Source organism: Streptomyces sp. WM6372, from assembly GCF_001279655.1.
Lineage (GTDB): Bacteria > Actinomycetota > Actinomycetes > Streptomycetales > Streptomycetaceae > Streptomyces.
Map to the genome: position 1 here is coordinate 1 of NZ_LGDB01000210.1, position 56,881 is coordinate 56,881.

Genomic DNA, 56,881 nt, shown 5'->3' on the forward strand with positions numbered 1-56,881 from the left:
AGTCGGGGGTGCCAGGGGTGTCGGGGGAGCCGGCGTGCCCGGTGGCCGTGCGGAACAGGAGCAGTCCGGCGCTGCGCTTCTGCGTCATGCGTCCATGTATGCCCCGCGCACGGACTCCTCAGTGATCGTGCGGGCCCTGCCGGTGCACCGGGCCGTGCGCGTCGGCGCAATGCGGGTCGGCCGGGTCCTCGCCCGGGCGTCCGACCGTGAGCAGGGCCTCCTGCACGTGGTCCACCTGGAGCGTGGTGTGCGTGATCCCGTACTCCTTCTCCAGCAGCCGCTCCAGGTCGCGCCGTACGGCATGGCAGTCGCCGGCCGGTTCGACCAGGACGTGCGCGGACAGCGCCGCCTGCCCGGAGGTGATGGTCCAGATGTGCAGGTCGTGCACCTCGGTGACCGGCGGGTGCCCGACGAGCCGGTCGCCGACCGCGTCCGGGTCCATGTGGGCCGGGGCGGCCTCCAGGAAGATCCGGCCGGATTCGCGGACCAGCCCGTAGCCCGCCCGGACCATCAGCACCACGACCACCAGCGTGGCGATCGCGTCGGCCTGGACGAATCCCGTGGTGAGCACGATCAGACCGGCGACGGCGGTGCCGATGAAGGCGAACAGGTCGTTCAGGATGTGCTGGTAGGCGCCCTCGACGGCGAGCGAGGAGCGGTTCGCCTTGGAGATGCACCACGCGGCGGCCACGTTCACCACGATGCCCGCGAGCGCCGTCACGAGGACCAGCCCGCCCGCCACCGGCGGCGGATCGAGCAGCCGCCGGACCGCTTCGTACGCCAGCCAGAGCGCGAGCAGGAGCAGGGTCAGCCCGTTGGCCTGGGCGGAGAGTATCTCCGCGCGCTTGAGGCCGTACGTGAATCCGCCGCGCGCCGGGCGGGCCGCGAGCCGCATGGCGATCAGCGCGAGGACGATCGAGACGGCGTCGGTGAGCATGTGGGCGGCGTCGGAGATCAGCGCCAGCGACTGGGCCACGATGCCGATGACGACCTCGATCGCCATGAACGTGCCGATGAGGCCGAGCGCGATGGCCAGCCAGCGGCGGTCGGCGTCCGCGGAGACGCCGTGGCTGTGCCCGCCGTGCCCGCCCTGCCCGCCGTGATCGTGGCCGGCGGCGTGATCGTGCCCGTGGTCGTGCGGCGCGTGGCCGTCGTACGCGTGGTCGTGCCCACTCATGGCGTCCCCCGTGTGTTCGGTTCCGACGCGTGAAGTGAAGCGCACCGTGACGCAATGGGCAAAGGCTGCAACGGGGACCGTTGTCATTACCCATAAGGGGACGCTGACCTGCGGTGATGCGGATCCCTGCCGAGCCCGGCGGATCGTGGGAAAATCTGCACATGGCCCAGCGCCCCGGTGTGCCGACCGCGCCCGAGCTCGTCCTGGAAACCGACGCCGGCACCACCGCGATGGTCCCGGGCCGGACGTACCACGTCGGCCGCGACCCGCTCTGCGAGATCTGCCTCGACGACGCGCGCGTCTCGTGGCACCACGCGATCCTGCGTCCCGACGGCGACCACTGGACGGTGGAGGACGAGGGCAGCACCAACGGCACCTGGGCCGACGGCCACCGCATCCACGCCTGGAACGTCGGCGCCGGCAGTGAGCTGCGCTTCGGCAGCGCGGCCGACGGCCCGCGCGCCCTGCTGCTCGGCCCGACCCCGGCCGTCCCGGTCACCCCTGCCTCCCCGGCCACCCCGGCGGTCCCGGCCGCACCGGCCGCCGGTTCCCGACCGTCCTCGGTGTCCCACCCGTCCCTCACCGGTACCTTCCGCCGGCCCACCACCGTGCGCCCGCTGCCCGCCCGTACCGCCGTGCGCATCGGCCGCGCCCCCGCCAACGACCTCGTCATCGACGACCTCGTCGTCTCCCGCCGCCACGCCGAACTGCGCGCCCTCGCCGACGGCACGTACGAGATCGCCGACCTCGGCAGCCACAACGGCACCTTCCTCAACGGCACCCGCACCGAGCGCGCCCCCGTCACCGAGGGCGACATCATCGGCATCGGCCACACCGCCCTGTGCCTGGTCGGCGACCAGCTCCAGGAGTACGTCGACACCGGCGAGATCTCCCTCGACGTCGAGGACCTCGCCGTCACCGTCGACCACGGCCGCAAGACCCTCCTCGACCACGTCTCCTTCCCCGTCGGCGCCAAATGCCTGCTCGCCGTCGTCGGCCCCAGCGGAGCCGGCAAGTCCACCCTCCTCGGAGCCCTCACCGGACTGCGCCCCGCCGACCACGGCACGGTCCTCTACGACGGCCGCGACCTGTACCGCGACTACGCCGAACTGCGCAGCCGCATCGGCCTCGTCCCCCAGGACGACATCCTGCACGCCCAGCTCACCGTCCGCCGCGCCCTCACGTACGCCGCCGAACTGCGCTTCCCGCAGGACACCGCCCCGGACGAACGCCAGGCCCGCGTCGACGAGGTGATCGGCGAACTCGGCCTCGAACAGCGCGCCGACCAGCCCATCCACAGCCTCTCCGGCGGCCAGCGCAAACGCGTCTCCGTCGCCCTCGAACTGCTGACCAAGCCCTCCCTGCTCTTCCTGGACGAGCCGACCTCAGGACTCGACCCCGGCATGGACCGCTCGGTCATGCACATGCTGCGCGGCCTCGCCGACGACGGCCGCACCGTCATCGTCGTCACCCACAGCGTGCTCAGCCTCGACGTCTGCGACCGGCTGCTGGTCCTCGCCCCGGGCGGGCGCATCGCCTACTTCGGGCCGCCCGACGAAACCCTCGGCTTCTTCGGCTTCGCCCAGTGGCCCGAGGCCTTCGAAGCCTTCGAGAACGAGCGGGACCGGGACTGGGCGGGGGAGTACCGCGGCTCCCCGCAGTACCGCACGTACGTACGCAACGCCGCGCGGCGGCCCCGGCCGGAGGAGGACCGGTCCCCGGCGGCCGCCTTCGCCGCCCCGCCGCCCAAGGCCCAGAGCTGGGGCTCCCAGCTCTCCACCCTGATGCGCCGCTACGCCGCCGCGCTCAGCGCCGACCGCACCTTCCTCGCCATCATGATCGCGCTGCCGTTCGTCATGGGCGCCATGGCCCGGGCCCTCGCCGGCAGCGCCCTCACCCCGGAGACCGCGATCAACGCCCTGCTCATCCTGTGCGTGGGCGGCGTGCTGACCGGCGCCGCCAACGCCGTGCGCGAGCTGGTCAAGGAACGCGTCATCTACCAGCGGGAACGGGCCGTGGGCCTGTCCAGATCCGCCTACCTGATGTCCAAGGTGCTGGTGCTCGGCGCGATCACCGTCGCCCAGGCCGTCGTGCTCACCCTGGTCGGCCTGTACGGAGTGGACACCAACGCCCCCGGCGGCAAGGGGGTCTTCATGCCGCCCCTCGTCGAAATCACCCTCGCCGTCGCCCTGCTGTCCTTCACCGCGATGATGCTCGGCCTGCTGGTCTCCGCCCTGGTCCGCAAGGAGGAGGTCACCATGCCGCTGCTGGTCCTCCTCGCCATCGTCCAAGTGGTCTTCTGCGGAGCCCTGCTCCAGCTCGACGGCGTACCGGTGATCGGACAGCTGGCCTGGCTGGTGCCCTCCCGGTGGGCGCTCGGCGCCATGGCCGGCACCATCGACCTCGGCGCCATCGTGCCGGGAAAGCTCACCGACGACCCGCTCTTCGCGCACAGCGCGGGCGTGTGGCTGCTCGACCTCGGGATGCTCGTCGCCCTGTCCGTCCTGTTCGGGGTGCTGGTCCTGCGGCTGCTGCGCCGCCACGAGCCCGCGATCATGCGGAAGTAGCCGCCGATGACAAGCACGAGCGGCCCCGCCGACTTCCACCCCACCCACGTGGTCCCCCGGGAGGGGCTGCCCGCCTGGGAGGAGCCCGACCTCTCCCGGCCGACCGCGGCCCTGGACCCCTTCCTGCCCGTACGACTGCTGTCCCGGCGCGGGGAGTGGGGGGAGATCCTGTGCGCCAACGGCTGGTCCGCCTGGGTGGACGGGCGGCTCCTGGTCTCCGTACCCGAGCCGCCGCCGACCGGGGGCCCGCCGCCGACGCGCGCCGGGGACCCGCTGCCGCTGCTCGCGCACGGGGCCGAGGCCCTGGAGCGCTACCGGCGGGCCGCAACGGGCCTCGCCTCGGGGAGCACCGACGGCGAGGCCTTCCGGCGGGCGACCCGGGGACTGCGGGCCGGCATCGTGATCGACGGGGAATCCGTCTGGCTGTACGAGGAGGCCACCGGGCGCTGGATGTACGGGGACGGCACCGGCCTCGCGCCGTACGCGGTCGGCGAGGGCCCCGGGGTCCCGGCCGGGCCGGAGCCGCCCGAGCCGCAGGAACGGCCGCAGCCGTCGGAGTCGCGCGGGCAGCCGGAGCCGTCGGAACCGTCGGAACCGCCGGAACCGTCGCTCGGACACGAGCCCACGCAGATCGTCACCCCGCCCGGGAGCGGAGGGCCGTGATGGCCGCCGAGCCCTTGGGCGGGCGCCCCTCCGAACTGCGCGGCAAGCAGATCGCCGGGTACCTGGTGGAGAGCGAGATCGGCCGCGGCGGCATGGCGGTCGTCTACCTCGCCCGGGACCTGCGGCTGGACCGGCCGGTCGCCCTGAAGCTGCTGGCGCCCGAACTCGCCCGCAACGACGTCTTCCGGCAGCGCTTCGCCCACGAGTCGAAGGTCGCCGCGGCGATCGACCACCCGCACATCGTGCCGGTCTTCGAGGCGGGCGAGACCGACGGGCTGCTGTACATCGCGATGCGGTACGTCCCCGGACAGGACCTGCGCGCCCTGCTGGACCGCACCGGGCCGCTGCCGGTGGAGACCGCGGCCCGGATCGCGGGCCAGGTGGCCTCGGCGCTGGACGCGGCGCACGCCCACGACCTGGTGCACCGGGACGTGAAACCGGGGAACATCCTGGTCGCGGAGGGGACGGACAGCGAGCACCCCGAGCACGTGTACCTGACGGACTTCGGGCTGACGAAGAAGTCGCTGTCGCTGACCGGGTTCACGAGCGTCGGGCAGTTCGTCGGCACCCTGGACTACGTGGCGCCCGAGCAGATCTCCGGCAAGCCGGTCGACGCCCGCTGCGACGTCTACAGCCTGGGCTGCGTCGTCTACGAGACCCTGACCGGGAGCCCGCCGTTCCGGCGGGACGACGACATGGCGCTGCTGTGGGCGCACCAGTTCGATCCGCCGCCCGCGGTGAGCTCACGGCGGCCCGGCCTGCCGGCGGCGGTGGACGAGGTGCTCGCCAAGGCGCTGGCCAAATCACCGGACGACCGGTGGGGCAGCTGCCTGGAGTTCACGGGGGCGCTGCGCCGGGCCGGAGCGCGGGCGGCTCGGCCGCCCGGCGCCCCACCCCCGCCACCGCGCTGGGCGCTGCCGGTGTTCCGGGGCGAGGAAGCCGGCTGAACCGGCTGAGGTCCGCTCACTTCTCAGCGGCGGCGGGCGGCTCCTCGACGAGACCGCGGCGGTGGACCGGGCGGGCCAGCAGCGCGCCCAGGAAACCCGCGAGTGCACCCCAGACCAGGGCGAGACCCACGGTGCGCCAGAGCACCGGAAGCAGCTCCACGATGCCGCCCAGCCCGCCGACGTCCCCGATGCCCAGCAGCGACAGCCCGAACCGGGCCTGGACACCGGCCAGCAGGCACACCGCCAGGGTGGCGAGGGCGAGGGCCACGCCCAGGTGGAGCGCGTGCTGCCAGGCGCGGACGCCGGCCGGGGAGCGTACGGCGGCCAGGAAGCCGGTGCCGAGCAGCAGCACCGCGGCGACGACCACCAGCCACCAGGCGCGGGAGTCCCGCTCCGCGAGCGAGGCCACGTCGACCCGGGACAGGTCGTGCCCGCGCAACACCTCGTCCAGCAGCTGCGGCATCGGCAGCCCGAACGGCCCCTCGACCTTGCCCTCCCAGGCTCCGCCGAACCCCAGGGTGAGCGCGAACCAGGCGAGGTTCGGCAGTCCGAGCAGGATCACGGCGAAGGTCCGGTCCGCGTGCCCCTGCGTCGCGGCCACCACCAGGCCGACGCCGAGGCCGAGGACCACGGACGCGAGGAGCAGCGCCACGGTGGCGAACGCGGCGGGCCGCACCGCCGTGTGGAAGCGGACGAGCCGGGCCGGGAGCGGCGCGCGGCGCGAGACCAGCAGGGCGATCAGCAACAGGCCCAGGATCCACAGCAGTCCGCAGCCCAGCGTCGCGGGCAGGGCCGCCCGGAAGCCGACCGTCGGGGAGGCGTCGAGGAGTTCGCCGAGGTCGGCCACCGGGGAGTCGCCGGTGGCGATCCCGAAGGTCTGGCGGGCGAGGAGGGCGGCGCCGGTGAGGGCGAGCAGCCAGAGCAGGACCAGCGGGCCGGCCCGGGCCAGGAGCTCGCCCGGCCGGGTCACCGCCCGGTTGTGCAGGGGGCGCAGGAAGAGCGAGCCGACCGTGAGGGCCCCGACGAGGCTCACCGACAGCGGGAGTACGGACAGGCTCGCGTCGGCCTCGGCCAGGAAGCCCGCCCCGCCCGTCACCTCGATCGATCCGCCGGCCGCCATCACGACGACCGCCGCGACCACCCGGGGGAACGCGCCGCCCGGCAGGCCGGTCGCTCCCGCGCAGGCCAGACCGGCCGCGGCGACGGCGGCCATCACCGCGAAGCCCGCCACGACGGCGACGAGGGCGTCCCGCCACGCCCGCGCCGAGACCCCGGAGGCCGAGAGCGGCGGTGCCGGACCCGGTGACGACGGACTGCTCACGCTCACGCTGCAACCGTAGGCACGCTCGGCTTGCGGCCACCACCGGGACGACGCACACAATGGTCCGCAGGGACCGGAACTCCGCCGCCTGGGAAGAAGAGCCCGTGACCACGCAACCTTCCGGCCCCGGCCAGGAGCCGCAGCGGCCCACGCAGTCCTCCCGGCCGCCGGGCCCGCGCCCCACCGGTCCGCCGTCCGGCCCCCTCTCGGGCGGGCGGCAGGGCCCGCCACCCACTCCGCCGGCCCCGCCGACACCGCCACCCGGGGGTACGCCGCCCGGGGGTACGCCTCCAGGGGGTACGCCGCCCGGGCCACCCGCGAAGGGGCCCTGGTGGCGGTCCGTACCCCGGCTGGCCACCGCACTCGTCGCGGTGGCCGGCGCCGTGGTCCTGGCCGTGGTGCTGACCCGGCCCGGCGGCTCCCCCTCCGCCCGCGGCGAGGTGTTCCTCCAGCCCGCCTCCGCCACCGGCCCCGCCCCCTTCACGGAGTCCACCGCCGTGCAGGAGGCCGTACCGCCGCCGCAGAGCCCGGCGCCGTCGGCGCAGAGCGCCGCGCCCGGCACCGGAACCCCCACCACGCCCAGCATCAGCGGTTCGGCGCCGGGCCTGTACGGGGGCACCCGGTCCGTGGCGAGCTGCGACGTCGAGAAGCAGATCCGGCTGCTGTCCGCCCAGCCCGCGAAGAACGGGGCCTTCGCCTCGGCGCTCGGCATCCGGCCCGAGTCCGTACCCGGCTACCTGCGCGCGCTCACCCCGGTGCAGCTGCGCACCGACACCCGGGTCACCAACCACGGCTACCACGACGGGAAGGCCACCGGCTTCCAGGCGGTGCTCCAGGCGGGAACGGCGGTGCTGATCGACGACCGGGGGGTGCCGCGGGTGCGGTGCGCCTGCGGCAACCCGCTCGGGGCCCCGGTCGCGCTGGCCGCCGACCCGAAGCGGCACGGGCAGCCGTGGAGCTCGTACCAGCCGTCGAAGGTGGTGGCCATCGCGCCGTCGGTGACGGTGGTCGAGAAGTTCGTGATCTACGACCGCCAGGACCGGCACTGGTTCGAGCGGGACCGGGGCGACCACCGGGGCCGGCACGACAAGCCCGTGCCGCCGCCGGTGCTCCCGCCCGCGCCGGTCACCCCGTCGCACCCCGCTCCCGCGACCACCGCGGGGTCCCCGACCCCGCCCACCCCCTCGGCCTCCCCGGCCGAGTCGGCGTCCGGGTCCTCGCCCCCGCCGCCGTCCCCGCCCGCATCGCCGCCCTCGTCCCGGCCCCCGTCCGAGCCGGCGTCCGAGCCGCCCTCGAAGCCCGCGTCCGGGCCCGCGTCCGCGCCCCCGCCGGGGAACCCGCCCGAGACCGGCACACCCTCCGCCCACGCCGGCTGACCACCGGGCGGCTTGTGCGGGCACGCGTCCGGGAACGGTGAGACCCTGGCAGCATGGCCGAAAGGGGAGCGAGCCCCGAGGTCGACTGGCCCGCGCAGCCGGACATGAGCCTCGCGCTGAACCGCATGGGCACCTTCGACTGGGACCTCGACAGCGGGCAGATGCATCTGGACCCCACCGCCCTCGAGGTCCTCGACCTGAGCCCGGAGGAGTTCAACGGCACCCCCGAGGGGCTGCGGGTGCGGGTGCCGCCCGGCGAGGAGGTCCGGCTCGACGCACGGGTCGCCCAAGCCCTCAAGGACGGCCGCAGCCACTACGGGGCGTACGTACGGACCCGCCTGCGCGACGGAACCCCGGTCTGGACCCACATCCAGGGCCACATCCTGCGCGAGGCCAACGGCCGCCCGTACCGGATCATCGGGATCCTGCGCGACGCCGCCCACGACCCCGGCGAGCCCGGCGCCGGCGGGGAGCAGGCCGAGGGGCGGCGCCGGATGACCGGCGTCGTCGAGCGGACCAGCGCGATCCTGGCCCACGCCCGCACCGTCAACGACGTGACCGACGTCCTCAAGGACCCGGAAGCCCTCGGCCACCTCGGTGCGGTCAGCGTCATGCTCGGCGTCGTCGACGGCGGCCGGATCCACCTCGTCGCCGAGGGGCAGCTCGGCTCGTACGTCCCCGAGATCGAGTACACCCGGATCGACGCGCGGCTCCCGATGAGCGAGGCCGTACGCAACCTCCAGCCGGTGTTCATCGCCTCGCGCGAGGAGTTCCAGGGGCACTACCCGCAGCTCTGGCCGTACATCGAGCCGCTGTCCGTGCGCAGCGGCGTCTACCTGCCGCTGATCGCCCAGGGCCGGGCCGTCGGCGCGCTCGGGCTGCTGTACACGCGCGACGGGGACTTCACCGCCGAGGAGCGGAACCTGCTCGTCGCACTCGGCAGCGGCATCGCGCAGAGCCTCCAGCGGGCCATCCTCTTCGAGCAGGAGCACGACCTGGCGGAAGGCCTGCAGCGGGCGATGCTGCCGCGCCGGATCCCGGAGGTGGCGGGCGCGCGGATCGCCGTACGGTACCGGGCCGCCCGGATGGGGCGGGACATCGGCGGGGACTGGTACGACGTGGTCCCGCTCGGCGAGGGCCGCGTCGGGGTGATGATCGGCGATGTGGAGGGGCACGACACGGACGCGGCGGCGGTCATGGGCCAGCTGCGGATCGTCCTGCGGGCGTATGTCGCCGAGGGGCACACCCCCGGTACGGCCATGGCGCGGGCCTCGACCTTCCTGCGGGAGCTGGACACGGACCGGTACGCCACCTGTACGTACGCCGAGGTGGACCTGAACACCGGCAGGCTCCAGCTGGTCCGCGCCGGCCACCTCGAACCGGTGGTGCGGCGCGGCGACGGCAGCTGCCACCGCATCGCGGTGGCCGGCGGACTCCCGCTCGGGCTCCCGCCGCGCGACAACCCGGGAGCCGGCTCCGGCTACCCCGTCACCAGCCTCGAACTGCACCCCGGGGACACCCTGGTGCTGTGTACGGACGGCCTGCTCGAACGGCCGGACGGCGCCCCCGAGGCAGGGATGCACGAGCTCATGGAGGCGGTCCGCGCCGGGCCCGTGGACGTCGAGGAGCTCGCCGACGTCCTGTGCGACCTCGTCGGGGACGCGGGCGTCGGCGACGACATGGCCCTGCTCCTGCTGCGCCGCCGCGGAACCCCCGCCCCGCGCGGCGGCGGCCCGCTGCGCCTGCCGCTCACCCCGGGCGACCCCGACGGCCCGGCGATGGCGCGCCACCTGATCCGCGCGGCGGTGGCCGCGTGGGGCGCCGCGGACCGGGCGGACGAGATCGAACTGGCGGCGGACGAGCTGATGACCAACGCCCTCGTGCACACCGACGGCGGCGGCCACGTCAACGTACGGCTGACCCCGGAGGGCCGGATCCGGATCGAGGTCGAGGACGCCAGCAGCGCCCTGCCGCGCCGGCGCGAGGCGGGCGACTGGGCGGTGTCGGGGCGCGGCCTGCTGCTGGTGGACCGGCTGGCCGAGGAATGGGGCGTGGAGCCCCGGGGCGGCGGGAAGAGCGTGTGGTGCGAGTTCGCCGTACCGGGGCACGCGGCGGCGCCGTGACGCGGCGGCGCCGTGACGCGCGGGGGCGCCGTGACGCGCGGGGTCGCCGCCCGGCGGCGGGTCAGACCGCGGCGTAGGGACCCTGCTCCGCCTTCGCGGTCTGCATGGCCGTCAGCTTGCGGACGAAGACGATGGCGAGGACGGCGGCGGCGACCGTCACCAGGTCGTTGACCGTCCCGACGGCGGACGCGTCGCGCAGGGCCTCGGGGGTGTCGGCGCGCTTGTACATCAAGCTGAACACCCGGTCGAGCACGAGCGAGGAGGCCCACAGGGCCCACCAGGCGTTGAGGGGTGCGGCCGAGACCTCGCGGAAGGAGCCGTCGGGCCCGAGCTGGGTGCTGGCGGTCCAGGTCTGCTTGGCGATCCGGAACGGCAGGAAGAGGTTGCCGATCGGGACGAACCAACCGCCGATGGCCCAGCCGCGCTTCTGGACGAAGGCGTCGGGGCGCATGATCTCGCCGTTCACACGCACGCGGTGGAACCAGATGATGAAGACGACGGCCGTGGCCAGCATGATCAGGGCCTGGAGGGAGCCGGCGACGGCGGTCATGACGTCCGACCGGTCGAGCGTGCCCGCGGCGACGTCCGCCGGGTCGGCGCTCACGCGGTTCATGAGCGTGAAGACGTACCCGCTGATGGCCGCCGAGCCCAGGTTGACCGCGGCCGCGACGCCCAGCAGCGCGCACACCGCGACCGCCAGGCCGCGCGGGGAGCGCAGCACGTCGGCGGGGGGCCACGGAGCGGCGTACGGCATGCCGGGGTACGCGCCGCCGGGGTACCCGGGCTGGGGCGGGCCGGCGTAGGGCTGTCCGGGGTACGGCTGTCCGGCGTACGGCTGTCCCGGGTAGGGCTGAGCCGGGTACGACGGTGCCGGGTGGGCCTGAGCCGGGTACGGCTGCGGCGCCGCCGACGGCGCGGCGGGCGGCTGCTCCGGCGACGGGGCCGCTGCCGGAGCCGGTACTGAGGCTGCGGCCTCGGCCGGGACTTCGGCCGGGGCCGGGGCTTCGGACGGGGGCTGAGCCGGAGGTGGAGTCGGCGGGACCTGCGGCTCGTTCAAGGACATGCGGTGCGTACCCCCCACGGGAACATGCGACGGAGATGCTGATGCCCGCTGACCTGCGGCGGGCACGCTCGAACCTTGCCAGCCCGGCATCCGGCGGCCAAATCCTTTCTGCGGGGCCGAACGACCGGCGAATGGCTGAAACCGCGGGGCACGGGCGGCCGTGCCCGCCCGGGGCGGGCCGAGTGGCCGATCCTGCCTGGGTGCTGAGCCTGCGTCCGCTGCTGCCCGTCCTGGTCGCCGCCGCCCTCGTCGCCCCCGCCCCCGCCCCCGCGCTCGCCTCCGGTGGGGACTCCGACGGGATCGAGACCGCCCGGAGCGGCCGGCAGATCGCCCCGGGCATCCGGCTGGAGTCGTACGACCGGCTGGAGGCCGACCGCTGGCTGCGGATCGACGAGCTCCTCGTCGACCTCGGCGGGAGCGGCGGGGTGCGCGCCGAGTACCTGGGCGGCCACGGCCCGGCCACCGTCGCCGAGTCCGCCGCCCGCCACCCCGCGGGGCCCGGGCGGCGCGTGGTCGCCGCCGTGAACGGCGACTTCTTCGACATCCGGGGTACGGGCGCGCCGCTCGGCCCCGGCCTGGGCGCCGGCCGGCTGCTCCACTCCGCGGTCCCGGGGCCCGCCGCGGCCCCGGCCGTCGGGTTCGGCGCCGACGGCGGGGGCCGCGTCCTGCGCCTCGGCCTCGACGGGAGCGTCACCCTGCCCGGCGGGGCGGTGCGCCCGCTGACCGGCTACAACGCGGCCCGGCCGGCCGCCGAGGGGCTGTCCGCGTACACCGCCGACTGGCCGGGGACGGAACTGCCCGCGCTGGGTACCGCCGTGGCGGTCCGGGACGGCCGGGTCACGGCGGCCGCCCCGCCCGTACGGGGCCCGGCGCGCCGGGAGCGTCCGGAACCCGGGACCACACTGCTGGCGGCGGCCGCCGGGGGTGCCGCGGCCGCCGAACTCGCCGCCCTGCGGCCCGGGGACGCCGTGGCCGTAGCCGCCCGGGCCGTCCCGGGCGCCGGACCGGTCCCGGTGGCGGCCGTCGGCGGGCGCGAGGCCCTCGTCGTGGCCGGTGTCCCGCAGAACCACGACGGCGAACCGAACAACACCGCCGCCCCGCGCACGGCCGTCGGGTTCTCGCGCGACGGGCGGCGGCTGCGGATCCTCACCGTGGACGGCCGCCAGCGGGACAGCGGCGGCCTCACCCTGACCGCGCTGGGCGCGATGATGCAGCGGCTCGGCGCGTACGAGGCCCTGAACCTCGACGGCGGCGGCTCCTCCACGCTGCTCGCGGGGCTGAGCGGGGCGAAGGCCCTGGCGTTGGAGAACTCCCCGTCGGACGGGCCGCCGCGGCCCGTGCCGAACGGGTTGGTCCTCACGGCCCCGGCGGGATCCGGCCGGACCGCCGGGTACCGGATCGAGCCCGTCGGCGGTACGGCCGAGGAGTTCACCCGGGTCTTCCCCGGGCTCATCCGGACCCTCTCGGCCACGGGGTACGACGCGCTGCTGGGTCCGGCTCCGGGCGCGCCGGTGTGGTTCGCCGAGGGAGCCGGCAGGGTCGATTCCGCCGGGGTGTTCCGCGCCGTGCGCCCCGGCCGTGCGACGGCGCACGCCCGGCGCACGACCGCGCACGGCGCGCTGCCGCTTGAGGTGCTCGGCCCGCTGACCCGGATCCGGCCCGCGCAGGCCCGGATCGGGCTCGCGGAGCAGGGGGAGAAGGCGGGGTTCCGGCTGACCGGATACGACGCGCAGGGCGCGGCCGCCGTCGTGGAACCCCGGGACGTGGCCTTGGAGTTCGACCGGTCCCGGTGGAGCGTCGCCGATGACGGCCGGGGCGGCTTCACCGTCACCGCCCTCGTCCCCCAGGCCACGGGCCACCTCCGCGTCACGGTCCGGGCGGCCGGCGGATCGCCGGGCGCGGCCGCCGACATCCCGCTCGGTGTCGGGCTGGTGACCCTGCCGCTCGCTGATCTGGCCGACGCCGGGGAGTGGACCGGAGCGGGCGCTTCGGTGGCCCCGGGGCATCCCGGGGCCGGACTCGCCCTGGAACTGCCCCGCGCCGGGGCGCAGGGGAACGCCGCTCCGCCGCGGCCCGTACCCGTGCCGGAGCTGGCCCGTTCGCTCACGCTCTGGGTCGGCGCGGACGGCTCCGGGGCCCGGCCCGCCGTGGAACTGGCCGACGCGGACGGGGCCGCCGTCACGGTGCGCGGGCCCGCCGCGGACTGGACCGGCTGGCGGGAGGTCACCCTTCCGCTCCCGGCCACCGCACAGCCGCCGCTGACCGTGACCCGGCTCTCGGCGGTCGGGGGGACCGGCCCCGGACGGCTCGCGCTCGACACGCTCGGCGCCCGGACCCCGCCGACGGGACCCGCCGCCGTGCCCGTGGTCCGGGACCCGGTCGTGGCCGGCGAGGCCGTGGTCCGGGCGCGGCCCTGGCGCTTCGCCATCGGGGCCGGGGCCGGGGACGGATCCGGGGACGGGTCCGGATCCGGGGACGCCGGCGCCGATTTCGTGCTGACCGGCGTCGACCGGCCGGAGTTCGTGCACCGCGGCGTGCGGTTCCTGTCGCTCGACACCGCCGAGCCCACCTTGGCGGGAGGCGGTCTGTACCGGATGCGGGCCCTGCGCGAGGCTCTGGCGGCCGCCGCCCGGGAGCCGGACACGGGCGCGCTGGCCGTCGTACGGGCGTACGCGCCGGGCACCGTGGACCGCAAGGAAGCGGCCCTGACGGGGCGTCTGCTCGCCGGGTTCCGGCGCACCACCGGCAAACGGGCCGCCCTCCTCACCCTCGGCGCCCCGGAGTTCGCGGCCGGCCGCTCCGAGGGCGTCCTGTCGGTGGCCGCCCCGCGCACCGGCCGGACCCTGGTCGGCGTCGACGCCTTCGCGCCGGGGGACTGGCTCGCGGTCCGGTACGCGCCCTGAACCCGTACGGGTACGGGTCAGAGCTCCACGAGCGTGACCTCGGTCGCCTTCACGCTGGTCCACACCTTCGAGCCGTCGACCAGGCCCAGTTCGGCGGCCGCCTCCGGGGTGATCTCCGCGACCAGGTCGGGGGCCTCGGCCGAACCGACCAGCACGCGCAGCCGGCTGCCGACCGCGGTGATCTCGCGCACCGAGCCCTGCCAGACGTTGCGCGGGCTGCCCGCCGGGCGGTCGCGGTGCACGGACACCGCCTCCGGGCCGATGATCGCCAGCGCACTGGACCCCTCGGGCAGCGCCTCCGCCACCACCAGCCGGCCCCCGGCGGCGAGTACGAGGCCGTCGGCCGACGCCGTCCCGGACCAGGCGTTGCGGCCGAGCATCCGGGCCACCCAGGGGGAGCGGGGGTGGCGGGTGACCTCGGCGGGCGGGGCGTCCTGGAGGGTGCGCCCGTCGGCGAGGACGAGGACCCGGTCGGCGAGCGAGACCGCCTCGACGGGGTCGTGCGTGACGATGAGGCAGACTCCGCCGAAACCGGCCAGGTGGGTGCGCAGGGTGTGCCGGACCCGGGCCCGCGTGGTCTGGTCGAGGGCGGCGAGCGGTTCGTCGAGGAGCAGCAGGCGGGGCCGGGCGGCCAGCGCGCGGGCCAGGGCGACGCGCTGGGCCTGGCCGCCGGAGAGCTGCGCGGGCTTGCGGGCGGCGAGGTGGCCGACGCCGAGCCGGTCCAGCCACAGCTGGGCCTCGCGGCGGGCCTCGGCGCGCGGTACCCGGCGGGCGCGCAGCCCGTACGCGGTGTTGGCCAGCGCGTTCAGGTGCGGGAACAGCGCGCCGTCCTGCGGGACCCAGGCCACCTGGCGCTTGTGCGGGGGCAGCGCGGTGACGTCGGTGTCGCCGAGCCGGAGTTCGGCGTGGGCGCGCGGGGTGAGGCCGAGCAGCGCGCGCAGCAGGGTGGTCTTGCCGGCGCCGTTCTCGCCGACGACGGCGATGGTGGTGCCGGGATCGGCGTCCAGGGTGAGCTCGTTGAAGCCCGTGACGGTGGCGTGCAGCGGCCAGTGGCCGCCGTCGCCCTCGGGGGCGGCGGCCAGGCCGGCCGGCAGCTCCGCCGGCACCGGCGCGCCCGGCGTCCCCTCGGGTCCGGGCGCCGCGGCCGCCGCCTCGTCCGGCGCCGCAGGGGCCGCGGCGGGCCTGGCGGCGACCGGGGAGGCGGTCCAGCGGCCGCGCAGGGCGATCAGTACGGCCATGGCGATCACGAGCAGCAGCAGCGACACGGAGGTGGCGGCTTCCGGCTCGTCCTGGAGCAGCAGGTACACCTGGAGCGGCAGGGTCTGGGTGGTGCCGGGCAGGTTGCCCGCGAAGGTGATGGTCGCGCCGAACTCGCCGAGCGCGCGGGCCCAGGTGAGGGCGGCACCCGCGATCAGGCCGGGCGCCACCATCGGCAGGGTCACGGTGAAGAACACCCGGACCGGCGAGGCGCCGAGGGAGGCGGCGGTCTCCTCGTAGCTCTGCTTGAGGCCGCCGAGCGCGCCCTCCAGGCTGATGACGAGGAAGGGCATGGCGACGAAGGTGGCTGCCACGACGGCCCCCGACGTGTGGAACGGCAGAGTGATCCCGAACGTGTCCTCCAGCCAGGGCCCGAGCAGCCCGCGCCGGCCGAAGCCCAGCAGCAGCGCCACGCCGCCGACGGTCGGCGGCAGCACCATGGGGAGCAGCACCAACGAGCGGACGAACGCCTTCCCCTTGAACGGGACACGGGACAGCAGCCAGGCCAGCGGCACACCGAGGAGCAGTGAGAGGACGAGCGCCCACAGGGAGACGAGGAGCGAGAGGCGCAGCGCCTGGACCACACCCGGACTGGTGAGGTGGGTGCCGAGCTCGCCCCACTCGGTGCGGGTGAGGATGCCGATGAGGGGCAGCAGCAGGAACGCGACGGCGAGCAGCGCGGGGAGCGCCAGGGTCACGGGGGGCCGGGTGCGGGTGCGGTGTCTGCTCATGTGGATTCCTGGCTGAAGCGTACGGGGGCCGGTGGCCGGGGGCTGGTCCGAGGAGTACGGCGAGTGCGGGAGTCGGCGGGGGATACGCCGAAAGGGACCGCCTGTCCCCCCGGACCAGGCAGTCCCTCTCGATCCTCGTGGCTGCGGCGCCGGTTACGCCTTCTGGAAGCCCGCGTCCTGGAGGATCTTCTGCGCCTCGGGGGTGCTCAGCCAGGCCACGAACGCGGCGGCGGCCTCGGCGTTCTTGGACGACTTGAGGGTGGCGGCCGGGTACGAGGCCACGGCGTTCTCGGCGTCCGGGATGTCCACGACGGAGACCTTGTCACCGGACTTGATGGTGTCGGTCTTGTAGACGAGGCCGGCGTCGGCCTCGCCGAGCTCGACCTTGCTCAGCACGGCGCGCACGTTGGGCTCCTGGGAGACCGGCTTCACCTCGATCTTCTGGGCGTCGAGGATCTGCTTGCTGTAGCGGCCGACCGGGACCTCGGGCGCGGCGAGCACGACCTTGATCTTGGTGTCGGCCAGGTCCTTCAGCTCGTCGACCTTGAACGGGTTGCCCTTGCCGGCCGCGATGACCAGGCGGTTCTTGGCGATGATGGCCGGGTCGTTGGTCTCGGCCTTCAGCCCGTCCATGGTCTTGGTGTCGGCGGTGACCAGCGCGTCGGCCGGGGCGCCCTGCTTCACCTGGGCGGCGAGCTCCTGGGAGCCGGCGAAGGAGAAGGTGACCTTCGTGCCGGGGTGCGCCTTCTCGTACGCGGCACCCGCGGTCTTGAAGACGTCGGTGAGGGAGGACGCGGCGAGGACGGTGAGGTTCGCGGCCTTCGGCTCGGCGGAGGCGGAGGCGGCGGCCGAGGGGGAAGCCGCGGCGCTGGAGTCCTTCTTGTCGCTGCTGCCGCAGGCGGCCAGCGCGGGCACGAGGAGGGCGGCGGTCAGCGCGGCGGTGAAGGCACTGCGGCGGTTCAGGATCGGGGACATGAGCTGGTGCTCCTCGGTCGGGTCGGCGGCCGGCCTGGTGCCGGTTCCGCGTGGTGGTGACCCGCGCCGGTGACGGGCGGAGCGGGTGAGAACGTGCGCTGGTGCTGGAGGTTCAGGTGCGGTCGATGTGCACGCTGGTGGACTTCACGCGGGCGGTGGCCTGCATGCCGACCTCCAGTCCGAGTTCCTCGACGGCCTCACGGGTGAGCAGGGAGACCAGGCGGTGGGGACCTGCCTGGATCTCGACCTGGGCGGCCACGTCTCCGAGCTTGACGGCGGTGACGATGCCGGGGAACGCGTTGCGGGCCGAGGTGTACGGCTCCTCGTCTTCGGCGTGGGCGCCCTGGCCCACCGCCACGGAGAAGGCGGCCAGGTCGCGGCCGTCGATCAGTCGCCGGCCGGCGTCGTCGCGGTGGGTCGCGACACGGCCGGCGTCGGCCCAGCGGCGGGCGGTGTCCGGGCTGACGCCCAGCAGGCGCGCCGCCTGTCCGATGGTGTAGGACTGCATGAGCGACAAGGTAGGGGCACGTGTCCCGCATTTGCAATTCTCTTGGGCTGATACACATGGCAGATGCCATGCCTCTTGGCAATTCCGCCAATATGCATTCCGCGTGGGGCGGGCCGGCTGGCTAAAGTTTCGGCATGGCTGATGAAGCAACGGGAACGGGCGCGGGAACGGGCTCGGGAACAGGCGCGGGAACGGGAACCACGGCGACCACGGGATCCGCTCGGGTGGATGCCTGGATCTGGTCGGTCCGTCTGACGAAGACCCGCTCGGTCGCGGCGACCGCCTGCCGGGCAGGCCATGTGAAGGTCAACGGGGAGCGCGCGAAGCCCGCGCAGGTGGTGCGGGCGGGGGACGAGGTACGGCTGTTCCACGCGGGGCGCGAGCGCATCGTCGTGGTGAAGCGGCCGGTGACGAAGCGGGTGGGTGCGCCGGTGGCCGCGGAATGCTTCGTCGACAACAGCCCCCCGGCGCCGACGCGCATCGAGGCCGAGGTGGTCGGCGTCCGCGACCGCGGCACGGGCCGCCCCACGAAGCGGGACCGCCGCGACATCGAATCCCTCCGAGGCGGCCGCGCCCGCTGACCGGTCCCCCCTAGGGGGTGTCCGCACCGTCAGCGGGCCGCCGCTGCCGAGCGGGCCGGCGCCCGAACGGCGGGGCCGGCGCGCGGGTCAGACCTTGCGGTACGTGTAGGCCTCCTCGGCCGCCGCGGCCACCGCGTCCAACGGCGCGCCCGCGGAGGCCGCCACCACCGCGGCCACCGCTCCCTCCAGGAACGGCGCGTCCAGCAGCCGGGACCCCGGCGGGAGCTCGTCCTCCACCAGCAGCGCCTTCACCGTCAGCACCGAGCTGCCCAGGTCCGCCAGCAGCGCGACGCCCGCGCCCCGGTCCACCTCGTGCGCGGCCGCCGCGATGCGGTCCGCGTCCGTACCCAGGCCGCCGTCCGCGGTGCCGCCCGCCGCGGCCACCGGGACGACGGGGCCGCCCGCCGCCAGGCCCCGCGCCATGTCCGCCACGGATTCCGCGACCGCCGCGCTGTGCGACACCAGCACGATCCCGACCTCCGGCCCGCTCATGAGCCCTCCGCCGTATCCGCGAGAGCCCCCAGCAGCAGGGCCGCCGAGGTCGCCCCGGGGTCCTGGTGGCCGATGCTCCGCTCACCGAGGTAGCTCGCCCGCCCCTTGCGGGCCAGCATCGGCACCGTCGCCCGCGCCCCGTTCTCCGCCGCGTCCGCGCCCGCCCGGTACGAGGTGGCGAGCGCCGCCACCCCCGGCACCAGCGCGTCCAGCATCGTCTTGTCGCCCGGCGCCGCCCCGCCGAGCTGCGCCACCGCGCCCACCCCCGCGTACAGGGCCTTGCGCAGCTCTTCGTCGGAGACCTCGGCGGCCTCCCCGAGCTCCTTGCCCGTCCGCCGCAGCAGCGTCCCGTACAGCGGGCCCGACGCCCCGCCGACCGTCGAGATCAGGGTCCGCCCCGCCAGGACCAGCACCGCCCCCGGACTCGCGACGGGATCCGCCTCCAGGGCCGTCCGTACCGCCGTGAAGCCGCGCAGCAGATTGCTCCCGTGGTCGGCGTCCCCGATGGGGGAGTCGAGCTCGGTCAGCCGGTCCGCCTCGCGCTCCACCGCGGCCGCGGACGCCGTCATCCAGCGCCGGAAGAATTCCGTGTCACGCAATTGCGTCTCCTCACCGTGTCCGCCATCTTGTCCGCACCGTGTCCGTCCACCTTCTCAGCAACCCCACCGAAGGGCCGGAGTCCGGACGGGCGCGTCCCACAACCGCAGCAGCTCCTCGTCCGCCCGGCACAGCGTCACCGAACACCCCGCCATGTCCAGGGACGTGACGTAGTTTCCGACCAGTGTCCGTGCCACCGGCACTCCGCGCTCCGCCAGCACCCGCGCCACCTCCCCGTGGAACCCGTACAGCTCCAGCAGCGGCGTCGCCCCCATGCCGTTGACCAGGGCCAGTACCGGCCCGTCCGCCGGACCCACCTCCCCGAGCTCCTCCAGTACGGCTCCCACCGCGGCCTCCGCGATCTCCCGGGCCGGCATCATGGCCCGCCGCTCGCGGCCCGGTTCGCCGTGGATGCCCACCCCCAGCTCCAGCTCCCCGTCGGGCAGGTCGAAGGTCGGACTGCCCTTCGCCGGTGTCGTGCACGCGCTGAGCGCCACCCCGAAGCTCCGCGAGGACGCGTTGACCCGCCGGGCGAGCTCCGCGACCCGCTCCAGCGGGGCGCCCTCCTCGGCGGCCGCACCGGCGATCTTCTCGACGAACAGCGTGGCCCCGGTGCCGCGCCGCCCCGCCGTGTACAGGCTGTCCGTGACGGCCACGTCATCGTTGACCAGCACGCGCTCCACCCGCAGGCCGTCCTCCTCGGCGAGTTCGGCGGCCATCTCGAAGTTCAGCACGTCCCCGGTGTAGTTCTTGACGACGAACAGCACCCCTTGCCCGGAGTCCACGGCGGCCGCCGCCCGCAGCACCTGGTCGGGCACCGGCGAGGTGAACACCTCCCCGGGGCACGCGGCCGACAGCATCCCGTGCCCCACGAACCCGGCGTGCAGCGGCTCGTGCCCCGACCCGCCCCCCGACACCAGCCCGACCCGGCCACCGGCCCGCGCGTCCCGCCGTACGACGACCCGCCGCTCCACGTCGACCTCCAGCTCGGGGTGCGCGGCGGCCATCCCCCGCAGCGCATCGGCGACGACGGTCTCGGGACTGTTGATCAGCATCCGCATGGCTATCTCCTGACGGGGCCGGCACAGGGCGAGCGGGGGGAGGGGCAGCGCCTTCGCTCCCCCCTACCCCGCCTGACGGCGGGGTCATGCCGACCGGCGGTCCAGTTCCTCGTCGAGCGCCAACGCGGCGTCGATGAGCGCCAAGTGGGTGAACGCCTGCGGGAAGTTGCCCAGCTGCTCGCCGGAGGCCCCGATCTCCTCGGCGAACAGGCCGACGTGGTTGGCGTACGTGAGCATCTTGTCGAACGCGTACCGTGCCTGGACGATCCGGCCGGCCCGGGCCAGCGCCTCGACGTACAGGAAGCTGCACAGGTTGAACGTGCCCTCCGAGCCGCGCAGCCCGTCGGGCGAGGCCGCGGGGTCGTAGCGGTAGACCAGGCTGTCGCTGACGAGGTCCCGGTCCATCGCGTCGAGCGTGGACAGCCAGGACGGGTCGGTGGGCGAGATGAAACCCACCTTGGGCATGAGCAGCAGCGACGCGTCGAGGACGTCCGACGCGTAGTTCTGTACGAAGGCCTGCCGCTCGGTGCTCCAGCCGCGCTCCCCGATCTGCAGGAAGATCGCGTCGCGGGCCGCCGTCCACCGCGGGAGGTCCGCGGGCCGCGAGTGCGTCTGGGCGAGGCGGATCGCCCGGTCGAAGGCGACCCACGACATCAGCCGGCTGTAGGTGAAGTCCTGGCGGCCCCCGCGGGTCTCCCAGATCCCCTCGTCCGGAACGTCCCAGCGGTCGCAGAACCAGTCCATGAGCGTGGTGAACGCCCGCCAGCCGCGCAGCGCACCCATGTCGTGGCCCTCGCCGAACGCGTAGGCGGCCTCCCCGTAGATGTCGAGCTGCATCTGGTCGGCGGCGGCGTTGCCGGCCCGGACGGGCGCCGATCCCCGGTACCCCTCCCAGTGCCCGAGGACCTCCTCGGGCAGCCGGGGGTCCCCGTCGATGCGGTACATGATCTGGAGGGGGTGGCCGGAGGCGGAGCCCCCGGCTTCGAAGCGGTCGCGGATCCAGTGGCGGAAGGCGATGGCCTCCTCGGTGAAGCCGAGTTTGGTGAGCGCGCGCACCGTCAGGGAGCCGTCGCGGATCCAGGTGTAGCGGTAGTCCCAGTTGCGCTCCCCGCCGATCTGCTCGGGCAGTCCCATGGTCGCGGCGGCGATCGGCGCGCCCGTGGGGGCGTACGTGAGCAGCTTCAGGGTGATGGCGGACCGGTTCACCATCTGCTGCCAGCGGCCCCGGTAGGTGGAGGTGAGCAGCCAGTCGTGCCAGAAGCCCCGGCACCGGTCGAAATCCGCGCGGGCGCGGTCGGCGCTCAGGGGATCGGGGCGCTGCCCGCCGGTGGCGTCGGCGGTCAGGACGACGGCGGCCACGTCGCCCGCCGCGAGGGTGAAGCGCGCGACGGCGTCCTGCCCGTCCGCGGTGAGGGTGATCGGGGCGCTCGTCTGGACGAACAGGTCGGTTCCCGGGCCCTGCATCAGGGCCGTCCCGTCGTCCAGGAGCTTCAGGGCGTGTGGGGCCCGGCCGTAGTCGAACCGGGGCCGGACCTCCAGGGTGAAGGGCAGACTGCCCCGCACCATGCGTACGGTCCGGTGCAGTCGATGCCGGTCCGTGGCCTCGGGGGACGGGTCGGGAACCATGTAGTCCCCCACCTCCCCTACGCCGTCCGGGGTCATGAAGCGGGTCACCAGCGTGGCCGTGTCGGCCAGGTACAGCTGTTTGACCGTCACGTCGGGGACCTGGTCGAGGTCGACCGAGAGGTGGCAGTGGCCGCCTCTGGCCTGGTCCAGCAGGGATCCGAAGATGCTGGGCGAGTCGAACCGCGGCGTGCACCACCAGTCGACGGTCCCGGCGCTGGAGACCAGCGCGACGGTCTGGAGATCGCCGATGAGACCGTGGTCCGCGATCGGGGGGTAGGCACTCATGGCGACTCCGGTGGTGAGTGGCTGCCTTCCCACGGTACGTACGGCGCCCGGTTCGCGCCCGGTCAGAGGGGCGCGGACGGGTGCGGGCCGTGCGTCACTCCGCGAGTTCGCGCGTGTCCAGCGGGAGCCGCCAGACGTTCCGCCGGTGGACGGCGTCGAGTTCGGCCTGGAGCGGGGACGGCGGCACGGTCAGTACGGGGCAGGGCGCGTGCGCCAGGCAGTGGCGGGCCACGGAGGGCCGCAGCAGGCGGCGTACGGCGCCCCGACCGCCCGTCCCCACGACCAGCAGGTCCTCGGGGCCGCTCACCGCGTCGACGAGGGCCGCGCCGGCCGTGGCCCGTACGGCGTGGCCCGCGAGGGTCACGCCCGGTCCGGCCGGGCCGAACGCGGTGTCGAGGGCGAGCCGCAGCCGTTCCACGGCCGCGGCCTTGGCGGCGGCCAGCACCGGGACCCCGCCGGGGCCCCGGCTGCCGATGTCCCCGCCCGGCGCCTGCCAGGCCAGGACCACCCACAGCTCCGCGCCGCGCGCCCGGGCCTCGGCGGCGGCCCGGTGCAGGGCCGTGAGGCTGCCGGAACTCCCGCTCACACCGACCACGACCCTGTGCCGCACCGCGTCCACCGTCCACCCCTCATCCGGTCTGCTGCCGGCTCCCATGCAAGCGCCGGGCGGGCGGATACGGGGGGTTCGCTGACGGCTTCCTGACGGGGAAACCACGAACCATGACGGGTTGCTGATACCGCTCGCCGTCAGCCGGCGTGGATGTGGGGGCGGCGGTTGCGGTCGGGTTCCGCCTCGCGGATGACCTCGCGGGTGACGGGGGCGACCTCGCCCTGTCCGAAGAGGAAGAAGCGGAGGAAGTTGGCCATCGGGTTGCCCTCGGTCCACTCGAAGTAGATGTGCGGCCGCTGCCCGGTCTCGTCCCGTACGTGGAGCAGCAGCGCGGCGAGCGCGTTGGGGATGCTGGAGCTCTCCAGGGTCAGGACGCGGTAGCGGCCGTGCAGGACTTCACCGCGCACCCGCATGCCCGATTCGAACTCCGACGCGTCCAGGACGGTGACCTCGACGAACATCACGTCGTCCTCGGACGGGATGTCGTTGTCCGCGCGGATCTGCGCCTTCTTCAGCCGGTATTCGTCGAGGTCCCGGTTGTCGGGCTCGTTGGCGATGAAACGGATCGTGCGGTTGGCGGTGTCGCGGATGAACCGCTGGGCCATGTCGTCGAACTCGACGTGCGTGACGCGCAGCTCGAAGACGCGGGCGAGGCGGGAGAGCAGCGAGAGGGCCATGATGCCGGCGATGAAGCAGGCGCCGATCTTCACGCCGTCGGGGCGTTCGGCGACGTTGACCGCGGTCGTGTAGACGAAGACGGCGGAGATCACGCCGAAGGCGATCGTCCAGCCGCGTTCCCCGGCCCGGCGGGCCGCGATGGTCACGGCGACGGCGGCCGAGGTGATCAGGACGAGGACACCGGTGGCGTAGGCGCCGCCCTGGGCGTCGACGTCGGCGTCGAAGAGCCAGGTCACCAGGAAGGCGATCAGGGTGAACACGATGACCATCGGGCGCAGGGCGCGGGCCCACTGCGGGGCCATGCCGTAGCGGGGCAGGTAGCGGGGCATCAGGTTGAGCAGGCCGGCCATGGCCGAGGAGCCCGCGAACCACAGGATGAGGATGGTCGAGACGTCGTAGACGGTGCCGAAGGCGGAGCCCAGGTATTCGTGGGCCAGGTAGGCCAGGGCGCGGCCGTTGGCCTCGCCGCCGGGCTGGAACGCTGCGGGCGGGATCAGCAGGGTGGTGACGAAGCTGCTGGTGATGAGGAACACGCTCATGATCACGGCGGCGGTGGTGAGCAGCTTCTTCGTGCCGCGGATCCGGCCCGCGGGCTTCTCCTCCGTGTCGTCCGCGGAGCCCTGGACGTGCGGCATGACCGCGACACCCGTCTCGAAGCCGGACAGACCCAGCGCCAGCTTCGGGAAGACCACGAGTGCGATGGCGATCATCATGAACACGTTGCCGTGCTCGGCCGTCAGCGCCTCCTTCCAGTCGCCGATGACGTGCGGCTCGCTGGCGACCTGCCACAGGCCGACCCCGATGACGACGACGTTCAGCGCGAGGTAGGAGAAGACCAGGACCACGGCCACGCCGATGGCCTCGCTGAACCCCTTGAGGAACACTCCGCCCAGCAGGGCGATCAGGATCAGGGTGATCAGCACCTGGTGACCGTTGAGCGTGCTGGTCAGGTGCGGGTTCTCGACCATGTGCGCCGTGGCGTCCGCCGCCGACAGGGTGATCGTGATCAGGAAGTCGGTCGCCGCGAAGCCCAGCAGGGTCAGGACGAACAGCTTGCCCTTCCAGAACGACAGCAGCCGTTCCAGCATCGCGATGGAGCCTTCGCCGTGCGGGCTCTCCTCCGCGACGCGGCGGTAGACGGGCAGCGCCCCCAGCAGGGTCAGCACCACCAGCACGATCGTGGCCAGCGGCGACAGCAGGCCGGCCGCGAGCGCCGCGATGCCCGGCTGGTAGCCGAGGGTGGAGAAGTAGTCGAGGCCGGTCAGGCACATCACGCGCCACCACGGCCGCCCGTGGTCGGCGGCCTCGGGCGCTGCGCTCCCGCCCGGCTCCTCCTCCGGCCGATGGCCCGACCGGTGTTTCGTCTGGTCGGTCAGGCCTTCCAGGAGCCATGCCCTCAGGCGGCTCGGCTGGGTGGGGGTGGCCATCGCGGGTGCTCCTTCGTACGGCTTGGATCCGGCCATCGGTGCGACGGCTGGGCAAGCGTACGGAACTCGATCATTCGTGCACGCGCGCGATCTCATGCTGACGGGCCCTCGACGGTGCCGCTCGGGGGATTGCTCCGGTTGGCCGGAGCCGCGCACTCCGCCCGGAACCCGTCTCCCACCTGCGCGGACGTGCCGTACTGCGTCCGTGCGCCGACGGTCGTCCGAGCCCGCTGCTCCCAGCGGTCTTGACGGCTTCTTAACGCCTCTCTAGCGATACCTTGACGGCCCTTTTCCGGGGGAGCGGGCACTCGTGGAGCTTTAATCGATCGAATGTTCGAGTGGCGCGATATGATGGGCGTGTGCGTACGATCCCCGGCCTCCAGGGCTCCCTCTTCGACCAGGGCGACGAGATCCGCCTCGGCCCGCTCTCGGGGCTGCGCCGGACCCGGCTCGGCGCCGGGGCCTGGGTCGACCACCTCCCCGGCTGGCTCTCGGGCGCCGACACGCTGTTCGAGCGGCTGGCCGAGGACGTGCCGTGGCGCGCCGAGCGCCGCCGGATGTACGAGCGCGAGGTCGACGTACCCCGCCTGCTCGCCTTCTACGACGAGGGCGAAACGCTGCCGCACCCGGTGCTCACCGAGGCCCGTTCCGCGCTGACCCGGCACTACGCCGCCGAACTGGGGGAGCCCTTCGCCACCGCCGGGCTCTGCCTCTACCGCGACGGCCGCGACAGCGTCGCCTGGCACGGGGACCGCACCGGCCGGTCCGCCACCGAGGACACGATGGTCGCGATCCTCTCGGTCGGCGACCCCCGCGATCTGGTCCTGCGCCCCCGCGACGGCGGGGCCACCCTGCTCCGCCTGCCCCTGGGGCACGGCGACCTCGTCGTGATGGGCGGCTCCTGCCAGCGCACGATGGAGCACGCCATCCCCAAGTCCACCCGCGCCGTCGGCCCGCGCGTCAGCATCCAGTACCGCCCCCGCGGCGTCCGCTGAGCGGGGGGGAACGGCGCCGGCCCCGCCCCCCCGAGCCGGGGATGCGCCCCGGCCGGGCGGACGCGCCCCGGTCAGTAGCCGTAGACGCTCAGCTCCGTGATGGACGCGAAGACGTGCTCCCAGACCGCGGCGCCGGGCTCCTCGGGATCGTCGGACTCCAGGACGTCCGGCTCCAGCTTCTCCACCTCGCAGAGGAAGGAGCCGTAGCCGTTCTCCTCGGGATACGGGTCCCAGCACGCCCCCATGAACCGCCGCACGGCCTCCAGCAGGCGTACGAACGTCTCCGTGTCCCGGGCGAACGGGAACGGCCCCTCGCCCTCGCGGACCAGGGACACCGCGCCCGTCCCCGGGTGGAGGAGCACATGGCCCTCGTCGGCGTGGCCCAGCTCGAACGTCCCGAGGTGCAGGAGCCCTCCGAAGCGGGCTCCGGACTCCGGCTCCCCGGGCCCGTCCTCGGTCCAGGCGAGCTCGAACGAGGTCACGCCCGCCGCCCAGTGGCGCGGCAGGCCCACCGTGCTGATCAGCTCCCGGGTCGGGAGATGGGTCAGTTCCGCGGGCAGCCGCGCATCCGGTACGCGGACCGTGCGGTCGGCGCCGAAGACCGCCTCCACGCGGGCCGCGTCCAGCGGGCTCTCGCCCGGCTCCGGGCCCGCGAACCACGGAGGGCCCGCGCCCTCGTCCCACGAGGAGGTGTCGGCGCCGCCCGCGGGCCAACCGGTCGCCACCACCGCCGCGTTGCGCTCCACCACCACGATCCCGCGGGCTTCGGCGAGCAGGAAGCGGCCCCCGCCGAGGGGTACGGGGTCCTCCCAGGTGCCGGGGCAGTGCAGGGCCCAGGCCGCCTCGTCCGGGTCGAAGAGGAACGGCTCGGCCTCCTCTGGCTCCGCCGTGCGCCGGGTGAACTCCCCGGCGGCGGGCGCCGGGCACGGCGCGCCGCCGGCCAGGTCGAACCAGCGCTCCTCGGTCCACAGCGACCGGACCTTCAGCAGGCTCCGGCCGTCCGGCCCGTCGAAGACCAGCGCCGAGGCGTCCCCGCTGAGGTTCGGCTCGGCCCGGAAGGCCCCGACCGGCCGCCACCAGGCCCATACGGTCCGCCACGGCATGCCGGGTTCGGCCGCGGCGATCCGCTCCGCGTACGCGTCGTGCCCCAGCACCTTCGCGGCGAAGTGGAGCCACGAGCCGAACTCCGCCCGCGACACCTGCGCATGACCGAACACGGCCTCGGCCTGGCTGAAGACCTCACGGCCGACCCCGCCCCCGGCTCCGGTGCCGGGCCACTCCCGTATCCGGGCGGCTCCGGCCTCCAGCAGGGCGGCGGGGGAGGAGAACAGGGCGTCAAGATCTTCGCGAGGCATGCCGACCATGGTGCCGCAGGCCACTGACACTCCCCGGTCCGGGGGAAGTTGAGACGGAGGCGGACCGACGCTACGCCGGGTCCGGCTCCTTCGCCGCGGCGGGCTTCGGGACCGCCGTCGCGCCCGGCCGCACCGCCGCGGCCGCCGCGTGCAGGGAGCGCAGGGCCAGCAGCAGTACGCCAATGTCGTCGAGGTACACCGGGTCCGGGATCAGGTCCACCGGCGAGACGGTGTAGATCACCGCGACCCAGAACAGAGCCTTGTCGCGCAGCGGGATCCCCGCGTCGAGCAGGAGCCGCCGGGCCGCGAAGACCCGTACGAGGAGCACGCCGGCCGCGATCGCCAGCCCGAGGGCGACGACCGCGGCGATCGTCAGCCAGACCGTTGCGTCCATGTCACCCCTATACCCCGTCCGGCCGCGCCATCCGCGCCCTGCCGTCCACTATCCGCCGTCCGTCAACCGCCGTGCTCGCGCAGCCGGCGGCTGACCTCGCCCAGCCCGTCCGCCAGCGCTTCGAGCTGCGCGGGCGTGAGCACGTCGATCAGTGCCTCCCGGACCGCCGCCACGTGCCCCGGCGCGGCCTCCTCCAGGCGGGCCCGGCCCGCGTCCGTGAGGACGGCGAAGACCCCGCGCACGTCGGACGGGCAGCTGCGGCGGCGGACCAGGCCCGCCTTCTCCAGCTGGGTGACCTGGTAGGTCAGCCCGCTTTTCGAATTGATCAGGCCATTGGCCAGTTCCGTCATGCGCAGCTCGCCGTCCGGAGCCGCGGAGAGCCGTACGAGTATCTCGTACTGCGGGTGCGAGAGGCGGGAGTCGTCCTTGAGCTGCTGGTCGAGGCGGCGGTTCACCAGGGCGGACGCGGCCAGGAAGCCGCTCCAGGCGCGCATCTCGCGCTCGTCCAGCCATCTCGTTTCAGCCATGGGCCCAGCCTACACGGGTTGTTCCAATTTGAATCACTGGTTAGGGTCGGGACTGGCGGTTCGAATTTGAACAACCCTGCTCCACCGCAACCCCGTCCCCGCCCGGACCGCCCGACCGGAAGGATCCCCCCATGACCAGCCCCTCCGTCACCGCGACGAAGCCGCAGGCCGCAGCCGTACCGGCCGTCCCGCTCGCCCCCTCCACCTCCGCCCACGACGCCGGGCTGCTCCTCCTGCGCCTCGTCCTCGGACTCACCATGGCCGGCCACGGCGCCCAGAAGCTCTTCGGCTGGTTCGGCGGGGGCGGCATCAGCGGCACCGGCCAGTTCTTCACCGCCAGCGGCTACCCCGCGGGCGACGCCATGGCCGTGGTCGCCGGCCTGACCGAGACCCTCGGCGGCCTCGGCCTCGCCCTCGGGCTGCTCACCCCGCTCGCCGGAGCCGCCGTCGTCGGCACCATGATCAACGCGATCGCCGTCCACGGCGCCGGCGCGTTCTTCGCCCCCAAGGGCATCGAGTACGAGCTGCTGCTGACCGTCGCCGCGGCCGCCGTGGCCCTCACCGGCCCCGGCACGTACGCCGCCGACCGCTTCCTGCCCGTCCTGCGCAGCCACCGGCTGGCCCACGGCCTCCTCGCCGTCGCCCTCGCCGTGGTCATCGCGGGCGCGCTGCTCCTCGTACGCAACTGACCGTCGCGCTCCAGAGGGTGCCCGGGTCCCGGATTGATTGGGCCCGGGCCTTCGGGGGAACAGCGCACAAATGACACAACCCATCGAAGACTACGCACTCATCGGCGACCTCATGACCAGCGGGCTCGTCGGCCGCGACGGGTCCATCGACTGGCTGTGCCTGCCGCGCTTCGACTCGCCCGCCTGCTTCGCGTCGCTCCTCGGAGACAAGGAGAACGGCCACTGGCGCATCTCGCCCGCCGGGGCCGCCGACGACGAGCAGTGCACCCGCCGCGCCTACGTCGACGGCTCGCTGGTCCTGGAGTCGTACTGGGACACCCCGGACGGCGGCTCGTTCAAGGTCACCGACTTCATGCCGCAGCGCGACAACGCCCCCGACGTGATGCGCATCGTCGAAGGGCTGACCGGCGAGGCCACCGTACGCAGCGTCCTGCGCCTGCGGTTCGACTACGGGCACGTCGTCCCCTGGGTCCGCCGCGCCGACGGCGACCGGGTCGCCGTCGCCGGGCCCGACTCCGTGTGGTTCCGCAGCGAACCGGACGTACCCACCTGGGGCGAAGCCAACAGCACCTGCTCCGAGTTCACCGTCGCCGCGGGCGAGCAGGTCGCCTTCGTCCTCACCTGGCACGCCTCGCACGAACCGCGCCCCGCGACCGTCGACCCGTACGAAACGCTCCGGCAGAACCTCGCCTACTGGCGCGACTGGTCCGCCCAGTGCACCTACGAGGGCCCCTACCGGGAGGCGGTGACCCGCTCCCTGATCACCCTCAAGGCCCTCACGTACGCCCCGACCGGCGGCATCGCGGCCGCCGCGACGACCTCCCTGCCCGAGGAGCTCGGCGGCGTCCGCAACTGGGACTACCGCTACTGCTGGCTGCGCGACTCCACCCTCACCCTCGGCTCCCTCCTGAAGACCGGCTTCCTGGACGAGGCCCGCGCCTGGCGCGCCTGGCTGCTGCGCGCGATCGCCGGAGACCCCGCCGACCTCCAGATCATGTACGGCATCGCCGGCGAACGCCGGATCCCCGAATCCGAGCTGCCGTGGCTGCGCGGCTACGCCTCCTCCGCCCCGGTCCGGGTCGGCAACGCGGCCGTGGACCAGCTCCAGCTCGACGTGTACGGGGAAGTCCTCGACTCCCTCTACCTGGCCAGGGCGAACGGGCTGCCCGCGGAGCGGCACGCGTGGCGGATCCAGCTCGCGCTCCTCGACTTCCTGGAGCGCAACTGGCGGCGGCCGGACGAGGGCCTGTGGGAGGTGCGCGGGCCGCGCCGGCACTTCGTGCACTCCAAGGTGATGGCCTGGGTCGCCGCGGACCGGGCCGTGCGCACGATGGAGAGCGACCCCTCGCTCCTCGGCGACGTGCAGCGGTGGCGGACCATGCGGGACGAGGTCCACCGGGACGTGATCGAGAACGGCTTCGACCCGGTGCGGGGCACCTTCACCCAGTACTACGGCTCCCGCGAACTGGACGCCGCCACCCTGCTCATCCCGCGGGTCGGGTTCCTGCCGCCCGACGACCCGCGCGTGATCGGCACGGTCGACGCCGTACGGGTGGAGCTCGGCAGCAGCGGCCTGGTCCGCCGCTACAGCACCGAGGGCCCCTCGGTGGACGGGCTGCCCGGCGACGAAGGGGCCTTCCTGGCCTGTTCGTTCTGGCTGGCGGACGCGCTGCACATGACCGGGCGGGAGAAGGAGGCCCGGGAGCTGTTCGAGCGACTGCTGGCGGTACGCAACGACGTGGGGCTGCTCGCGGAGGAGTACGAACCGGTGACCGGCCGCCAACTCGGCAACTTCCCGCAGGCGTTCAGCCACGTCGGCCTGGTGAACACGGCCATCACCCTGGGCCGCACCCACGCCCCGCCCACGGCCTGACCGCCCGCGATCCCGCCCGGGGACCGACCGGCCCGGGCGGGGACGGGGATCTACCGGGAGGGTGACGCGGCCGGGGTGAGCAGGCGGCGCAGCAGCGGGACGAGAGGGCGCTCGACGAGGCGGTGCAGCAGCCAGGCGACCAGCATCGCGCCCGCGATGACGCCGAGCAGGGTCGGCCACGCGCCCCACTGCTCGTTCCACCGCCAGATGACCCGGACGCCCAGCGACTGGTGCACGAGGTAGAGCGGGTACGAGATCGCGCCCGCGATCGGCAGCCAGCGCCACTGGACGCGGTCCAGCCTCCCGAGCGCGATCAGGCCCATCAGCACGTACATCGCGGTGATCGCGGCCAGACAGACCTTCCAGTTGATGCCGTGCCCCTCGCCCTGCATGATCGCCGGGAGGCGGTGCTGCACCAGCAGCCAGGACAGCGCCAGGAGGCCCAGGGTCTCGCCCTCGAACCGGCCGGCCCGGCGGACCAGGTAGAAGGCGATCCCGGCGATGAAGAAGGGCGCCCACCGGGGCACCAGGAGCTGGTCCAGCAGCGGGATGCCCGCCGTCGGCGCAAGGACCGAGCCCAGCGCCCAGAGCCAGCAGAAGTTGGCGACCCGGCGGTGGCCGGCACCCAGCAGGACGACCAGCGAGAAGATCAGGTAGAAGCGCAGCTCGATCCAGAGCGTCCAGTAGACGTTGTCGACGCTGTTCACGCCCAGGGGCTCGTGCAGCATCGTGAGGTTGGTGAGCATCTGGCCGACGGTGACCTTCGCCTCGCCCGGGGTCCGCGGACCGAGCCGGGCCACCGCCGAGGAGATCACGACCGCCGCCCAGTAGAGCGGGAACAGCCGCAGGATCCGGCCGTGCCAGAACTGCTGGAGGGACTTGCCCCAGCCGGACATGCAGATCACGAAGCCACTGATCATGAAGAAGAGGACGACACCCAGCCAGCCGAACTCGGCCACCTTGTGCAGGGTGGGAAACAGCTCGACCGCCGTCCGCTGCCAGGGGATCGTCCCCGAGCCCGCCAAATAGTGGAACAGCACCACCGACAGCGCCGCGAACAGCCGCAGGCCGTCGAGCACGGCTATCCGAGGCGCCCGCGCGGCCCCGGCGGCGCCCCGCCCCGACCACAGCCTCGGGCGGCGTCGACCGGGATCGGGGAATGTCTGCGGCGCCTCGGCGGGCTCCGGGACATGGTCCCCGGTGAGGACGAGCCTGTCGGACATGACACCTCTGGAAGTCACGGGGGTGTCTGCGACACCGATACGTTCGGGGGGTGTGGAACCCCGCGATCGTATCGGTGCCGCGTGCACCCACCGGCGTCCGGGGCCCGGCCGCACCGCTTCCCCGACCGTGGTCAGAGGGCGGCCGCGCGGCGGTGCAGGAGGTCGGCGGTCGCGGTGTCGGCCGGAAGGAATGCCTCCAAGTGCAGCTCGGCCAGGGTCACGTCCACGGCCGTGGCGAACGACGTCAGCGTCGTCAGGAGCCGCAGCTCGCCCCCGGCCGTGCGCAGGCGCAGGGGCACCGCGAAGCCCAGGTGGTCCGGGCCCGGGGGCGGGAGTGCGGGCAGGTAGCCGGTCAGCTCGTCGATGAGTGCGTCGAGCTCCGGGTCCGGATGGGCCGTGGCCCGGGCCCGCAGGCTCTCCGTGATGTGCCGTCCCCACGCCGCCAGGTTCACCACGCGCGGCGCCATGCCCGCGGGATGCAGCGCGAGCCGCAGCACGTTCACCGGCGGCGCGAGCAGATGCGCGGCCGCGCCCTCGGTCAGCACCTCGAACGCGGCGTTCGCCAGGACGAGTTCGCCGCGCGGACCGGCGACCACCGCCGGGTACGGCAGGTGCCCGGTCAGGATGGAGCGCAGCGCCTCCATGGCCGGCCCGACCGCGGCCGACTCCGGCGGTGACTCCGCGTACACGGGCGCGTAACCGGCGCTCAGCAGCATCGAGTTGCGCTCCCGCAGCGTCAGCCCGAGGGACTCGGAGAGCCGGACCACCATCGTCCGCCCCGGCACCGAGCGGCCGCTCTCGATGAAGCTGAGGTGCCGCTGGGTGGTCCCGGCCAGGGTGGCCAGTTCGAGCTGGCTCATCCGGCGCAGCGCCCTCCGCCGGCGGACCTCACGGGCGAACGGGGTGGGTGCGGGGGCAGCGGTGGTGGCCATGTGCCCTTTCTAGCCGCCGCCGGGCGGACCGGGCGATTCCCCGGAGGGAATTGCCGGGGGTGTCCCGGGCCCCGGAATCTGGGCGCGTACCCCGCCGTACCCGCCACGCCCCGCCGTACCCGCCGCACCGCGGCACCGCCGCACCACGGCACCGCGGCACCCACCAGCCCGGAGGACACCATGCGCTCGTACCACCTGGAAGCATTCGGCGGCATCGAGGGGATCGTGCCGCGCGACTCCGGCGGACCCCGGCCGGAGCCGGCCGGCCCCACCGGCATCGTCGTCGCCGTCCGGGCCGCCTCCCTCAACAAGCGGGACCTGCTCATCCTCGACCGGCTCTACCCGCTGCCCGCCGTACCCGGCGTGGTCCCGCTCAGCGACGGCGCCGGCGAGGTGGTCGCCGTCGGCGAGGCGGTGACCCGGTTCGCGGTGGGCGACCGCGTGTCCTGCGCGTACTTCCCGCGCTGGCGCACCGGCCGGATCACCCCGGACGCCTTCGACCAGCCCGGCTGCACCCTCGACGGGATGCTCACGGAGTACGCCGTACTCGACGAGCAGTGGGCGGTCCGCGTCCCGGACCACCTGACCTGGGAGGAGGCGGCCACGCTGCCCTGCGCCGGGGTCACCGCCTGGCACGCGCTGACCGGCGGGGACCCGCTGCTGCCCGGCCAGACCGTACTGACGCTGGGCACCGGCCCGGTCGCCCTCTTCGCCGTGCAGTTCGCGAAACTGCTGGGCTGCCGGGTGGTGTCGACCACCTCCAGTGCCGCCAAGGCGGACCGCCTCAAGGCGCTCGGCGCCGACGAGGTCGTCGACTACCGGCGCACTCCCGACTGGGGCCGGGCCGTACGGGACCTCACCGGCGGCCTCGGCGCCGACCTCGTCGTGGAGACGGGCGGCCCCGAGACCATCGAGCAGTCGGTGCGGGCGAGCGCCCTGTACGGGCAGATCGCCCTGCTGATCACCGCGAGCGCCGCGAAGTCCGGGATCGGGATCTCGCACGCGGCGTACGCGTCGAGTCTGGCCACGATCCGCCGGGTCTTCGTCGGCAGCCGCACGCAGTTCGAGGACATGAACCGGGCGGTGGCCGCCCACGGGCTGCGCCCGGTCATCGACCGCGTGCACCCCTTCGAGGAGGCGCGCACGGCCTACCGCGCGTACGCGACGGACGCGCCGTTCGGCAAGGTCGTCATCACGATGGACGGGGCCGACGGGAGCTGAACCCGTACGGCCCCGTCCGGGAGCGCGGATCAGACGGCGGCGGGCTCGTCGTCCTCCGGGACGCTGACCAGCCAGCGGGTGTCCTGCCGCGGCCGCAGGTACAGCGCCCAGTACAGCGTGGCCACGGCCACGATCCCGCCGGTCCACAGCAGGTACTGGGTCTCCTGCTGCTTGAGGATGTACGCGAGTACGGCGATCAGCACGATCGGCACGCCCGGCCACAGCGGCATCCGCCAGGCGGCCACCTCGCGGTGCGCCCCGCGCCGGGCGAACAGCGCGGCCACCGCGACCAGCAGGTACATGCCGGTCACCGAGACACCGGTGACCCCGTACAGGGTGTCGAGGTTGACGAAGCACAGCGCCGCGCCCGGGACGCCGACGAGGAGCGTGGCCACCCACGGGGAGCCGAAGCGGCCCAGCTTGGACAGCGCGTGGTTGACCGGCGCCGGCCAGGCCTTGTCACGGGCGGAGGCGAACAGCACGCGCGAGTTCTGGATCACCATGACGATGCCGGCGTTGATGATGGCGAGGGCGACGCAGAGGCTGACGAAGGTGCCGACGGCCGAGTTGGACCAGGCGGTGACCATGCCGCCGAGGTCGCCCTCGGTCAGCGCGGAGAGGTCGGGGGCGCCGACGGTGATGGCGATGACCGGAACCAGGATGACGGCCGTGGAGATGGCGAGGGTGGCCAGCACCGTACGGGCGACGTTGCGCCGCGGGTTCTCCAGCTCCTCCGACAGGTAGACGGCGGTCGAGAAGCCCTGGGTGATGAACAGGGCGATGGCGAGTCCGGAGACCACCATCATCGCGGTCACCGTGGACGTACCGCCGCCCTCGGCCGCGACCGTGCCGTGCACCAGCGCGTCGGCGCCGCGCTCGCTGTGCGCGAAGCCCAGTACGGCGACCAGCGCCGCGGCGACCACCTCCAGTACCAGGAAGATGCCGGTGATCCAGGCGTTGGCCCGCAGGTCGAGGAGGCCGGCGAGGGTGGCGAGCAGCATCACGCCGCCGCCCGCGACCGGGGCCGGTATGTGCACGATCGGCGCGAGGTAGTCGGCCGTGCCCATGGCGATCACGGGCGGCACGATCATCACGACCAGCAGGGAGAGGACGAACACCAGCCAGCCGGCCAGCCGGCCCGCCATGGTCGACACCATCGCGTACTCGCCGCCGGCACTGGGGATCAGGGTGCCGAGCTCCGAGTAGCAGAACGCGACGCCGATGCAGAGCAGCGAACCGATGGCGATCGTGAGGGCGGTCCACGAGCCGAGGCTGGCGAACAGGTCGGGCACGACGACGAACAGGGTCGAAGCGGGCGTCACGCACGAGAGCGTCAGCAGTGTGCCGCCGACGACGCCGATGGAACGCTTGAGCTTCTGGGGGACGGGACCGGTGGCGGGGGCGAGGGCCTGAGGGGCGCTGATCGTTTCAGACATCGGTGCGGGGTTCCGATCGGCTGGTGCGGTGAACTGAGGTGCGGGAGCGGTATCGCCTCCGAGGCGGTGGTGAGCAAGGTGGTTCAGTGGCTCCCGGGCCGACATCGAATCCCTGCGGGATTCGCAGGTCAAGAGCAGTTCTCCTGCGGATTCCATCGTCGGGTGCCACGGCCGTGGCCCTACGGCAGCGTTAAGACCGCGTAAACGCTGCACGGAGTGCGGGTGCGGGAACCGCAGCGGCGGGCGGGCAAATTTTCTTCCGCTTTGCCGACATGTGCCCGCGGCGACACCACCTGCCCACGGAGTGGGCACCCGGGTGGGGGTCCGGGTCGCTCCGGAGCCGCTTCCCGGTCGCCCGCGGTTCAGCCGCTCGCGGCAGCCCGGCCGTCGGTGCGCGAGGCCAGCAGCAGGGCGATGTCGTCCGGCCGGTCCGCGGAGCCCCCCGCCTCGCCGATCAGCCGGTCGGCCATCTCGGTCAGCGGCGACGGCCGGGCCGCGGCCAGCGCCGCCCGCAGCCGCTCCACGCCGACGTCGATGTCCGTGCCCGCCTCCTCCACCAGCCCGTCGGTGTACAGGGCGAGCACCGAGCCCGGCGCCAGCCGCAGGTCCGTCACCGGGTACGTGGCGCCGGCGTCGATGCCGAGCACCACCCCGCCCGGCAGGTCCAGCACCTCGGCCCGCCCGTCCGCGTGCCGCAGCAGCGGCTGCGGGTGCCCGGCCCGCGCGGCCCGCGCCCGGCCCGACACCGGGTCGAGCAGGACGTAGCAGCAGCTCGCGAACTGGCCCGGGTCGAGATCGATCAGCAGCCGGTTGGTGCCCGCCACCACCTGGTCCGGCGCGCTGCCGGCCAGCGTGAAGGCCCGTACGGCGCTGCGCAGTTGGCCCATCGTGGCGGCGGCCGCCACCCCGTGGCCCTGTACGTCCCCGATGACCAGAGCCAGCAGGCCGTCGATCGTCTCGATCACGTCGTACCAGTCGCCGCCCACGTCCATGCCCTGGGTGCCGGGCAGGTACCGGGCGACGGTCTCCACGTTCTCGTGCACCGGCAGCCGGTGCGGCAGCAGTCCCGCCTGCAGTCCGCGGGCCAGCGCGGACTCGGTGTCGTAGCGCTGCGCCCGTTCCAGGGCCTGCGCGATCAGCCCGGCCAGCGCGGTCAGCACCGTACGCTCCTCCGGGCTGAACCCGCGCGGCGCGTCGAAGCCGAGGATGCAGGAGCCCACCGGCCGGCCCGAGGCGATCAGCGGCAGGAACGCCCGGGCCCCGACGTGGGCGTCCAGCGGGATCCCCGGATAGGCGGCGGCCAGGTGCTCCATCGACTCGAAGAACAACGGCCGGCCCGTGGTCAGCGTCTCCACGCCCGGCAGCCGCACGTCCAGCGCCACCCCGTCGAACCGGTCCAGGAAGCCCTGCGGGAACCCCGTCTCCCACGCCAGGTGCAGATGCCGCTCGTTGAGCAGGTAGATCGCCAGCTGGCGGCCGCCGAAGGCGGGCAGCAGCTCCTGCGTGACCACCGCCGACACCTGGCGGGCCGTGACCGCCTCCGTCAGCGCGATGGCGAGGGCCACCGGCCGGTACAGCGCAGAGGCCCGGTCGGCCGGCGAACCCAGCCCCAGCCCCGTGCCCGGGCGGACCACCGATCCGGGCGCGTACACGGGCGGCTCGGCCGCGTCGATCGTCACGGTCACCCCGTCCACACCCGGGTACAGGTCCACCTCCACCCAGCCCGCGTCCGGCTGCCGGCCCAGCCGGGCCGGGAAGCGCACCGGCTCCCCGGACATGAACACCCCGCGGAAGTGGTCCTCGTACGCCGGCTGCCCGAGCCACGGCACCGCCTGCCACAGCACCCGCCCGCGCAGCTCCGGCGCGCCCAGCCGCAGCAGGTCGGCGGCGGCACGGTTGACGTAGCGGACCCGGCCCTCGCGGTCCATGGAGAGCACGGCGAGGGTGAGCCGCTCCACGGCCTCGCGGGCGCCCTGTGCGGTGTCCGGTGGCGGCACGCCGACCGGATCGCCGGTCCAGAGCAGCGGTTCGCCGTCCGTGGTGAGTGCGGCGAGCCCCTCGGCCAGCCCGTCCGCGGCGGTACGCAGCCGCTCCCGGTCGGCGGCGTCGACCGGGACTCCCGGGGTGGCGGGACGCAGGACGAACAGCACCCCGAACCGCTGGGTTCCGGCCATGACGGGCTCGTACAGCGAGCCGAAGGGGAACGGCAGCCCGGCCATCAGCTGCGGGAAGCGCCGCATGGCCGACTCCGCGTCGGGCAGGTGCACCGACTGTCCGGAGCGGTAGGCCTCGGCGACCGGGTACGGGCGGTTCACGTGCATCCGCCACCACGGACGGAACAGCCGCACCGGCAACCCCGTGACCACGGCCAGCAGCAGCGGTCCCTCGGCTCCGGAGCGCAGGTAGATGCCGCCCGCAAACCCGCCGACGGCATGCACCGCATCGACGCAGGCCCGCGCGAGCACCCGGACCGTGGCGTCGGTGGCGGGGCCGCTGTCCGGTCTCGCCGTCACACAGTCAGCATGCCCCCCCGACGCCGGACGCTGCATCCCGGCGCCGGTGCGCGGCGGCCGGGGCGTCGGCGCCCGGTTCCCCGGCTTCAGCGCCCCGCCCCCTCCCGGCGGCCGCGCCCCGCACCGGCGCCGCTCCGGTAGCCGGCCACCACGGCGAGCGCCGCCAGCAGCAGCACCGAGGCGACCGTGCGCAGCGCGGCCCCCATCGCGTCCGTGAAGGCGCCGATCTGCGCCGGATCCTGCGGATCGCCGTGGAACCGGGAGGCCAGCACCGTGCCGACCACCGCCACCCCCAGCGCGGCGCCGATCTCCCGGGCCGCGGTGTTCAGCCCGGAGCCCAGCCCGGCCTGGTGCGCGGGCAGCTCGGCGACCACGGTCAGGGTCAGCGAGGGCGCGCACAGGCCGGTCCCGACCGACAGCACCAGCAGGTAGCAGGCGTACAGGGCGTACGGGGTGCCCGCGCCGGCGGTGGAGACCAGCAGCAGCCCCGACCCGATCAGGCCCAGCCCGGCGCCGACCGGCAGCCGCGGCCCCGTGCGCTCCGCCAGCCGGGCCCCCAGCTTCGGCACCACCGCCATGCCGATGGTCAGCGGGACGATCGCCAGACCGGCGGCAGCGGGCGAGAAGCCCTTGGCGTACTGGAGGTACTGGGCGTTGACGAAGAACAGGGAGAAGAGCCCGAAGAACGCGGCGCCGATCCCGAGCGACCCGGCGCGCAGCTTGCGCGAGGCGAAGATCCGCGGGTCCAGCAACGGGTGCGCGGCGCGCAGCGCGTGGCCGGTGAAGGCCGCGAGCAGCCCGGCGCCGGCCCCGAAGGCGATCAGCACCGCCGCCGAGGTCCAGCCGTACGAGGGCCCCTCGATGATCCCGTAGACGACCGCGAGGAGCGCCCCGGCCAGCAGGAGCGCGCCCAGCGGGTCGACGGAGGCGTCGGCCCGGGCCGGGGTGCGGGGGACCGTGCGGGCGACGGCGAGCGCGAGCAGCGCGCCCAGCGGCACGACCGCCCAGAACAGGGCCCGCCAGGTCAGGTACTCCCCGGCCAGACCGCCCCCGACGTTGCCCGCCAGGCCCCCGAGGCCGGCGGACAGCGTCCAGGTCGCCAGCGCCTGGCCGCGGCGCTCGGGCGGGCTCAGGTGGATCAGTACGGACATGGTGGCGGGCATGATCAGGGCCGCACCGGCCCCGCACAGGCCGCGCCCCGCGATGAGCACCGCCGGGGCCGCGGCGAGCGCGCTGACCGCGGCGCCCGCGGCGAACAGCCCGAGCCCGGCCAGCAGGGCGCCCTTGCGGCCGTACCGGTCGCCGAGGGCGCCGGCCGGGATGAGCAGGGCGGCGAACACGATGACGTACGCGTCGACGGCCCACACCAGCTGGCCGGGTGTGGGGTGCAGGGCGGACGCGGCGAGCTGCGGCAGCAGCAGGTTGACGGCCGCGACCATGGCCTGCGCGACGAGCACGCAGGCGCACAGGACGAGCAGGGCGGCCCGGGTGAGGGCGGCGGGCGCCGGGGCGGACGGACCTGCGTCGGGATCGGTGACATCCCGCTTGAGGGCATGGCGGAGCACGGCTCCTCCTCGGAGTCGGTGACGGTGAAGTGGTGTGTGGTGTGGGGGAGGGGAGCGCGGTCGGCGCCATCCCCCGTGCCTCACCGTAGAGTTGGCGCGACCTGCTTTCCAGTGCAAGTTATGCAAGGGATGAATGCGTGTGACGCAATCCGGCCTGGACCTCAATCTCCTCGTGGCCCTGGACGTCCTCCTGGAGGAGTCGAGCGTGTCCCGCGCGGCCGCCCGCCTGCACCTCTCCGAGCCCGCCATGAGCCGCACCCTCGGCCGGATCCGCAGGGCCCTCGGCGACCCCGTGCTCGTGCGCGCCGGGCGGAGCATGGTCCCGACCCCGCACGCCCTCGCCGTCCACGGCGAGGTCAGGGCCGTCGTGGAACGGGCCCGGGCCCTGTTCCTGAGCGGCGGACAGGTCGACCTGCCCACCCTCACCCGTACCTTCACCGTGCTGGCCCACGACGCCTTCGCCGCCACCTTCGGGGCCACGCTCTTCTCACGGGTGGCCCGGGAGGCGCCCGGGGTACGGCTGCGCTTCCTGTCGGAGAGCCACGTGGACACGCCGGTGCTGCGCGAGGGCGTCGCCGACCTCGAACTCGGCGTCGTGGACAGCCGCTCCCCCGAGGTGCGCGTCGAGCACCTCTTCGACGAGCACATGATGGGCGTCGCCCGGGCCGGCCACCCGCTGCTGAAGGGCCGGATGACCGCCCGCCGGTTCGCGGCCGCCGAGCACCTCATCGTCTCCCGGCGCGGCCGGCTGGAGGGGCCCGTGGACGCGGCCCTCGCCCGGCAGGGCCTGTCCCGGCGGGTGGTGGGCTGTGTCGGCTCGTACCCCGCTTCCCTGTTCGTGCTGCGCGAGAGCGACCTCGTCGGCCTGATCGCCACTCAGGCCGTGCCGCTCGCCACCGAGCTGGGACTGGAGGCCTTCGAAGTGCCGCTCGACCTGCCGACGCTGCCCTTCGGCATCGCCTGGCACCCCCGCCACGACGCCGACCCGGCGCACGCCTGGCTGCGGGGCTGCGCCCGCGAACTGCTCCCAGCGGTGGCCGGGCACCCCGTACGCCGTACGCACTGACCCGAACGCCTCCCCCGTCCGGGGGACGGGCCGCCGCACCCGCCCTGACCGGCCGCGCTCCGGGGCACCCATACGCACGCGTCCCACCCCGCCACGGAAGGCAGAGCATGCGGTTCCAGTACGACACCATCGGCGAGCGCTTCGTGGAATCGAAGACCACGGCGGCCTTCTCGGCGGCCGACACCCACACCCTGCTCGGGGCGCTCGACGCGCTCGGCGGGGTGCGCGGGCTCGACACCCTCGACCTGGCCTGCGGATACGGCTACAACACGCGGCTGCTGGCGCGCGGCGGGGCCCGGCGGGCCGTCGGCGTGGACATCTCCGAGGAGATGATCCGGCTGGCCCGGGCGCACGGGGTGATCGGCGGGAACGGGGTGGGCGCGCTGGAGCGCGCGGTGGGCGCGGTACGCCCGGCGGGCGCGGCGGCTCCGGGAGCGGACGGGCACACCGGGACGGCCCCCGCCGGGGCGGGGGCCTTCGAGGCGGCCCCGGTCGAGGCCGGGTCCATCGGGGCCGGCTCCATCGAAGCCGGGTCCGCCGGGTCCATGGGAACCGGGTCGATCGAATACGTCGTCGCCGACGCGGCCAAGCTGCCGCAGATGGGCCCCTTCGACCTGGCCACCGCCGTGTACCTGTTCAACTACGCCACCGACCGGTCCGCCCTGCACGCCATGTTCCGGTCCATCCGCGCCAACCTGCGCGACGGCGGCCGGCTGCTGGCGATCGTGCCGAACGCCGGCGCGTACCCGCACGTCGACTGGTCGCCGTACGGGGTCCGGATCGTCGACCGCGTCCAGGAAGGCGACGCGCCGCTGCTGAAGGCGCAGTTCCTGACCCAGCCCCCGGCCGACTTCGAGTTCCGCGAATGGGCGCACGCCGACTTCGCCGAGGCCGCCGTCGAGGCGGGCTTCTCCACGGTCGGCTGGCAGCCGAACCGGACCCCGCCCGCCGACGGCGCGCGCGACGAGGCCTACTGGACCGCCTACCGGGCCTGGCCCATCAGCTCGCTGATGACCTGCACCGCATGACGTACCCCGCCCCGGCCCGCCGGTCGGCCCGCCGGTCCGCGCGCCCGCCGGTCCGCCCGCACGGCCTCACTCGTCGGCGGCGGACCTGATCAGCTCCACGATCCGGTCCCGGGCCGCCCGCCCCTCCGGCACCGGCAGCAGCGGGTACCCGTGCGGCAGCCCCGGCTCCTCGTGGAACTCCACCTCGACCCCGTCCGCACGGGCCCGGCGCAACAGCTCCCGGCTGTCGGTGGTCAGCACGTCCCGGGTGCCGGTGAACACCGTCAGCGGCGCCAGCCCCCCGAAGGAGCCGTGCAGGGGGCTCACCCGCGGGTCGTCGGTGGCCAGGGTGCCCGCGTACAGCCGGCCCGCCTCCAGCAGCCCCGACCGGGCCTGGAGCGGGTCGGCCGCCTCGATCGCCGCCTGGTCGGGGTGGCTCATGGTCAGGTCCAGCCAGGGCGAGATCAGGACGATCCGCGAGGGCTGGTCCCCCGTACGGTCGCGCAGGCGCTGGGCGGCGGCCAGCGCCAGCCCGGCTCCCGCCGCGTCCCCGATGAGCACCGTGCCGCCCGCTCCGCCGCTGGCTATCAGCCCGCTCAGCAGGTCCGCGGCCACCGGAACGGTCCGGTCTGCGGTCCCGCGCGGGGCAAGTATGTACGCCGGTACGACGACGCGGGCCCGCGCCTCCGTGACCAGGGTCCGGATCATCGACCAGTGCGGCCGGACCAGCTCGTTGATGTACCCGCCGCCGTGCACGTACAGCACCTGGGCCGCGGGCTCGATCCCGAGCGGCGAGGCGTCGTACACCGGCCAGGCGCCGACGAAGGTGCGGGAGACGTCGGCGACGCGGCCCAGGGAGCGCGGCGGCAGGTGCGACGCCGGCCGGCGGGCCGTCTCCGCCACCCGTGCGCGCACCGCCTCGGCACTCGCGAACCGTCTTCGCCGCCCCGCCGCGATCAGCGCGACCGACAGCGCCCTGCTGCGCAGACTCGGCACGCCCCTCACCTCCCCATTCCCTGCCCCGGCCGCGGGCCCCTGCCCAGGCCACAGCCCTTCACGTGAGGAGCATAGGCGTGAAGCTGGGCTGTCGACCCGCTTAAGAAATCCTCGATGGACTGATCACCTCCGCGCTCGGCAGATTGGTGCCTGTCGATACGTCGCACCCGCACCAGTGGTTGCAACGCCCCCTCCGCATGCCTGGAGCCACCCCCATGAAGGCACTCGTCAAGCACAAGGCCGAGCCCGGGCTGTGGCTCATGGACGTCCCCGAGCCCGAGTACGGCGCCGGCGACGTGCTGATCAAGGTGCTGCGCACCGGCATCTGCGGCACGGACCTGCACATCCGCTCCTGGGACGGCTGGGCGCAGGGCGCGGTCAAGACCCCGCTCGTGCTCGGCCACGAGTTCGTGGGCGAAGTCGCCGCGCTCGGCGCTGACGTCCGGGACATCGAGATCGGCGCGCTGGTCAGCGGCGAGGGCCACCTGGTCTGCGGCAAGTGCCGCAACTGCCTGGCCGGGCGCCGCCACCTGTGCCGCAGCACGGTCGGCCTCGGCGTCGGCCGCGACGGCGCCTTCGCCGAGTACGTCGTCCTGCCCGCGCAGAACGTGTGGGTGCACCGCACCGCCGTGGACCTGGACGTGGCGGCGATCTTCGACCCGTTCGGCAACGCCGTGCACACGGCGCTGTCCTTCCCGCTGGTCGGCGAGGACGTACTGATCACGGGCGCGGGCCCGATCGGGATCATGGCGGCGGCCGTGGCCAAGCACGCCGGTGCGCGCAACGTCGTCATCACCGACGTCAGCCCCGAGCGCCTGGAGATCGCCCGCAAGGCCGGCGCCACGCTCGCGCTCGACGTCTCGAAGTCGACGATCGCCGACGCGCAGGCGCAGCTGGGCCTGCGCGAGGGCTTCGACATCGGCCTGGAGATGTCCGGCCGCGCCGAGGCGATGCGCGACATGATCGACAACATGACGCACGGCGGCCGGATCGCCATGCTGGGTCTGCCGGCCCAGGAGTTCCCGGTGGACTGGGCGAAGGTCGTCACCTCGATGATCACGATCAAGGGCATCTACGGCCGCGAGATGTTCGAGACCTGGTACGCGATGACGGTGCTGCTGGAGGGCGGGCTCGACCTCAGCCCGGTCATCACCGGCCGCTACTCGCACCGCGACTTCGAGGCCGCGTTCGACGAGGCCGCCACCGCCCGCAGCGGCAAGATCATCCTGGACTGGACGGCGTAAGGGCCCTTCCGGCCCCCGGACCGGAGGGCGCAACGGCCCACCGGTCCGCCCCGCCTCCGTCCCACCGAACCATCTCCCTCCGGCCGGGCCCCGCCCACCCTCCCCCCTCCGCGGGGCCCGGCCCCCTTCGTCCGCCGCACAAGGAGAAGCCGAAGCCCATGTTCGAGTCCGTACGCGAAGACCTCCGCACCACCCTCGACGAGATCCGCGCCGCGGGCCTGCACAAGCCCGAGCGCGTCATCGGCACCCCGCAGAACGCGGCCGTGGCGGTCACCGCCGGCGGCGCCCCCGGCGAGGTCCTCAACTTCTGCGCCAACAACTACCTGGGCCTGGCCGACCACCCCGACGTGGTCGCCGCGGCGAAGGACGCGCTGGACCGCTGGGGCTACGGCATGGCCTCGGTCCGCTTCATCTGCGGTACGCAGGAGGTGCACAAGGAGCTGGAGGCGCGGCTGTCCTCCTTCCTCGGCCAGGAGGACACGATCCTCTACTCCTCCTGCTTCGACGCCAACGGCGGCGTCTTCGAGACCCTGCTCGGCGCCGAGGACGCGGTGATCTCCGACGCCCTCAACCACGCCTCGATCATCGACGGCATCCGGCTCTCCAAGGCCCGCCGCTTCCGGTACGCCAACCGCGACATGGCCGAGCTCGAAGCCCGCCTGAAGGAGGCGACCGAGGGCGGCGCGCGGCGCAAGCTGATCGTCACCGACGGCGTCTTCTCCATGGACGGCTACGTCGCCCCGCTCGCCGAGATCTGCGACCTGGCCGAGCGCTACGACGCCATGGTCATGGTCGACGACTCGCACGCGGTGGGCTTCGTCGGCCCCGGCGGCCGCGGGACGCCCGAGCTGCACGGGGTCATGGACCGCGTCGACATCATCACCGGCACCCTCGGCAAGGCCCTCGGCGGCGCCTCCGGCGGCTACGTCGCGGCCCGCGCCGAGATCGTCGAGCTGCTGCGCCAGCGCTCGCGCCCGTACCTCTTCTCGAACTCCCTCGCCCCGGTCATCGCCGCCGCGTCCCTGAAGGTCCTGGACCTGCTGGAGTCGGCGGGCGACCTGCGCGAGCGGCTCGCCGCCAACACCGCGCTCTTCCGTACGAAGATGACCGAGGCCGGCTTCGAGATCCTCCCCGGCGACCACGCGATCGCCCCGGTGATGATCGGCGACGCGGCGGAGGCGGCCAAGATGGCGGAACTGCTGCTGGAGCGCGGCGTGTACGTGATCGGCTTCTCCTACCCGGTGGTCCCGATGGGCGCGGCCCGCATCCGGGTCCAGCTCTCGGCGGCCCACTCGACGGCGGACGTGGAGCGCGCGGTGGCCGCCTTCGCGGACGCCCGCGCGGCCCTGGCGGCGACGGAGGCCTGAGCGCGGGTCGGGCGGGGCGCTCCACCTGCGAGAATGGTGGGGTGATCGACCCCCGCCGGCTGCGCATCCTGCGGGCCGTGGCGGACCACCGTACGGTGACCGCCGCGGCCGCAGCCCTGTACCTCACCCCCTCCGCCGTCTCCCAGCAGCTCGCGGCGCTGGAACAGGAGACCGGGCACGCGCTGCTGACCCGCAGCGGCCGCGGCGTACGGCTGACGGCGGCCGGCGAGATCCTGCTCGGGCACGCACACGAGGTCCTCGCCCAGCTGGAGCGCGCCGAAGCCGAGCTCGCGGCCTACGCGGGAGGCGCGGCGGGCGAGGTGACGGTGGCCGCCTTCGCGACGGGCATCGCCGAGGTCCTCGCCCCGGCGATCGCCCGCCTGGCCCGCGAGCACCCGGGCATCCGCCTGCGCGTACGCGACGCGGAAGGCGATCAGAGCCTGCCGCTGCTGCTCGACGGCGAGGCCGACCTCGCGCTGGCCGTCGAGTACCGCGGCGCCCCGGGCGCCGACGACGGCCGCCTGTCGGTCCTCCCGCTGTACGCGGAGCCCTTCGACGCGGTGCTCCCCTCGGGGCACGTCCTGGCCGACCTCCCCGAGGTGCCGCTGGCGGACCTCTCCGGCGCGGACTGGGTGGGGCAGTACCCCGGGAACCCGTGCCACGACGTGACGCTGCTCGCCTGCGAACTGGCCGGCTTCCAGCCCCGGTTCGTGCACTCCTCGGACGATTTCCGCGCCGTGACGGCCCTGGTGGGCGCCGGGGCGGGGGTGGCCCTGGTCCCGCGCTCGGCGCTGCGCGGCATGGACCTCAAGGAGGTCCAGGTCCGCCCGGTGTCGGGCGCGACGCCCACCCGGAGGGTCTTCGCGGCGACCCGCCGGGGCGCGGAGTCCCACCCCCTGATCGCCCCGATCCTGGCGGCCCTGTCGGAGGAGGCGGGACGCCTGCCGGCGCACTGAGGCGCGGGGGCGGCCGTCAAACCCTCCGCACCTCCACACCCGCCGCCTCGAACTCGGCGGCGACCCGGTCCGGCAGGGCCGTATCCGTGACCAGGACGTCCACCGACCGGGTCGGGCAGATGCGGGCGAAGGCGCGGACCGCGAGTTTGCTGGAGTCCGCCGCGATCACCACCCGGCGGGCCCGTTCGCACAACAGCCGGTTCATCGCCGCCTCGTCCTCGTGGCGGGTCGCCGCGCCGTCCGCCGGGTCGAACGCGTCCACGCCGACCACCGCCGTGTCCATCGTCAGCTGGCCCAGGACCTGCTGGGCCAGCGGGCCCGTCAGCTCGTACGACTGGGGGCGGGCGACCCCGCCCGTCAGGACGATCTTGAACTGCGGTCTGATGACGAGCTCGCCCGCGATGTTCAGCGCGTTGGTCACCACCGTCAGTGCCGGCGTGCCCGTCGCCAGGTCCGGGCGGCCGGCCAGGGCGCGGGCCACCTCCGTGGTCGTGGTGCCGCCCGTCAGGCCGATCACCTCGCCCGGGGTGATCAGGGCCGCCACCGCCTCGCTGATCCGGTGCTTCTCCGCCGCGCGGCGCGAGGTGCGGTAGCGCAGCGGGAGTTCGTACGAGACGCCGTGCACCACCGCCCCGCCACGGGTGCGGACCAGCAGCTGCTGCTCGGCCAGCTGGTCGAGGTCGCGGCGGATGGTCGCGGCGGACACGCCGAGGGCCTCCGCCGTCGGCTCGACCTCCAGCTCGCCCCGCTCCACCAGCAGATCCAGCAGCGTCTGCCAGCGCTCCTTACGGGTCATGGACCCCACGGCGATCGACCCCCTCGGGTGTGCTCCAACGGCCTACGCGTCGACATTAACTCAGGAGATCAACCCCCTCGGGTGCTTGAAGTTGCGTGAAATAGGCCGCTACCTTGCAGGAAACTGCACCCACCACGCCAGGGAGCCGGCATGAGCCACGTCGCGTACGAGTTGGGCACGCAGCCCGAGTGCTGGGAGCGGGCCGCCGAACTGGCCCCGGCCCACCGGGCGTTGCTGCCGCAGCCGGGGGAGCGTACCGCGATCGTCGGGTGCGGGACCTCCTACTACATGGCCCAGGCGGCCGCCGCCCTGCGCGAGGAGGTGGGGCAGGGGGAGACCGACGCCTTCCCCGCCTCGGAGTACCCCCTGCACCGCCGCTACGACCGGGTCATCGCGCTCACCCGGTCCGGCACCACCACCGAGGTGCTCGACCTGCTGGCCGGGCTGCGGGACACCGGGGTGCGCACGACCGCCGTCATCGGGGACCCGGCGACCCCGGTGATGACCCTCGCCGACGAGCTCGTCGTCCTCGACTTCGCCGACGAGCGGTCCGTCGTGCAGACCCGCTTCGCGACCACCGCGCTGACCCTGCTGCGCGCCCACTTCGGCCGGCACACCCCCGCGGCCGTCGCCGACGCCCGGACCGCGCTCGCCGAACCGCTGCCCGAACAGGCGGCGAGCCGCGGCCAGTTCACCTTTCTCGGCCGCGGCTGGAGCGTGGGCCTCGCGCACGAGGCCGCGCTGAAGATGCGCGAGGCCTCCCTCTCCTGGGCCGAGTCGTATCCGGCGATGGAGTACCGGCACGGCCCGATCAGCGTCACCGGACCCGGCACCCTCACCTGGTCGCTCGGCGAGACCCCCGAGGGGCTCGCCGAGCAGGTGCGGGCCACCGGCGGCCAGTGGGTGGCCGGCCGGCTCGACCCGCTCGCCGAGCTGGTACGGGTCCACCGGCTGGCGCTCGCCGTGGCGGCCCACCAGGGCCTCGACCCGGACCAGCCGCGGAACCTGACCCGCTCGGTGATCCTCACCGCCGGTGAGGAGGCGGTCCGATGAGCCTCGTCTCCGCCGGGACGCTCGTCCTCGACGCGGCCGCCGCGGGCCGCGCCGTCGCCGCGTTCAACATCATCACGCTGGAGCACGCCGAGGCCGTCGTCGCCGGGGCGGAACGGGCGGGGCTGCCCGTCATCCTGCAACTCAGCGAGAACGCCGTGAAGTTCCGCGGCGGGCAGCTGCTGCCGATCTCGCGCGCCGCCGCCGCGTGCGCGGAGGCCGCCGGGATCCCGGTCGGCCTGCACCTCGACCACGTCAAGAGCCCCGACCTGCTCCGGCAGGCCGCGGACGCCGGGTTCAGCTCGGTGATGTACGACGCCGCGCAGCTCCCGTACGCGGAGAACCTGGAGGCCACCCGCTCCGCGGCCGACTGGGCGCACGCCAACGGGCTGTGGGTCGAGGCAGAGCTGGGCGAGGTGGGCGGGAAGAACGGCGCCGCGCCGCTGGACCCGCACGCGCCGGGCGCCCGTACGGATCCGGACGAGGCCCGGCGGTTCGTGGCCGACTCGGGCGTCGACGCGCTGGCCGTGGCGATCGGCAGCAGCCACGCCATGACCAGCCGCACCGCCGAGCTGGACCACGCGCTGCTGGCGCGCCTGGCCAAGACCGTGGACGTGCCGCTGGTGCTGCACGGCTCCTCGGGGCTGCCGGACGCGGAACTCGCGGCGGCGGTGGCGGGCGGCATCCGCAAGGTCAACATCGGCACCGCGCTGAACCTGGCCATGACGGAGGCGATCCGCACCCACCTGACCCCGGCGGACCCCCGGCCCTACCTGACGGCGGCCCGTACGGCGATGGCGGCGACGGCCGCGGCGATGATCACGGCGCTGAACTGACGGCGGGGCGGGGGCGGGGGTAGGGGCATCGGCCGGTCGGCGGCGGCCGGTCAGCGCGGGACGAGCCGGGCCTGGTGGCACGTGAGGGCGTGCCAGCGGGCCCGGTCCGGCGTCGCCCCCGGCTCCAGGGTGCGACTGGCCTCGATCGCGGTGACGTGGCGGTCGGTGGACAGGCACAGGAGGACGAACAGGTCGGTGTGCGTGGGCTCGACGGTCTCCTCGTAATACCACTCGGCCGTGACGGTCCGCCGGTCGGCCAGGAAGGGCCGCTGGAGGAAGTCCTGCACGTCGAGGGGGAAGTGCCCGAGCACCCCCTGCGCCTCCGGCGGGTCCAGGACCAGCCGTTCCACCGGCGCGCCGGGACGGCCGGGCGCCGCGCCCGCGCCGCCGCCCGCCCGCGGCGGACGCGCGTCGAAGGAACGGGTCCGCAGCGAGCCGGGCTCCACCCGGGCCCGCTCGCCCCGGTGCTCCTGCGCCCGCCCGTTGTGGTACACCGGCTGGACCCGGCACAGGCCCCGGTCTCCCAGCACCAGTGCGAACGGCGTGCCGTCGGAGTAGACCCGGGCCCACCACACCAGGGACCGGCCGGCCTTCTCCAGCGTCTTGGCCCGTACGTCGTCCGGCAGCAGCTCCCAGGCGCGCAGGCGGTCGGGGGTCTCGGGGTCGACGGGCAGGGTTCCCGGCTCGTGGACCTGGGTCACGCCCCCGGAGTCCTCGGCCCGGCCGGCGGGCAGCCGGTCCTGACGCCCCGGCATCCGGTCCTGGCGTTCCGGTGTCCGGCCCTGACGCCCCGGCGTCGGGTCCCGGTGCTCCGGCAGCCGGTCCCGCCCGGCGAATTCCCGCTCCCAGGCCTGCTCGTCCACGTGTCCCCCCGGATCCTCGAACTCCCGCGCCCCGCAGGCCCATTGTCCGCCAAGGGCCGTCGCTGCGCGGCCGGTCGGCGGAAACCGCGGCCCGCGAGCCTTCCCCCTTCTTGGAACACGTTCTACTCTGTGCGCCGCCACCACAGCGAACCGGCTGGACCGCGAGACACCCGGAGGGGCCGTGCACCTCGAATACACGCCTGAGCAGCAGCAGTTGCGCACCGAGCTGCGCGCCTACTTCGCCGAGCTGGTGCCGCAGGACGTCTACGCCCGCTACGAGGACCCCGCCGCCCAGAAGCGCTTCTACCGGGAGACCATCCGCAAGCTCGGCGCCGACGGCTGGCTCGGGGTCGGCTGGCCCAAGGAGTACGGCGGCCGCGGGATGTCGCCCATGGACCAGTTCATCTTCTTCGACGAGGCCGCGCAGGCCGTCGTACCGCTGCCGCTGATGGCGCTCAACACCGTCGGCCCCACGATCATGCAGTTCGGCACCGACGAGCAGAAGTCGTACTTCCTCCCGCGCATCCTCTCCGGCGAGATCGACTTCGCCATCGGCTACAGCGAGCCGGACGCCGGTACGGACCTCGCCGCCCTCAAGTGCAAGGCCGTCCGCGAGGGCGACGAGGAGAGCGGCACGTACGTGGTCAACGGGCAGAAGATCTGGACCACGAACGGGGACACCGCCGACTGGGTCTGGCTCGCCGTCCGCACCGACCCTGACGCCCCCGCGCACAAGGGCATCACCATGCTCCTGGTCCCGACCGCCGACCCCGGCTACTCCTGCACCCTGATCAACACCCTCGCCTCGCACGACACCACCGCCAGCTACTACGAGGACATCCGGGTCCCCGCGAGCCGCCGCGTCGGCCAGGAGAACAAGGGCTGGCGCCTGATCACCAACCAGCTCAACCACGAGCGCGTCACCCTCGCCGCGCACGGCACCATGGCCATCCGCGCCCTGCACGACGTCCAGCGCTGGGCCGCACGGACCAAGCTCGCCGACGGCCGCCGCGTCATCGACCTCTCCTGGGTCCGCGCCCGCCTCGCCCGCACCCACGTCCGCCTCGACGCGATGAAGCTGCTCAACTGGCAGATGGTCAACGCGGTCCAGGACGGCACCCTGACCCCGCAGGACGCCTCCGCGGTCAAGGTGTACGGCTCCGAGGCCCGCAGGGACGCGTACGCCTGGCTGATGGAGGTCGTCGGCGCGGCCGGCTCCCTCAAGGACGGCTCCGCGGGCGCGGTCCTGCACGGCGAACTCGAACGCGGCTACCGCAGCGCGGTCATCTTCACCTTCGGCGGCGGCAACAACGAGATCCAGCGCGAGATCATCTCCTGGATCGGCCTGGGCATGCCCCGAGTCCGCCGCTGAACGCCGCGACGGGGAACCGTGGTCGGCCCCGACGGGCGGAGAGCGGGAGTCAAGACCGGGAACGGATCCCGCTCCGGTCGGTCGCCGGCACGGCCGGGGGCAGCGGTTCACGGGCCGCGTGCCAGGCGGGCGGAAGGGTCGCGACGCCCGTGCGAGCGGCGATGACCCCGCCCGCGATGGCGCACGTGGTGTCGATGTCGCCGCGCCCGGCGACGGTGGACCACAGGCCCTCGTGCAGGTCGTCGAGGTGTCCCGCCGCGCACCAGAGGGCGTAGGGGACGGTGTCGGGTCCGGACATCCGGTAGCCGGAGCCCAGGACCTCCGCGGCGTGGCGGACCGAGGTGTGCTCCGGCATCCGGGCCGCGATCCGCACCCCGGAGCGGACGTCGCCGACGGGGAGCCGCTCGGCGACAGCCCGGAGGAACTCCGGCCGCGCCGGGGCCGGGCCGCCCCGGCTGCGGGTGGCCAGCGCCGCGGCCACGGCGACCGCCACCGCCGCGGTGACGGCCTCCGGGTGGTGGTGCGAGACCGCGCTCTGCCGCGCGGCCTGCTCGGCGACGGTGTCGAGGTCCGCGGCGTGCCAGGCACCCAGCGGGGCGACGCGCATGGCCGCGCCGTTGCCCCAGGAGCCGAGGCCGTCGAACTGGCCGGCGACCACCTCCGGCCAGGGCTCACCGGAGCCGATCCGGCGGAGCACGTCGTGCATCGAGGCTCCGTAGCCGCGGTGCGTGTCGTCGGCGTAGGCCTCGGCGAGGCGCTCGGCGAAGCGGTCCTGGTCGACGGTGCCGCCGCCCTCGGCGAGTTCCCGGACGAGAACGACCGCTTGGGCGGTGTCGTCGCTCCACCGCCACAGCGGCTCCGGGGGCGGGATCCGTGCCTCCAGGGCGGCCGGGCCCTCGCGGCGCAGGATGCCGAACCAGCGGTCACCGAAGGCGTCGCCGAAGGCGAGCCCGGACAACGAGTCCAGCGCGGCGGCAGGTGGGTCGATCATCGGAGCAGTATCACAAGGCGACGGCGCCCCCGGCACTCCGATTTCGGCGCGGCGGCCGCGCAACGGGTCGACGGGTCAACGGGTTCAGGGCCCCGAGTGCCCCGGTGAAGGTCTCTTCACCGGGGCCCCGCATGCCGTGCGGTGGGTGCGGTGGGTGCGGTTACGGGGCTGGCTGCTGCTGCGTGACGCAGTGGATGCCGCCGCCGCCCGCGCCGAGGCTGTCGATGTTGAGCTGTTCGACCGTGCGGCCCGGGAAGAGGCGCTGGAGGGTGGACTTGGCTGCGGCGTCCGCGCGGGTGTCACCGAACTGGGGCGCTATGACCGCCCCGTTGCACACGTAGTAGTTGGCGTACGCGCCCACGAAGTTCGGGTCGGTGGACCGGATGAGGTCGTAGTCGGGGCCCTGGAGCTTGGTGACCGAGATGGGGTTGCCCTGGGCACCGGTGGAGGTGGAGAGGATCTGGTACTGCTGGCGCGCGTCGTTCGACCAGGGGTCGGTGTCGCGCGCCGGCGGCATCTGGACCAGCCCCTGGCCGGGGGCCAGGAAGCGGGAGGTGGCATCGACGTGGTCGTCGGTGATGTCCCGGCCGAGGACGCCCTTGAACCAGATCACCTTGGAGGCTCCGAAGGCGCCGCACATCGCCGCCTCGATCTGTGACTGCGTCAGGCCGGGGTTGCGGTCGGGGTTGATGATGCTGCTGCGGGTGGCCATGAGCGTGCCGGCGCCGTCCGTCTCCACCGCGCCGCCCTCGCCCACGAAGGCGGCCGTGGTGAACGGGACCCCGACGTAGGCCGCGATCCGCGAGGCGACCAGGGAGTCCTTGGCGTGGGTCTGCTGGTTGCCCCAGCCGTTGAAGTTCAGGCCGACCGTATCGAGGCCGCCCGCGCCGTTCGTACGGAACACCGGTCCGCTGTCGCGCATCCAGCAGTCGTCGACGGGGATCGTGCCGATCACCGTGACGCCCGGTCCGCAGGCGCTCTTCGCCTTCGAGACGCTCGCCGGGTTGGCGCACATGACGACCGGCTCGTACGGGGCGACGGTCTTCGCGATGAGCGCGATGTTGGCCTGGACGCCCGCCAGCTTCCGCCCCCAGATGGCCGAGCTGTCCGGCCAGGCCATCCAGGTGCGGGTGTGCCGGACGGTGTCGAGCGGGACTGTGAACCCGTCGGCGGCCGCGGCCCTCCCCGAGGGGCGGGTGGCCGCGAAGGCCTCGCCGCCGGCCGCCGCCAGTGCGGCGCCGGCGGCCGCGAGACCTGCCGCCGTCAGGAAGCCTCGCCTGTCCAGGGTCCGCCGCGGCGTTCTGCCGGCCGGGCCCTGGGGTGCAGCGTGATCGTTCATCACTGTTCTCCGATCAGCCAGGGGTGGATCGCTCCACCGATTGGCCCGGAACGTATTACTGACCGAGCGCTCGGTCAATAATTCGTGCAGCCTCAACTTGCTTGTATGAAAAGGGAGTTGGAGGGTCTTGATCGTTCTTCCGGTGCGGCGGAAGCGGGGTCGTTAGAGTGACGCCGTGGCAGCAGAACTGGCAGCACAGGCCGAGGACGGGCGGCGGCCGTCCCCTCCCTCCCGCACCACCCGCACGTCCCGTACCTCCGCCAAGGGCGAGCAGACCCGCGCGCGGCTGATCGCCGCCGCCCGTACCCTGCTGGCCGGCGAGGGATTCGCCCGCTTCAGTACCCGCAACGTCGCCGCGCTCTGCGGGATCTCGCACGGGATGTGCCACTACCACTTCCAGGACCGCACCGACCTGATCGTGGCCGTGGTGGAGGACATCGGGCCCGAGTGGATCGGGCCGATGGAAGCCGCGGTCGACCGCCCCGGCTCCTTCGCCGAGCGCGCCGAGCGCGTGATCGGACTGCTCGCGCAGCCCGAGGGCCCGGACCTCTCACGCCTGCACTCCGCCCTCCACTGGTTCGCGCTGAACGACGACCGGGTCCGGACCGCGGTGGACGGGGAGTACCGGCGCTGGCGCGCGTGCTTCGTCCGGCTGTTCCAGGTGCTGGCGGACGAGCAGGGCGGCGCCTTCGACCCCGTTGCGCCGGGAACGGCGCTGGCCGCCGCCGCCGACGGGCTCGCCGCCCTCCAGTCCCTGGACCCCCGCGTCGACCCCGAGGCGACCGTACGCATCCTCGTCGAGGGCCTCACCGCGGCGGTCGTGCGCCGCCCCTGAGCCCCGTCGCGCCGCACGCCCCCTCAGAGGGCGCGCCGCGCCGCCGCGATGCCCTGCGGATCCCAGCCCGGCCGGGGGACGGACTCCAACAGCAGCCGGGTGTAAGGGTGTTCCGGTGCGGCGAGGACCTGAGCGGTCGGGCCCGACTCGACGATCCGGCCGTGCCGCATGACGACGACATCGTCGGTGACACAGCGCACGACGCCGAGGTCATGGGTGATGAACAGGTAGCCGATGCCCGTCTGTTCACGGATGTCGGCGAGCAGGTTCAGGATCTGCGCCTGTACGGACACGTCCAGCGCGGCCACCGCCTCGTCGAGCACCAGGACGGCGGGCTCCACCGCCAGCGCCCGGGCGATCGCCACGCGCTGGCGCTGACCGCCCGACAGCTGCCGCGGCAGGGCGTCCGCCTCCCGGGCCCCCAGACCCACCTGGTCGAGCAACTCGGTGACGCGCCGGCCGTGGTCGGCGTCGGGGAAGTGCAGCCGCAGGGTCTCGCGGAGCGCCCCGCCCACGCTCGTGCGCGGGTCGAGGGAGAGGAACGGGTCCTGGAAGACCATCTGCACCTCCCGGGCCCGCGCGAGGCGCTGGGCCTTGCCCCGCACGCGATCGCCCCGGTCCCGGCCGTGGACGAGGACCTGGCCGGCGTCCGCCCGTTCGAGACCGACGACGATACGGGCGGTGGTCGTCTTCCCCGAGCCCGATTCGCCGACGATCCCGACCGAGCCGCCTTCGGCCAGCCGGAACGAGACGTCGTCCACCGCCCGGACGGGCCCGTACGCCCGGTGCAGGCCGACGGCCTCCAGCACGGTCTTCCTCATCGGTGGCTCTCCTTTCGGGCGGGGGACCCGTCCTGCCCGGCCGACGCGGCGCGGACCCGGTCACTGTGGTGGCACGAGGCGAGATGACCAGCCGCCCCCACGGCGCCCGCCCCGGACGCAGCGCCCGCCACGCCCTCCACGAGCGGCAGCAGGGCCGGCGCCTCCCGGCCGCACACGTCGGTCGCGTACGCACACCGCGCCGCGAACGGGCACCCCACCACCTCCTCGCGCAGGCTCGGCGGCCGGCCCTCGATCGCGGCGAGCCGGCCCCGCGGCGCGTCCAGCCGAGGGGTCGAGTCGAGGAGCGCGGCCGTGTACGGGTGGCGCGGGCGCGCGAACAGCTCCTGGGCGGGGCCCGTTTCCACGATCCGGCCCGCGTACATCACGTACACCCGGTCGCTGATGGCCGCGGCGAGCCCGAGGTCGTGGGTGACGAACAGCAGCCCGGTGCCGAAGCTCTCGCGCAGCTCGCCGAGGAGCGCCACCACCTCCGCCTGCGTCGTGACGTCCAGGGCGGTGGTGGGTTCGTCGGCGAGGATCAGCGCCGGGTCGCCCATCAGCGCGGCCGCGATCATGACCCGTTGCAGCATGCCGCCGGAGAGCTGCCCCGGGTACGTGCGCAGCGCGGCCGCCGAGAGGCCGACGGCCTCCAGGCGCCGCACCGCCCGCGCCTGCGCCGCCTCCTTCTTCATCCGGGAGTTCAGGCGCAGGCTCTCGGTGAGGAAGTCGCCGACGCGGCGCATGGGGTTGATGGCGGCCCGGGGGTCCTGGAAGATCATGGCCGCGGTGCTCGTCCGCAGGAGCCGAAGCTGCCCGGCGGTCATCGTCAGGACGTCGTCGCCGACGACCCGCACCGACCCCTCCGCCACCGCACCCGCCGGAAGCAGGCCGAGCACGCTGCGCGAGGTGAGGGTCTTGCCGGAGCCGGATTCTCCGACCAGGGCCACGGTCTCCCGGGCGGCGACGGTGAGGTCGACGCCGTCGAGGACGGGCCTGGCACTGTCCCGCAGCCGAAGCCGCAGCGCCCGGATGTCGAGGGTGTTCAACGGTCCCTCCTGGCGACCTTGTCGGCCTGGCGTTCGCCGACGACGTTGAAGGCGACCACGGTCAGCACGATGGCCGCGCACGGCACGATCGCCGAGAGCGGGTACCCGGACTGGATGGCGGTCTTGCCGTCGAAGACCATGCGGCCCCAGTCGGGCGTCAGGGCGGGGACGCCCAGGCCGAGGAAGGAGAGGCCGGCCAGGTCGATCAGCGCGTAGCCGAAGTTGATCGTGGACTGGGCGAGGACGACCGGGGCGACCCCGGGTACGACGTGCCGCAGGCAGATCTGGAGCCCGGAGTGGCCCTGCACCCGGTAGGCCTCCACGTACGGGCGCATCCGCTCGGCGAGGACGAGGGAACGGGTGAGCCGGCTCACGTACGGGAGGTACGCGATCGCCAGCGCGATGACCGGCGCCAGCAGCCCCTCCCCGTAGACCGACACGATCAGGATGGCCAGCAGCATGCCGGGGAAGGCGAAGACGAGCTCGGTGCTGCGCGACAGGACGGAGTCCAGCCAGCCGCCCCGCCAGGCCGCGGCCGTCCCGATGGCGACCCCGGCCAGGGTGGAGAAGACCACCACCCCGAGCGGGCCGAGCACGGAGGTACG

Annotated in this window: 48 protein-coding genes (1 of these 48 cut by a window edge); 20 read left to right on the plus strand and 28 right to left on the minus strand. The window is 74.2% G+C overall.

Annotation, left to right across the window (positions count from 1 at the left end; all coding sequences use genetic code 11):
* Positions 1–118: 118 nt before the first annotated feature.
* Positions 119–1,177 (minus strand): cation diffusion facilitator family transporter, encoded by a 1,059-nt coding sequence (locus ADK52_RS28145; RefSeq protein ID WP_053692655.1) that lies wholly within the window; start codon positions 1,175–1,177, stop codon positions 119–121.
* Positions 1,178–1,338: 161 nt separating this feature from the next.
* Here ADK52_RS28145 and ADK52_RS28150 point away from each other — a divergent pair, with 161 nt between their 5' ends.
* The 3 genes from ADK52_RS28150 to ADK52_RS28160 are packed head-to-tail and all read left to right on the plus strand — an operon-like array spanning position 1,339 to position 5,354.
* A complete protein-coding gene (locus ADK52_RS28150; protein ID WP_053692656.1) occupies positions 1,339–3,744 on the plus strand; it encodes an FHA domain-containing protein in 2,406 nt (801 codons plus the stop codon).
* A 6-nt stretch (positions 3,745–3,750) separates the two neighbouring features.
* On the plus strand, positions 3,751–4,407 hold the full coding sequence (locus ADK52_RS28155; RefSeq protein WP_053692657.1) for a hypothetical protein: 657 nt from the start codon (positions 3,751–3,753) through the stop codon (positions 4,405–4,407).
* Positions 4,407–5,354, plus strand: coding sequence for a serine/threonine-protein kinase (locus ADK52_RS28160; RefSeq protein ID WP_053692658.1), 948 nt, complete (start codon positions 4,407–4,409; stop codon positions 5,352–5,354). Before ADK52_RS28155 ends, ADK52_RS28160 begins: the two co-directional genes overlap by 1 nt.
* A gap of 16 nt (positions 5,355–5,370) precedes the next feature.
* Here the strand turns inward: ADK52_RS28160 and ADK52_RS28165 are convergent, their stop codons facing one another.
* A complete protein-coding gene (locus ADK52_RS28165; RefSeq protein ID WP_420714941.1) occupies positions 5,371–6,681 on the minus strand; it encodes a streptophobe family protein in 1,311 nt (436 codons plus the stop codon).
* Between the two features lie 98 nt (positions 6,682–6,779).
* Between ADK52_RS28165 and ADK52_RS28170 the strand changes: the two genes are divergently transcribed.
* On the plus strand, positions 6,780–8,051 hold the full coding sequence (locus tag ADK52_RS28170) for a DUF6777 domain-containing protein (RefSeq protein WP_078988668.1): 1,272 nt from the start codon (positions 6,780–6,782) through the stop codon (positions 8,049–8,051).
* Between the two features lie 53 nt (positions 8,052–8,104).
* Positions 8,105–10,174 (plus strand): SpoIIE family protein phosphatase, encoded by a 2,070-nt coding sequence (locus tag ADK52_RS28175; RefSeq protein WP_053692660.1) that lies wholly within the window; start codon positions 8,105–8,107, stop codon positions 10,172–10,174.
* A 61-nt stretch (positions 10,175–10,235) separates the two neighbouring features.
* Here the strand turns inward: ADK52_RS28175 and ADK52_RS28180 are convergent, their stop codons facing one another.
* Positions 10,236–11,237, minus strand: a complete 1,002-nt coding sequence (locus tag ADK52_RS28180) for a DUF4328 domain-containing protein (RefSeq protein ID WP_234344284.1) — start codon at positions 11,235–11,237, stop codon at positions 10,236–10,238.
* Positions 11,238–11,437: 200 nt separating this feature from the next.
* Here ADK52_RS28180 and ADK52_RS28185 point away from each other — a divergent pair, with 200 nt between their 5' ends.
* Entirely contained in the window at positions 11,438–14,140 is a 2,703-nt protein-coding gene (locus ADK52_RS28185; RefSeq protein ID WP_053692662.1) for a phosphodiester glycosidase family protein, read from the plus strand.
* 17 nt (positions 14,141–14,157) lie between these two features.
* Here ADK52_RS28185 and ADK52_RS28190 read toward each other — a convergent pair whose 3' ends face one another.
* From ADK52_RS28190 to ADK52_RS28200, 3 genes are all read right to left on the minus strand, one after another.
* Positions 14,158–16,128, minus strand: a complete 1,971-nt coding sequence (locus tag ADK52_RS28190; protein WP_053692663.1) for an ABC transporter permease — start codon at positions 16,126–16,128, stop codon at positions 14,158–14,160.
* Positions 16,129–16,281: 153 nt separating this feature from the next.
* The gene (modA, locus tag ADK52_RS28195; RefSeq protein ID WP_053692664.1) at positions 16,282–17,103 is read right to left on the minus strand and encodes a molybdate ABC transporter substrate-binding protein; all 822 of its coding nucleotides are present in this window, start codon (positions 17,101–17,103) and stop codon (positions 16,282–16,284) included.
* A 112-nt stretch (positions 17,104–17,215) separates the two neighbouring features.
* The gene (locus tag ADK52_RS28200; protein WP_053692665.1) at positions 17,216–17,611 is read right to left on the minus strand and encodes a TOBE domain-containing protein; all 396 of its coding nucleotides are present in this window, start codon (positions 17,609–17,611) and stop codon (positions 17,216–17,218) included.
* 134 nt (positions 17,612–17,745) lie between these two features.
* On the opposite strand from ADK52_RS28200, the gene ADK52_RS28205 reads away from it, so the two are divergent.
* Positions 17,746–18,192 carry an RNA-binding S4 domain-containing protein gene (locus ADK52_RS28205; RefSeq protein WP_078988666.1) on the plus strand — a complete coding sequence of 149 codons (447 nt, stop codon included), beginning with the start codon at positions 17,746–17,748 and terminating at the stop codon, positions 18,190–18,192.
* An 87-nt stretch (positions 18,193–18,279) separates the two neighbouring features.
* Here ADK52_RS28205 and ADK52_RS28210 read toward each other — a convergent pair whose 3' ends face one another.
* The 6 genes from ADK52_RS28210 to ADK52_RS28235 form a co-directional block, all read right to left on the minus strand.
* The gene (locus ADK52_RS28210; protein WP_053692667.1) at positions 18,280–18,684 is read right to left on the minus strand and encodes a PTS-dependent dihydroxyacetone kinase phosphotransferase subunit DhaM; all 405 of its coding nucleotides are present in this window, start codon (positions 18,682–18,684) and stop codon (positions 18,280–18,282) included.
* A complete protein-coding gene (gene dhaL / locus ADK52_RS28215; RefSeq protein ID WP_053692668.1) occupies positions 18,681–19,283 on the minus strand; it encodes a dihydroxyacetone kinase subunit DhaL in 603 nt (200 codons plus the stop codon). Before dhaL ends, ADK52_RS28210 begins: the two co-directional genes overlap by 4 nt.
* Before the next feature lie 54 nt (positions 19,284–19,337).
* On the minus strand, positions 19,338–20,342 hold the full coding sequence (gene dhaK / locus ADK52_RS28220) for a dihydroxyacetone kinase subunit DhaK (protein ID WP_053692669.1): 1,005 nt from the start codon (positions 20,340–20,342) through the stop codon (positions 19,338–19,340).
* 84 nt (positions 20,343–20,426) lie between these two features.
* A complete protein-coding gene (locus tag ADK52_RS28225) occupies positions 20,427–22,253 on the minus strand; it encodes a glycoside hydrolase family 15 protein (RefSeq protein ID WP_053692670.1) in 1,827 nt (608 codons plus the stop codon).
* A 94-nt stretch (positions 22,254–22,347) separates the two neighbouring features.
* Positions 22,348–22,908, minus strand: a complete 561-nt coding sequence (locus tag ADK52_RS28230) for a universal stress protein (protein WP_053692671.1) — start codon at positions 22,906–22,908, stop codon at positions 22,348–22,350.
* Between the two features lie 92 nt (positions 22,909–23,000).
* Positions 23,001–24,968, minus strand: coding sequence for an APC family permease (locus tag ADK52_RS28235; protein WP_053692672.1), 1,968 nt, complete (start codon positions 24,966–24,968; stop codon positions 23,001–23,003).
* Between the two features lie 359 nt (positions 24,969–25,327).
* Here ADK52_RS28235 and ADK52_RS28240 point away from each other — a divergent pair, with 359 nt between their 5' ends.
* Positions 25,328–25,963, plus strand: a complete 636-nt coding sequence (locus ADK52_RS28240; protein WP_234344286.1) for an alpha-ketoglutarate-dependent dioxygenase AlkB — start codon at positions 25,328–25,330, stop codon at positions 25,961–25,963.
* Positions 25,964–26,034: 71 nt separating this feature from the next.
* Here the strand turns inward: ADK52_RS28240 and ADK52_RS28245 are convergent, their stop codons facing one another.
* The 3 genes from ADK52_RS28245 to ADK52_RS28255 form a co-directional block, all read right to left on the minus strand.
* The gene (locus ADK52_RS28245; protein ID WP_159046047.1) at positions 26,035–27,318 is read right to left on the minus strand and encodes an SUKH-4 family immunity protein; all 1,284 of its coding nucleotides are present in this window, start codon (positions 27,316–27,318) and stop codon (positions 26,035–26,037) included.
* Between the two features lie 70 nt (positions 27,319–27,388).
* Positions 27,389–27,712: a YkvA family protein gene (locus tag ADK52_RS28250; protein WP_053692674.1), complete on the minus strand. Its 324-nt coding sequence runs from the start codon at positions 27,710–27,712 to the stop codon at positions 27,389–27,391.
* Positions 27,713–27,774: 62 nt separating this feature from the next.
* Positions 27,775–28,239 carry a MarR family winged helix-turn-helix transcriptional regulator gene (locus ADK52_RS28255; protein WP_053692675.1) on the minus strand — a complete coding sequence of 155 codons (465 nt, stop codon included), beginning with the start codon at positions 28,237–28,239 and terminating at the stop codon, positions 27,775–27,777.
* 131 nt (positions 28,240–28,370) lie between these two features.
* On the opposite strand from ADK52_RS28255, the gene ADK52_RS28260 reads away from it, so the two are divergent.
* Positions 28,371–28,928, plus strand: coding sequence for a DoxX family membrane protein (locus ADK52_RS28260; protein ID WP_053692676.1), 558 nt, complete (start codon positions 28,371–28,373; stop codon positions 28,926–28,928).
* 70 nt (positions 28,929–28,998) lie between these two features.
* On the plus strand, positions 28,999–30,801 hold the full coding sequence (locus ADK52_RS28265; protein WP_053692677.1) for a glycoside hydrolase family 15 protein: 1,803 nt from the start codon (positions 28,999–29,001) through the stop codon (positions 30,799–30,801).
* Between the two features lie 50 nt (positions 30,802–30,851).
* Here the strand turns inward: ADK52_RS28265 and ADK52_RS28270 are convergent, their stop codons facing one another.
* Positions 30,852–32,024 carry an acyltransferase family protein gene (locus tag ADK52_RS28270; protein ID WP_078988667.1) on the minus strand — a complete coding sequence of 391 codons (1,173 nt, stop codon included), beginning with the start codon at positions 32,022–32,024 and terminating at the stop codon, positions 30,852–30,854.
* Positions 32,025–32,155: 131 nt separating this feature from the next.
* Complete coding sequence (locus tag ADK52_RS28275) at positions 32,156–32,956, minus strand: helix-turn-helix domain-containing protein (protein WP_053692679.1); 801 nt, start codon at positions 32,954–32,956, stop codon at positions 32,156–32,158.
* Between the two features lie 180 nt (positions 32,957–33,136).
* Here ADK52_RS28275 and ADK52_RS28280 point away from each other — a divergent pair, with 180 nt between their 5' ends.
* Positions 33,137–34,177: a zinc-dependent alcohol dehydrogenase family protein gene (locus ADK52_RS28280; protein WP_053692680.1), complete on the plus strand. Its 1,041-nt coding sequence runs from the start codon at positions 33,137–33,139 to the stop codon at positions 34,175–34,177.
* A gap of 29 nt (positions 34,178–34,206) precedes the next feature.
* On the opposite strand, the gene ADK52_RS28285 is transcribed toward ADK52_RS28280, so the two are convergent.
* From ADK52_RS28285 to ADK52_RS28295, 3 genes are all read right to left on the minus strand, one after another.
* Complete coding sequence (locus tag ADK52_RS28285) at positions 34,207–35,613, minus strand: APC family permease (RefSeq protein ID WP_053692681.1); 1,407 nt, start codon at positions 35,611–35,613, stop codon at positions 34,207–34,209.
* Positions 35,614–35,975: 362 nt separating this feature from the next.
* Positions 35,976–38,162: a SpoIIE family protein phosphatase gene (locus ADK52_RS28290; RefSeq protein WP_053692682.1), complete on the minus strand. Its 2,187-nt coding sequence runs from the start codon at positions 38,160–38,162 to the stop codon at positions 35,976–35,978.
* Between the two features lie 50 nt (positions 38,163–38,212).
* Positions 38,213–39,691, minus strand: a complete 1,479-nt coding sequence (locus tag ADK52_RS28295; protein ID WP_420714942.1) for an MFS transporter — start codon at positions 39,689–39,691, stop codon at positions 38,213–38,215.
* 133 nt (positions 39,692–39,824) lie between these two features.
* On the opposite strand from ADK52_RS28295, the gene ADK52_RS28300 reads away from it, so the two are divergent.
* Entirely contained in the window at positions 39,825–40,757 is a 933-nt protein-coding gene (locus ADK52_RS28300) for a LysR family transcriptional regulator (RefSeq protein WP_053692683.1), read from the plus strand.
* Between the two features lie 107 nt (positions 40,758–40,864).
* A complete protein-coding gene (locus ADK52_RS40540) occupies positions 40,865–41,785 on the plus strand; it encodes a class I SAM-dependent methyltransferase (protein WP_053692684.1) in 921 nt (306 codons plus the stop codon).
* Positions 41,786–41,851: 66 nt separating this feature from the next.
* Here the strand turns inward: ADK52_RS40540 and ADK52_RS28310 are convergent, their stop codons facing one another.
* On the minus strand, positions 41,852–42,760 hold the full coding sequence (locus ADK52_RS28310; RefSeq protein WP_063783956.1) for an alpha/beta hydrolase fold domain-containing protein: 909 nt from the start codon (positions 42,758–42,760) through the stop codon (positions 41,852–41,854).
* 215 nt (positions 42,761–42,975) lie between these two features.
* Between ADK52_RS28310 and tdh the strand changes: the two genes are divergently transcribed.
* From tdh to ADK52_RS28325, 3 genes are all read left to right on the plus strand, one after another.
* Positions 42,976–44,004 carry an L-threonine 3-dehydrogenase gene (gene tdh, locus ADK52_RS28315; protein ID WP_053692686.1) on the plus strand — a complete coding sequence of 343 codons (1,029 nt, stop codon included), beginning with the start codon at positions 42,976–42,978 and terminating at the stop codon, positions 44,002–44,004.
* A 158-nt stretch (positions 44,005–44,162) separates the two neighbouring features.
* Positions 44,163–45,371 (plus strand): glycine C-acetyltransferase, encoded by a 1,209-nt coding sequence (locus ADK52_RS28320; RefSeq protein WP_053692687.1) that lies wholly within the window; start codon positions 44,163–44,165, stop codon positions 45,369–45,371.
* Positions 45,372–45,412: 41 nt separating this feature from the next.
* On the plus strand, positions 45,413–46,327 hold the full coding sequence (locus ADK52_RS28325; RefSeq protein WP_053692688.1) for a LysR family transcriptional regulator: 915 nt from the start codon (positions 45,413–45,415) through the stop codon (positions 46,325–46,327).
* Between the two features lie 16 nt (positions 46,328–46,343).
* Here ADK52_RS28325 and ADK52_RS28330 read toward each other — a convergent pair whose 3' ends face one another.
* Positions 46,344–47,123, minus strand: a complete 780-nt coding sequence (locus tag ADK52_RS28330; protein WP_053692689.1) for a DeoR/GlpR family DNA-binding transcription regulator — start codon at positions 47,121–47,123, stop codon at positions 46,344–46,346.
* 150 nt (positions 47,124–47,273) lie between these two features.
* Here ADK52_RS28330 and ADK52_RS28335 point away from each other — a divergent pair, with 150 nt between their 5' ends.
* Complete coding sequence (locus ADK52_RS28335; protein WP_053692690.1) at positions 47,274–48,176, plus strand: SIS domain-containing protein; 903 nt, start codon at positions 47,274–47,276, stop codon at positions 48,174–48,176.
* Positions 48,173–49,009 (plus strand): class II fructose-bisphosphate aldolase, encoded by an 837-nt coding sequence (locus tag ADK52_RS28340; protein WP_053692691.1) that lies wholly within the window; start codon positions 48,173–48,175, stop codon positions 49,007–49,009. Before ADK52_RS28335 ends, ADK52_RS28340 begins: the two co-directional genes overlap by 4 nt.
* Positions 49,010–49,059: 50 nt before the next feature.
* Here the strand turns inward: ADK52_RS28340 and ADK52_RS28345 are convergent, their stop codons facing one another.
* Positions 49,060–49,872 (minus strand): hypothetical protein, encoded by an 813-nt coding sequence (locus ADK52_RS28345; RefSeq protein WP_053692692.1) that lies wholly within the window; start codon positions 49,870–49,872, stop codon positions 49,060–49,062.
* 181 nt (positions 49,873–50,053) lie between these two features.
* Between ADK52_RS28345 and ADK52_RS28350 the strand changes: the two genes are divergently transcribed.
* A complete protein-coding gene (locus ADK52_RS28350) occupies positions 50,054–51,244 on the plus strand; it encodes an acyl-CoA dehydrogenase family protein (protein WP_053692693.1) in 1,191 nt (396 codons plus the stop codon).
* Between the two features lie 49 nt (positions 51,245–51,293).
* Here the strand turns inward: ADK52_RS28350 and ADK52_RS28355 are convergent, their stop codons facing one another.
* Both ADK52_RS28355 and ADK52_RS28360 read right to left on the minus strand, forming a co-directional pair.
* The gene (locus tag ADK52_RS28355; protein WP_053692694.1) at positions 51,294–52,235 is read right to left on the minus strand and encodes an ADP-ribosylglycohydrolase family protein; all 942 of its coding nucleotides are present in this window, start codon (positions 52,233–52,235) and stop codon (positions 51,294–51,296) included.
* Positions 52,236–52,395: 160 nt separating this feature from the next.
* Complete coding sequence (locus tag ADK52_RS28360) at positions 52,396–53,574, minus strand: agmatine deiminase family protein (protein ID WP_053692695.1); 1,179 nt, start codon at positions 53,572–53,574, stop codon at positions 52,396–52,398.
* 175 nt (positions 53,575–53,749) lie between these two features.
* On the opposite strand from ADK52_RS28360, the gene ADK52_RS28365 reads away from it, so the two are divergent.
* Positions 53,750–54,409, plus strand: a complete 660-nt coding sequence (locus ADK52_RS28365) for a TetR/AcrR family transcriptional regulator (RefSeq protein ID WP_053692696.1) — start codon at positions 53,750–53,752, stop codon at positions 54,407–54,409.
* Between the two features lie 23 nt (positions 54,410–54,432).
* Here ADK52_RS28365 and ADK52_RS28370 read toward each other — a convergent pair whose 3' ends face one another.
* The 3 genes in view from ADK52_RS28370 to ADK52_RS28380 are tightly spaced (each overlapping or abutting the next) and all read right to left on the minus strand, a layout consistent with a single transcriptional unit that may run on beyond the window.
* Positions 54,433–55,230 (minus strand): ABC transporter ATP-binding protein, encoded by a 798-nt coding sequence (locus ADK52_RS28370; protein WP_053692697.1) that lies wholly within the window; start codon positions 55,228–55,230, stop codon positions 54,433–54,435.
* Complete coding sequence (locus ADK52_RS28375; RefSeq protein WP_053692698.1) at positions 55,227–56,276, minus strand: ABC transporter ATP-binding protein; 1,050 nt, start codon at positions 56,274–56,276, stop codon at positions 55,227–55,229. Before ADK52_RS28375 ends, ADK52_RS28370 begins: the two co-directional genes overlap by 4 nt.
* Positions 56,273–56,881: the 3' portion of an ABC transporter permease gene (locus tag ADK52_RS28380; RefSeq protein ID WP_053692699.1), read on the minus strand. Its footprint extends 249 nt past the window's final position; only the last 609 of its 858 coding nucleotides appear in the window; the start codon falls outside the window, past its right edge — the gene reads right to left on this strand; its stop codon occupies positions 56,273–56,275. The genes ADK52_RS28375 and ADK52_RS28380 overlap by 4 nt, the downstream gene beginning before the upstream one ends.

Excerpts from the sequence above, each read along its gene's own strand:
- ADK52_RS28245 (WP_159046047.1), bottom strand. The coding sequence starts at position 27,318 with ATGCCTCGCGAAGATCTTGACGCCCTGTTCTCCTCCCCCGCCGCCCTG.
- ADK52_RS28250 (WP_053692674.1), bottom strand. The coding sequence starts at position 27,712 with ATGGACGCAACGGTCTGGCTGACGATCGCCGCGGTCGTCGCCCTCGGG.
- ADK52_RS28180 (WP_234344284.1), bottom strand. The coding sequence starts at position 11,237 with ATGTCCTTGAACGAGCCGCAGGTCCCGCCGACTCCACCTCCGGCTCAG.
- ADK52_RS28285 (WP_053692681.1), bottom strand. The coding sequence starts at position 35,613 with ATGTCTGAAACGATCAGCGCCCCTCAGGCCCTCGCCCCCGCCACCGGT.
- ADK52_RS28230 (WP_053692671.1), bottom strand. The coding sequence starts at position 22,908 with ATGGGAGCCGGCAGCAGACCGGATGAGGGGTGGACGGTGGACGCGGTG.
- ADK52_RS28150 (WP_053692656.1), top strand. The coding sequence starts at position 1,339 with ATGGCCCAGCGCCCCGGTGTGCCGACCGCGCCCGAGCTCGTCCTGGAA.
- ADK52_RS28175 (WP_053692660.1), top strand. The coding sequence starts at position 8,105 with ATGGCCGAAAGGGGAGCGAGCCCCGAGGTCGACTGGCCCGCGCAGCCG.
- dhaK (WP_053692669.1), bottom strand. The coding sequence starts at position 20,342 with ATGCGGATGCTGATCAACAGTCCCGAGACCGTCGTCGCCGATGCGCTG.
- ADK52_RS28205 (WP_078988666.1), top strand. The coding sequence starts at position 17,746 with ATGGCTGATGAAGCAACGGGAACGGGCGCGGGAACGGGCTCGGGAACA.
- ADK52_RS28370 (WP_053692697.1), bottom strand. The coding sequence starts at position 55,230 with ATGAGGAAGACCGTGCTGGAGGCCGTCGGCCTGCACCGGGCGTACGGG.
- ADK52_RS28160 (WP_053692658.1), top strand. The coding sequence starts at position 4,407 with ATGGCCGCCGAGCCCTTGGGCGGGCGCCCCTCCGAACTGCGCGGCAAG.
- ADK52_RS28290 (WP_053692682.1), bottom strand. The coding sequence starts at position 38,162 with ATGCAGCGTCCGGCGTCGGGGGGGCATGCTGACTGTGTGACGGCGAGA.
- ADK52_RS28145 (WP_053692655.1), bottom strand. The coding sequence starts at position 1,177 with ATGAGTGGGCACGACCACGCGTACGACGGCCACGCGCCGCACGACCAC.
- ADK52_RS28190 (WP_053692663.1), bottom strand. The coding sequence starts at position 16,128 with ATGAGCAGACACCGCACCCGCACCCGGCCCCCCGTGACCCTGGCGCTC.
- ADK52_RS28260 (WP_053692676.1), top strand. The coding sequence starts at position 28,371 with ATGACCAGCCCCTCCGTCACCGCGACGAAGCCGCAGGCCGCAGCCGTA.
- ADK52_RS28235 (WP_053692672.1), bottom strand. The coding sequence starts at position 24,968 with ATGGCCACCCCCACCCAGCCGAGCCGCCTGAGGGCATGGCTCCTGGAA.
- ADK52_RS28300 (WP_053692683.1), top strand. The coding sequence starts at position 39,825 with ATGCGTGTGACGCAATCCGGCCTGGACCTCAATCTCCTCGTGGCCCTG.
- ADK52_RS28330 (WP_053692689.1), bottom strand. The coding sequence starts at position 47,123 with ATGACCCGTAAGGAGCGCTGGCAGACGCTGCTGGATCTGCTGGTGGAG.
- ADK52_RS40540 (WP_053692684.1), top strand. The coding sequence starts at position 40,865 with ATGCGGTTCCAGTACGACACCATCGGCGAGCGCTTCGTGGAATCGAAG.
- ADK52_RS28270 (WP_078988667.1), bottom strand. The coding sequence starts at position 32,024 with ATGTCCGACAGGCTCGTCCTCACCGGGGACCATGTCCCGGAGCCCGCC.
- ADK52_RS28355 (WP_053692694.1), bottom strand. The coding sequence starts at position 52,235 with ATGATCGACCCACCTGCCGCCGCGCTGGACTCGTTGTCCGGGCTCGCC.
- ADK52_RS28360 (WP_053692695.1), bottom strand. The coding sequence starts at position 53,574 with ATGAACGATCACGCTGCACCCCAGGGCCCGGCCGGCAGAACGCCGCGG.
- ADK52_RS28225 (WP_053692670.1), bottom strand. The coding sequence starts at position 22,253 with ATGAGTGCCTACCCCCCGATCGCGGACCACGGTCTCATCGGCGATCTC.
- ADK52_RS28155 (WP_053692657.1), top strand. The coding sequence starts at position 3,751 with ATGACAAGCACGAGCGGCCCCGCCGACTTCCACCCCACCCACGTGGTC.
- ADK52_RS28320 (WP_053692687.1), top strand. The coding sequence starts at position 44,163 with ATGTTCGAGTCCGTACGCGAAGACCTCCGCACCACCCTCGACGAGATC.
- modA (WP_053692664.1), bottom strand. The coding sequence starts at position 17,103 with ATGTCCCCGATCCTGAACCGCCGCAGTGCCTTCACCGCCGCGCTGACC.
- ADK52_RS28340 (WP_053692691.1), top strand. The coding sequence starts at position 48,173 with ATGAGCCTCGTCTCCGCCGGGACGCTCGTCCTCGACGCGGCCGCCGCG.
- tdh (WP_053692686.1), top strand. The coding sequence starts at position 42,976 with ATGAAGGCACTCGTCAAGCACAAGGCCGAGCCCGGGCTGTGGCTCATG.
- ADK52_RS28280 (WP_053692680.1), top strand. The coding sequence starts at position 33,137 with ATGCGCTCGTACCACCTGGAAGCATTCGGCGGCATCGAGGGGATCGTG.
- ADK52_RS28275 (WP_053692679.1), bottom strand. The coding sequence starts at position 32,956 with ATGGCCACCACCGCTGCCCCCGCACCCACCCCGTTCGCCCGTGAGGTC.
- ADK52_RS28200 (WP_053692665.1), bottom strand. The coding sequence starts at position 17,611 with ATGCAGTCCTACACCATCGGACAGGCGGCGCGCCTGCTGGGCGTCAGC.
- ADK52_RS28335 (WP_053692690.1), top strand. The coding sequence starts at position 47,274 with ATGAGCCACGTCGCGTACGAGTTGGGCACGCAGCCCGAGTGCTGGGAG.
- ADK52_RS28255 (WP_053692675.1), bottom strand. The coding sequence starts at position 28,239 with ATGGCTGAAACGAGATGGCTGGACGAGCGCGAGATGCGCGCCTGGAGC.
- ADK52_RS28210 (WP_053692667.1), bottom strand. The coding sequence starts at position 18,684 with ATGAGCGGGCCGGAGGTCGGGATCGTGCTGGTGTCGCACAGCGCGGCG.
- ADK52_RS28265 (WP_053692677.1), top strand. The coding sequence starts at position 28,999 with ATGACACAACCCATCGAAGACTACGCACTCATCGGCGACCTCATGACC.